Annotated in this window: 56 protein-coding genes and 2 tRNA genes (2 of these 58 cut by a window edge); 27 read left to right on the top strand and 31 right to left on the bottom strand. The window is 41.2% G+C overall.

The window, feature by feature from the left end:
- The 3 genes in view from ntrB to cobA are tightly spaced (at most 27 nt apart) and all read right to left on the bottom strand, a layout consistent with a single transcriptional unit that may run on beyond the window.
- Positions 1-86, bottom strand: the 5' end (the start) of a protein-coding gene (gene ntrB / locus QMN06_RS08965) for a nitrate ABC transporter permease (RefSeq protein ID WP_281969779.1). The gene continues 787 nt to the left of window position 1, outside the view; only the first 86 of its 873 coding nucleotides appear in the window; it begins with the start codon at positions 84-86; its stop codon lies beyond the left edge, outside the window.
- A 16-nt stretch (positions 87-102) separates the two neighbouring features.
- The gene (locus tag QMN06_RS08960) at positions 103-1,452 is read right to left on the bottom strand and encodes a CmpA/NrtA family ABC transporter substrate-binding protein (protein WP_281971760.1); all 1,350 of its coding nucleotides are present in this window, start codon (positions 1,450-1,452) and stop codon (positions 103-105) included.
- A 27-nt stretch (positions 1,453-1,479) separates the two neighbouring features.
- Positions 1,480-2,292: a uroporphyrinogen-III C-methyltransferase gene (gene cobA, locus QMN06_RS08955; protein ID WP_281969778.1), complete on the bottom strand. Its 813-nt coding sequence runs from the start codon at positions 2,290-2,292 to the stop codon at positions 1,480-1,482.
- 147 nt (positions 2,293-2,439) lie between these two features.
- On the opposite strand from cobA, the gene QMN06_RS08950 reads away from it, so the two are divergent.
- From QMN06_RS08950 to QMN06_RS08925, 6 genes are read left to right on the top strand one after another with little or no spacing between them, the layout of a single operon-like run.
- Positions 2,440-3,702 carry a CmpA/NrtA family ABC transporter substrate-binding protein gene (locus QMN06_RS08950; protein WP_281969777.1) on the top strand — a complete coding sequence of 421 codons (1,263 nt, stop codon included), beginning with the start codon at positions 2,440-2,442 and terminating at the stop codon, positions 3,700-3,702.
- Entirely contained in the window at positions 3,699-6,149 is a 2,451-nt protein-coding gene (gene nirB / locus QMN06_RS08945; protein WP_281969776.1) for a nitrite reductase large subunit NirB, read from the top strand. The genes QMN06_RS08950 and nirB overlap by 4 nt, the downstream gene beginning before the upstream one ends.
- Complete coding sequence (gene nirD, locus QMN06_RS08940) at positions 6,142-6,489, top strand: nitrite reductase small subunit NirD (protein WP_281969775.1); 348 nt, start codon at positions 6,142-6,144, stop codon at positions 6,487-6,489. Before nirB ends, nirD begins: the two co-directional genes overlap by 8 nt.
- Positions 6,482-9,343, top strand: a complete 2,862-nt coding sequence (locus QMN06_RS08935; protein WP_281969774.1) for a nitrate reductase — start codon at positions 6,482-6,484, stop codon at positions 9,341-9,343. Before nirD ends, QMN06_RS08935 begins: the two co-directional genes overlap by 8 nt.
- On the top strand, positions 9,340-10,248 hold the full coding sequence (gene ybiB / locus QMN06_RS08930; RefSeq protein ID WP_281969773.1) for a DNA-binding protein YbiB: 909 nt from the start codon (positions 9,340-9,342) through the stop codon (positions 10,246-10,248). Before QMN06_RS08935 ends, ybiB begins: the two co-directional genes overlap by 4 nt.
- A 40-nt stretch (positions 10,249-10,288) precedes the next feature.
- A complete protein-coding gene (locus tag QMN06_RS08925) occupies positions 10,289-10,528 on the top strand; it encodes a DUF2798 domain-containing protein (protein WP_348649137.1) in 240 nt (79 codons plus the stop codon).
- Between the two features lie 3 nt (positions 10,529-10,531).
- Here the strand turns inward: QMN06_RS08925 and QMN06_RS08920 are convergent, their stop codons facing one another.
- The 3 genes from QMN06_RS08920 to QMN06_RS08910 all read right to left on the bottom strand — a co-directional run bounded on the left by QMN06_RS08920 (position 10,532) and on the right by QMN06_RS08910 (position 12,390).
- Complete coding sequence (locus tag QMN06_RS08920; protein ID WP_281969772.1) at positions 10,532-10,669, bottom strand: hypothetical protein; 138 nt, start codon at positions 10,667-10,669, stop codon at positions 10,532-10,534.
- Positions 10,670-10,754: 85 nt separating this feature from the next.
- Positions 10,755-11,513: an SDR family oxidoreductase gene (locus QMN06_RS08915; protein ID WP_281969771.1), complete on the bottom strand. Its 759-nt coding sequence runs from the start codon at positions 11,511-11,513 to the stop codon at positions 10,755-10,757.
- Positions 11,497-12,390, bottom strand: a complete 894-nt coding sequence (locus QMN06_RS08910) for a DMT family transporter (protein WP_281969770.1) — start codon at positions 12,388-12,390, stop codon at positions 11,497-11,499. Before QMN06_RS08910 ends, QMN06_RS08915 begins: the two co-directional genes overlap by 17 nt.
- 107 nt (positions 12,391-12,497) lie before the next feature.
- Here QMN06_RS08910 and QMN06_RS08905 point away from each other — a divergent pair, with 107 nt between their 5' ends.
- Positions 12,498-13,085 carry a phasin family protein gene (locus QMN06_RS08905; RefSeq protein ID WP_281969769.1) on the top strand — a complete coding sequence of 196 codons (588 nt, stop codon included), beginning with the start codon at positions 12,498-12,500 and terminating at the stop codon, positions 13,083-13,085.
- Between the two features lie 43 nt (positions 13,086-13,128).
- On the opposite strand, the gene QMN06_RS08900 is transcribed toward QMN06_RS08905, so the two are convergent.
- The 4 genes from QMN06_RS08900 to trxB form a co-directional block, all read right to left on the bottom strand.
- A complete protein-coding gene (locus QMN06_RS08900) occupies positions 13,129-13,467 on the bottom strand; it encodes a P-II family nitrogen regulator (protein WP_281969768.1) in 339 nt (112 codons plus the stop codon).
- A 57-nt stretch (positions 13,468-13,524) separates the two neighbouring features.
- On the bottom strand, positions 13,525-15,159 hold the full coding sequence (locus QMN06_RS08895) for an NAD+ synthase (protein ID WP_281969767.1): 1,635 nt from the start codon (positions 15,157-15,159) through the stop codon (positions 13,525-13,527).
- 12 nt (positions 15,160-15,171) lie between these two features.
- Positions 15,172-15,714, bottom strand: a complete 543-nt coding sequence (ppa, locus tag QMN06_RS08890) for an inorganic diphosphatase (protein WP_281969766.1) — start codon at positions 15,712-15,714, stop codon at positions 15,172-15,174.
- A gap of 113 nt (positions 15,715-15,827) precedes the next feature.
- Positions 15,828-16,784: a thioredoxin-disulfide reductase gene (gene trxB / locus QMN06_RS08885; RefSeq protein WP_281969765.1), complete on the bottom strand. Its 957-nt coding sequence runs from the start codon at positions 16,782-16,784 to the stop codon at positions 15,828-15,830.
- Positions 16,785-16,878: 94 nt separating this feature from the next.
- Here trxB and QMN06_RS08880 point away from each other — a divergent pair, with 94 nt between their 5' ends.
- The 5 genes from QMN06_RS08880 (at position 16,879) to QMN06_RS08860 (ending at position 22,297) form a co-directional block, all read left to right on the top strand.
- Positions 16,879-19,230, top strand: coding sequence for a DNA translocase FtsK (locus QMN06_RS08880; RefSeq protein WP_281969764.1), 2,352 nt, complete (start codon positions 16,879-16,881; stop codon positions 19,228-19,230).
- Positions 19,231-19,236: 6 nt separating this feature from the next.
- Complete coding sequence (locus QMN06_RS08875; RefSeq protein WP_281969763.1) at positions 19,237-19,884, top strand: outer membrane lipoprotein carrier protein LolA; 648 nt, start codon at positions 19,237-19,239, stop codon at positions 19,882-19,884.
- A 26-nt stretch (positions 19,885-19,910) separates the two neighbouring features.
- Positions 19,911-21,233 (top strand): serine--tRNA ligase, encoded by a 1,323-nt coding sequence (serS, locus tag QMN06_RS08870; RefSeq protein ID WP_281969762.1) that lies wholly within the window; start codon positions 19,911-19,913, stop codon positions 21,231-21,233.
- Between the two features lie 367 nt (positions 21,234-21,600).
- On the top strand, positions 21,601-21,885 hold the full coding sequence (locus tag QMN06_RS08865; protein ID WP_281969761.1) for a hypothetical protein: 285 nt from the start codon (positions 21,601-21,603) through the stop codon (positions 21,883-21,885).
- A gap of 58 nt (positions 21,886-21,943) precedes the next feature.
- The gene (locus QMN06_RS08860; RefSeq protein WP_281969760.1) at positions 21,944-22,297 is read left to right on the top strand and encodes a hypothetical protein; all 354 of its coding nucleotides are present in this window, start codon (positions 21,944-21,946) and stop codon (positions 22,295-22,297) included.
- Here QMN06_RS08860 and QMN06_RS08855 read toward each other — a convergent pair.
- Together QMN06_RS08855 and QMN06_RS08850 are read right to left on the bottom strand one after the other, a co-directional pair.
- Positions 22,294-23,256 (bottom strand): tripartite tricarboxylate transporter substrate binding protein, encoded by a 963-nt coding sequence (locus tag QMN06_RS08855; protein ID WP_281969759.1) that lies wholly within the window; start codon positions 23,254-23,256, stop codon positions 22,294-22,296. The two genes, QMN06_RS08860 and QMN06_RS08855, sit on opposite strands and share 4 nt — an antisense overlap.
- 17 nt (positions 23,257-23,273) lie before the next feature.
- A complete protein-coding gene (locus QMN06_RS08850; protein ID WP_281969758.1) occupies positions 23,274-24,251 on the bottom strand; it encodes a tripartite tricarboxylate transporter substrate binding protein in 978 nt (325 codons plus the stop codon).
- 141 nt (positions 24,252-24,392) lie between these two features.
- Between QMN06_RS08850 and QMN06_RS08845 the strand changes: the two genes are divergently transcribed.
- The 3 genes from QMN06_RS08845 to QMN06_RS08835 are packed head-to-tail and all read left to right on the top strand — an operon-like array spanning position 24,393 to position 27,849.
- On the top strand, positions 24,393-24,869 hold the full coding sequence (locus QMN06_RS08845; RefSeq protein WP_281969757.1) for a (2Fe-2S)-binding protein: 477 nt from the start codon (positions 24,393-24,395) through the stop codon (positions 24,867-24,869).
- Positions 24,870-24,880: 11 nt separating this feature from the next.
- Positions 24,881-27,091 carry a molybdopterin cofactor-binding domain-containing protein gene (locus QMN06_RS08840; protein WP_281969756.1) on the top strand — a complete coding sequence of 737 codons (2,211 nt, stop codon included), beginning with the start codon at positions 24,881-24,883 and terminating at the stop codon, positions 27,089-27,091.
- An 11-nt stretch (positions 27,092-27,102) separates the two neighbouring features.
- Positions 27,103-27,849, top strand: a complete 747-nt coding sequence (locus QMN06_RS08835) for a substrate-binding domain-containing protein (protein WP_281969755.1) — start codon at positions 27,103-27,105, stop codon at positions 27,847-27,849.
- 31 nt (positions 27,850-27,880) lie between these two features.
- Here the strand turns inward: QMN06_RS08835 and QMN06_RS08830 are convergent.
- Positions 27,881-27,968: transfer RNA gene (locus QMN06_RS08830), tRNA-Ser, on the bottom strand.
- Positions 27,969-28,057: 89 nt separating this feature from the next.
- On the opposite strand from QMN06_RS08830, the gene QMN06_RS08825 reads away from it, so the two are divergent.
- The 3 genes from QMN06_RS08825 to QMN06_RS08815 are packed head-to-tail and all read left to right on the top strand — an operon-like array spanning position 28,058 to position 30,080.
- Positions 28,058-28,978, top strand: coding sequence for a dihydrodipicolinate synthase family protein (locus QMN06_RS08825; RefSeq protein WP_281969754.1), 921 nt, complete (start codon positions 28,058-28,060; stop codon positions 28,976-28,978).
- Between the two features lie 33 nt (positions 28,979-29,011).
- Positions 29,012-29,461 (top strand): phosphate-starvation-inducible PsiE family protein, encoded by a 450-nt coding sequence (locus QMN06_RS08820; protein WP_281969753.1) that lies wholly within the window; start codon positions 29,012-29,014, stop codon positions 29,459-29,461.
- 1 nt (position 29,462) lies between these two features.
- Positions 29,463-30,080 carry a class I SAM-dependent methyltransferase gene (locus QMN06_RS08815; protein WP_281969752.1) on the top strand — a complete coding sequence of 206 codons (618 nt, stop codon included), beginning with the start codon at positions 29,463-29,465 and terminating at the stop codon, positions 30,078-30,080.
- Here the strand turns inward: QMN06_RS08815 and QMN06_RS08810 are convergent.
- Complete coding sequence (locus QMN06_RS08810; protein WP_281969751.1) at positions 30,077-31,477, bottom strand: GntP family permease; 1,401 nt, start codon at positions 31,475-31,477, stop codon at positions 30,077-30,079. The two genes, QMN06_RS08815 and QMN06_RS08810, sit on opposite strands and share 4 nt — an antisense overlap.
- A 163-nt stretch (positions 31,478-31,640) precedes the next feature.
- Here QMN06_RS08810 and nadB point away from each other — a divergent pair, with 163 nt between their 5' ends.
- Positions 31,641-33,311, top strand: coding sequence for an L-aspartate oxidase (nadB, locus tag QMN06_RS08805; RefSeq protein WP_281969750.1), 1,671 nt, complete (start codon positions 31,641-31,643; stop codon positions 33,309-33,311).
- Positions 33,312-33,314: 3 nt separating this feature from the next.
- Here the strand turns inward: nadB and nadC are convergent, their stop codons facing one another.
- Both nadC and nadA read right to left on the bottom strand, forming a co-directional pair.
- Positions 33,315-34,184, bottom strand: a complete 870-nt coding sequence (gene nadC / locus QMN06_RS08800; protein WP_281969749.1) for a carboxylating nicotinate-nucleotide diphosphorylase — start codon at positions 34,182-34,184, stop codon at positions 33,315-33,317.
- Positions 34,185-34,202: 18 nt separating this feature from the next.
- Positions 34,203-35,309, bottom strand: coding sequence for a quinolinate synthase NadA (gene nadA / locus QMN06_RS08795; protein WP_281969748.1), 1,107 nt, complete (start codon positions 35,307-35,309; stop codon positions 34,203-34,205).
- Between the two features lie 128 nt (positions 35,310-35,437).
- On the opposite strand from nadA, the gene panD reads away from it, so the two are divergent.
- Positions 35,438-35,803 (top strand): aspartate 1-decarboxylase, encoded by a 366-nt coding sequence (gene panD / locus QMN06_RS08790; RefSeq protein ID WP_281969747.1) that lies wholly within the window; start codon positions 35,438-35,440, stop codon positions 35,801-35,803.
- Here panD and QMN06_RS08785 read toward each other — a convergent pair.
- The 4 genes from QMN06_RS08785 to QMN06_RS08770 form a co-directional block, all read right to left on the bottom strand.
- The gene (locus tag QMN06_RS08785) at positions 35,787-37,175 is read right to left on the bottom strand and encodes a phosphomannomutase/phosphoglucomutase (RefSeq protein WP_281971758.1); all 1,389 of its coding nucleotides are present in this window, start codon (positions 37,173-37,175) and stop codon (positions 35,787-35,789) included. The genes panD and QMN06_RS08785 overlap by 17 nt on opposite strands.
- Before the next feature lie 12 nt (positions 37,176-37,187).
- Positions 37,188-38,690: a glucose-6-phosphate isomerase gene (gene pgi, locus QMN06_RS08780; protein WP_281969746.1), complete on the bottom strand. Its 1,503-nt coding sequence runs from the start codon at positions 38,688-38,690 to the stop codon at positions 37,188-37,190.
- A 91-nt stretch (positions 38,691-38,781) separates the two neighbouring features.
- Complete coding sequence (locus QMN06_RS08775; protein WP_281969745.1) at positions 38,782-39,735, bottom strand: tripartite tricarboxylate transporter substrate binding protein; 954 nt, start codon at positions 39,733-39,735, stop codon at positions 38,782-38,784.
- Between the two features lie 9 nt (positions 39,736-39,744).
- The gene (locus QMN06_RS08770; protein WP_281969744.1) at positions 39,745-40,416 is read right to left on the bottom strand and encodes a DUF4286 family protein; all 672 of its coding nucleotides are present in this window, start codon (positions 40,414-40,416) and stop codon (positions 39,745-39,747) included.
- 92 nt (positions 40,417-40,508) lie between these two features.
- Between QMN06_RS08770 and QMN06_RS08765 the strand changes: the two genes are divergently transcribed.
- From QMN06_RS08765 to QMN06_RS08750, 4 genes are all read left to right on the top strand, one after another.
- Positions 40,509-41,081, top strand: a complete 573-nt coding sequence (locus tag QMN06_RS08765) for an amino acid synthesis family protein (RefSeq protein ID WP_281969743.1) — start codon at positions 40,509-40,511, stop codon at positions 41,079-41,081.
- A gap of 17 nt (positions 41,082-41,098) precedes the next feature.
- Positions 41,099-42,295 (top strand): amidohydrolase family protein, encoded by a 1,197-nt coding sequence (locus QMN06_RS08760; RefSeq protein WP_281969742.1) that lies wholly within the window; start codon positions 41,099-41,101, stop codon positions 42,293-42,295.
- Positions 42,295-43,506 carry an NAD(P)/FAD-dependent oxidoreductase gene (locus QMN06_RS08755; protein WP_281969741.1) on the top strand — a complete coding sequence of 404 codons (1,212 nt, stop codon included), beginning with the start codon at positions 42,295-42,297 and terminating at the stop codon, positions 43,504-43,506. Before QMN06_RS08760 ends, QMN06_RS08755 begins: the two co-directional genes overlap by 1 nt.
- Positions 43,507-43,592: 86 nt before the next feature.
- Positions 43,593-43,682: transfer RNA gene (locus QMN06_RS08750), tRNA-Ser, on the top strand.
- 122 nt (positions 43,683-43,804) lie between these two features.
- Here the strand turns inward: QMN06_RS08750 and QMN06_RS08745 are convergent.
- The 7 genes from QMN06_RS08745 to QMN06_RS08715 form a co-directional block, all read right to left on the bottom strand.
- Complete coding sequence (locus tag QMN06_RS08745) at positions 43,805-44,860, bottom strand: nucleotidyl transferase AbiEii/AbiGii toxin family protein (protein ID WP_281969740.1); 1,056 nt, start codon at positions 44,858-44,860, stop codon at positions 43,805-43,807.
- An 11-nt stretch (positions 44,861-44,871) separates the two neighbouring features.
- On the bottom strand, positions 44,872-45,552 hold the full coding sequence (locus QMN06_RS08740; protein ID WP_281969739.1) for a DUF6088 family protein: 681 nt from the start codon (positions 45,550-45,552) through the stop codon (positions 44,872-44,874).
- A gap of 854 nt (positions 45,553-46,406) precedes the next feature.
- Positions 46,407-46,538: a type II toxin-antitoxin system HicA family toxin gene (locus QMN06_RS08735; RefSeq protein ID WP_348649147.1), complete on the bottom strand. Its 132-nt coding sequence runs from the start codon at positions 46,536-46,538 to the stop codon at positions 46,407-46,409.
- 82 nt (positions 46,539-46,620) lie between these two features.
- Positions 46,621-46,824: a hypothetical protein gene (locus QMN06_RS08730; RefSeq protein ID WP_281969737.1), complete on the bottom strand. Its 204-nt coding sequence runs from the start codon at positions 46,822-46,824 to the stop codon at positions 46,621-46,623.
- Between the two features lie 203 nt (positions 46,825-47,027).
- Positions 47,028-48,500, bottom strand: coding sequence for a flagellin (locus tag QMN06_RS08725; protein WP_281969736.1), 1,473 nt, complete (start codon positions 48,498-48,500; stop codon positions 47,028-47,030).
- A 382-nt stretch (positions 48,501-48,882) separates the two neighbouring features.
- Positions 48,883-49,650: an ABC transporter permease gene (locus tag QMN06_RS08720; RefSeq protein ID WP_281969735.1), complete on the bottom strand. Its 768-nt coding sequence runs from the start codon at positions 49,648-49,650 to the stop codon at positions 48,883-48,885.
- Positions 49,640-50,581 (bottom strand): ABC transporter ATP-binding protein, encoded by a 942-nt coding sequence (locus QMN06_RS08715; protein WP_281969734.1) that lies wholly within the window; start codon positions 50,579-50,581, stop codon positions 49,640-49,642. Before QMN06_RS08715 ends, QMN06_RS08720 begins: the two co-directional genes overlap by 11 nt.
- Positions 50,582-50,657: 76 nt before the next feature.
- Between QMN06_RS08715 and QMN06_RS08710 the strand changes: the two genes are divergently transcribed.
- Entirely contained in the window at positions 50,658-51,947 is a 1,290-nt protein-coding gene (locus tag QMN06_RS08710; protein WP_281969733.1) for a divalent metal cation transporter, read from the top strand.
- On the opposite strand, the gene QMN06_RS08705 is transcribed toward QMN06_RS08710, so the two are convergent.
- The gene (locus tag QMN06_RS08705) at positions 51,913-52,785 is read right to left on the bottom strand and encodes an NAD(P)H-hydrate dehydratase (RefSeq protein ID WP_281969732.1); all 873 of its coding nucleotides are present in this window, start codon (positions 52,783-52,785) and stop codon (positions 51,913-51,915) included. The two genes, QMN06_RS08710 and QMN06_RS08705, sit on opposite strands and share 35 nt — an antisense overlap.
- 10 nt (positions 52,786-52,795) lie before the next feature.
- Positions 52,796-53,365, bottom strand: a complete 570-nt coding sequence (locus tag QMN06_RS08700) for a YceI family protein (RefSeq protein WP_281969731.1) — start codon at positions 53,363-53,365, stop codon at positions 52,796-52,798.
- Between the two features lie 124 nt (positions 53,366-53,489).
- On the opposite strand from QMN06_RS08700, the gene QMN06_RS08695 reads away from it, so the two are divergent.
- Positions 53,490-55,157: an FAD-dependent oxidoreductase gene (locus QMN06_RS08695; protein WP_281969730.1), complete on the top strand. Its 1,668-nt coding sequence runs from the start codon at positions 53,490-53,492 to the stop codon at positions 55,155-55,157.
- Position 55,158: 1 nt separating this feature from the next.
- Here the strand turns inward: QMN06_RS08695 and QMN06_RS08690 are convergent, their stop codons facing one another.
- Together QMN06_RS08690 and QMN06_RS08685 are read right to left on the bottom strand one after the other, a co-directional pair.
- Entirely contained in the window at positions 55,159-56,145 is a 987-nt protein-coding gene (locus QMN06_RS08690; protein WP_281969729.1) for a tripartite tricarboxylate transporter substrate binding protein, read from the bottom strand.
- Between the two features lie 30 nt (positions 56,146-56,175).
- Positions 56,176-56,931, bottom strand: coding sequence for an IclR family transcriptional regulator (locus QMN06_RS08685; RefSeq protein ID WP_281969728.1), 756 nt, complete (start codon positions 56,929-56,931; stop codon positions 56,176-56,178).
- Between the two features lie 132 nt (positions 56,932-57,063).
- Between QMN06_RS08685 and QMN06_RS08680 the strand changes: the two genes are divergently transcribed.
- Positions 57,064-57,671: the 5' portion of a tripartite tricarboxylate transporter substrate binding protein gene (locus QMN06_RS08680; protein ID WP_281969727.1), read on the top strand. The gene runs 352 nt beyond the window's last position; only the first 608 of its 960 coding nucleotides appear in the window; it begins with the start codon at positions 57,064-57,066; its stop codon lies beyond the right edge, outside the window.

The raw sequence follows: 57,671 nt of genomic DNA, 5'->3' as shown, positions 1-57,671 counted from the left end.
GTGGCGACATGCCACAGAAAAAGACAAAAGATAAAAATCAATATCGACAAAAATGTGCCTTTTGTTTTCGTTGAGAGTGACTTCATAAATTACTTTCTTTCATTAAGATTTTTTTGGAAATGAATTCAGATATGCGCTTGCTTGATTTGCGTCAAACTCTTTACCCATAATGTTAAATTTTTTGTACCCGGTTTTTGCAAGACTAGGGATTTCCATTTGGACTTCTGCCATATATTTTTTAGCATCCGTTAATAAAAATATCTTTTCAGATAATGCTTTGTAGTTCACATCACCCTTGACATAACCCCAGCGCTGCATTTGGGTAAGCATCCAAGTGGCCATTGAGTACCAAGGAATTGGATTGAAATCGATACGATCAGGCACATTTTGCACATTACCCAGTCCATCAGCAAATTTACCAGTCAATACTTGCATCACTACAGTTTCTGGTTGATTCAAGTAATTTTGTGGAGAAATGACTTTCGCGATTAAAGGACGATTCTTCGGATCGCTCGCCATTGCTGCCGCATTTAAAACGGCGCGATAGAGTGCTGCAAACGTATTTGGATTTTGTTTAATGAACTCTTCAGAAGTTCCAAATGCACAGCATGGGTGACCATTCCAGATTTCTTTTGTCAGAATGTGAATAAATCCTATTTCATCATAAACAGCTCTTTGATTAAATGGATCAGGCCCTAAGAAACCATCGATATTGCCCGCACGTAAATTAGCAACCATTTCTGGCGGGGGTGTTACACGAATTTGAATATCTTTGTCAGGATCAAGACCAAATTGAGATACGTAGTAACGTAGTAAGAAGTTATGCATCGAGTATTCAAATGGAACAGCAAATTTCATACCTTTCCAAGTTGAAGGATCACGTTTATCCTTATGTTTATTCGCAAGAGTAATAGCCTGTCCATTGGTGTTTTGGATCGTTGCCACACGCATTTGTGTAGGGTCAGAACCTATACCCATTGACATCGAAACAGGCATCGGTGATAAAAAGTGTGAAGCATCATGTTCTTTAGAAAGCATTTTGTCGCGAATCAACGCCCAACCAGCCGTTTTATTCAAACTAACATTGAGACCTTGTTTTTTGTAAAAACCCAAAGGATCGGCCATGATTAATGGTGTGGCACAGGTAATCGCGATAAAGCCAATTTTTAAATCTTTTTTCTCTAAAGTACCTTTTTCTTGAGCCATCGCTTGTAAGGAATCAACAGGTAAAAATCCAGATAAAGCTGACATGGCACCACCGACTCCTACTGCTTTAATAAATGCACGGCGTCTCACCTCATCTGGGAATAATGCCTTGACAAGACTTGCCTCAATAAAATCTTGGCTCATTTTTTCAGCATCTTGAAAATGCTCTTCATGAGAGCGATGTTTTCCACAACTACATCCTGCAAAAAGAGGCTGGTTAGGATCAAAAGGATTTAATTTGTTCATCATAAACTCCAATAGAAAAAGAAAAATTTAACAAGCAATGCGCTCATGGTTATATGCATCAAATTCATGAATAGGTAAGTTTTGAATCCGACTCAATGTATCTCGATATACTTCACCGATTAATGCAATCACAGGCTTTTTATCTGTAAATAAGGTTTCACCATCAAATTGAGCAAGCTCTTGAAGAGTGGTGCCAAAGGAACGCTGGTCCTTTAAGCTGACGGACTCCATAATGCACACGGGGGTATTTTTATCATGCCCTCTTTGAAGAAGGTCTTGGGCAATTGTTTTTAATTCTCCACGCCCCATGTAGTAAATAAGAGTTTCTCGATCTTTGTAATTCAGTTTGGTTGGCAGTGTGGTGATGGTAACTGTTCGACTAATATTTCTTGAAGTTGGCGACTGTTGTAGCTCAGCCGATGCAGCTAATGCAGTAGTAATCCCAGGAATGATTTCAATATTAATTCCAGCTTTTCTTAAGGCTTCGATTTCTTCTGATGCGCGACCAAAAATAAGTGGATCACCGCCCTTTAGTCTGACGACAATAGAGTGTTTTTGTGCAGCATTTACTAGCTGACGATTAATAAATAATTGCGAATTAGAAAACTGGCCACACCTTTTTCCAACGGGGACTAGTTTTGCTTGTGGACACCAAGACAACATGTTCTCGTCAATCAAGGCATCATAAAAAACGATATCAGCTTGCGCCAGAATTTGAGCGCCTTTAACGGTAATTAAATCGTGTGCGCCAGGCCCGGCACCGATTAAATACACTCCGTTCGCTAGAACTTGTGTTTGAGAAAGTAGGGATTTGTTTAGTAACATGAGTTCATTTTTCATCAATCACAATACCCTTCAAATTTATATGCACCAAATTTGAGCGTCAAAATTTTGGTAAAAAAATATTGCACCAAATGAGGGAAATTTAAAAATGAAAGGTATTTGGAATTACTTAATGTAGACATAAGTTCATTAAGGAGAGAATCTATGAAAAAGCTACCATCCATCAAAAGTCCCACATCAATCACGAAGCGAAGCTTAATTAAATCTGTCGGTGCAGTTGGTATTTACAGCATGATAGATCCTGTGGTTAAGTCTGGAGCATGGGCGGCAGGTTCAGATGCTCCTGAAAAAACAGATGTTAAAGTCAGTTTTATTGCCCTGACTGATTGCTCATCTGTTGTTATGGCAAACCAACTAGGTTTGGATAAAAAATACGGAGTTAAGATTATTCCAACAAAAGAAGCTTCGTGGGCAGCGATTCGAGATAAGTTGATCAATGGTGAAAATGATCTATCCCACATTTTGTATGGTCTCGTATACGGATTACAAATGGGTATTGGTGGTCAACAAAAAGATATGTCTGTCTTAATGTCCTTAAATAACAATGGACAAGCCATTACCTTATCGAAAGCGCTTTATCAAAAAGGTCTTACGGATGGAAGTAAATTAAGAGAGGTGATGGATAAAGAAAAACGAGAGTTTACTTTTGCGCAAACTTTTCCGACTGGCACACATGCGATGTGGCTCTACTATTGGTTGGGTAACTATGGAATTAATCCCTTTAAAGAAGTTAAAGTCATTACTGTGCCACCTCCGCAAATGGTCGCAAACATGCGTAGCGGCAATATGGATGGATATTGTGTCGGTGAGCCTTGGAACGCTAGAGCGATTGCTGATGGTATTGGATTTACTGCAATCACTACTCAAGAAATTTGGCCTGACCATCCCGAAAAAGTTTTAGGTACAACTGCCGATTTTGTAAAGAAGTACCCTAATACCGCAAGGGCTGTTACAAGTGCCATTTTAGAAGCATCAAAGTTCATTGATTCCTCAGCAAAATCACGTCATGATACTGCCACTGTGGTATCTGCACCATCATTTGTTAATACGGATATGAATATCATTCAGGACCGTATGATGGGCCGTTATACCAATGGGATTGGCAAAACCTGGGATGATCCAAATGCTATGAAGTTTTACAACGAAGGTAAAGCTAACTTCCCGTATTTATCTGATGGAATGTGGTTTTTGACGCAACATAAGCGTTGGGGCTTACTCAAAGATCACCCGAACTATCTTGAAGTTGCCAAGAAAGTGAACAATATTGAGTTGTACAAACAAGCTGCTACTGCAGCAAACGTACCAATTCCTAAATCTGATATGAGGTCGAGCAAATTGTTTGACGGCAAAGTATGGAATGGACAAGACCCTAAGGCATATGCCGATAGTTTCAAAGTAAAAGTATGAAAAAACTAAAGTTAGTGATGATTGGCAATGGTATGGCTGGTGTGCGTACCATTGAAGAATTACTCAAAATAGCCCCAGACTTATATGATATTTGTATATTTGGGGCGGAGCCACACCCTAATTACAACCGAATATTATTGTCTCCGGTGTTGTCTGGAGAGCAAACATTAGATCAAATTATCCTGAATGATTTAGATTGGTACGAGCAAAATCATATTCGCTTACATTTAGGAAAAACAGTCACTCAGATTAATCGTAAAGAGCGTTTTGTAGTAGCGGCAGATGGCACTCGAGAAGATTATGATCGCTTACTATTTGCTACAGGATCTTTACCATTTATATTGCCAGTTCCAGGAAATGATTTACCAGGGGTAATTTCGTATCGCGATATAAAAGATACCAATGAAATGATTGCTACTGCAACTCAGTATAAACATGCCGTGGTGATTGGTGGTGGCTTACTAGGGTTGGAAGCAGCAAATGGTTTAGCTGTTCGAGGAATGAGTGTCACGGTGGTGCATTTGGCGCCTTGGTTGATGGAGCGGCAATTAGATGAAACCGCAGCGACATTACTTCAACAGTCTTTAGAAGAAAAAGGGCTAAAGTTTTTATTAGGTGCACATACCGAAGCATTAATTGCAAATCAACAACAAGATCGTGTTGCTAAAGTACGTTTAAAAACTGGTTTGGAGATTTCTGCCGATTTAGTAGTGATGGCAGCTGGCATTAAGCCTAATACGGCTTTAGCGCAGTCAGCAGGACTGCACTGCAATCGAGGCATTGTTGTGAGTGATACGATGCAGACATTTGATCCTCGAGTATACGCTGTAGGGGAGTGTGCCAATCATCGAGGTATCGCCTATGGATTGGTAGCACCATTATTTGAACAAGCCAAAGTATGTGCGAGTCATTTAGCACAAATTGGTATTGGGACCTATCAAGGCTCTGTTACATCAACAAAATTAAAGGTAACAGGTATCGATTTATTCTCAGCCGGAAATTTTATGGGAGGTGATGATGTTGAAGAAATCACCTTAAATGATCCGTTTGGTGGGGTATATAAAAAGTTAGTGATTCAAGATGAGCGACTCGTTGGTGTATGCATGTATGGGGATACTGCTGATAGCACCTGGTACTTTAAGCTCATGCGTGATGAAAAAAATATTACCCAAATTCGTGACACATTAATGTTTGGTGAAACAAATATCGGTGATGTTGGGCACCAAGGTCATGATAAAGCTGCCGGCATGAAGGATACCGATGAAGTTTGTGGCTGTAATGGCATCACGAAAGGTACCATTGTTAAAGCCGTCAGAGATCAGGGTTTGTTTACTCTAGATGAAGTAAAAAAATGTACCAAGGCAAGCAGTTCATGCGGATCATGTACTGGTCTTGTAGAGCAAATATTAATGAATGTTTTGGGATCTGATTATTCCGCAACCCCGAGAAAGAAAGCAGTTTGTTCATGTACTGATATGTCGCATGATGAGGTTCGCATTGCGATACGGAAAGAGCATTTAATTTCTCAAGAGCAGGTTCGAGAATTCTTGCAGTGGAAAACACCTACAGGGTGTGCAACCTGCAGACCTGCAGTCAATTATTACTTGATTTCCACATGGCCACATGAAGCCAAAGATGATCCTCAATCACGGTTTATTAATGAGCGTGCGCATGCCAATATTCAAAAAGATGGAACCTATTCCGTAGTGCCAAGGATGTTTGGTGGATTAACCACACCAGCAGAACTAAGAAGAATCGCTAACGTTGCGGAAAAATACCAAGTACCAACAGTCAAAATGACCGGAGGTCAAAGAATTGATTTGCTTGGTATTAAAAAAGAAGATTTACCAGCTGTATGGAAAGAACTAGATATGCCCTCAGGGCACGCCTATGGAAAATCAATCCGCACCGTTAAAACCTGCGTCGGTGATGAGCATTGTCGGTTTGGTACACAATCTTCTATGCGGATGGGGGTTGATCTTGAGCGTATGTTGTTCGGTATGTATGCGCCTCATAAAGTCAAACTTGCTGTTTCTGGATGTCCACGTAATTGTGCCGAGGCCGGCATCAAGGATGTAGGTGTGATTGGCGTTGAGTCAGGATGGGAAATTTACATTGCTGGGAATGGTGGAATCAAAACAGAAGTGGCACAATTTTTATGTAAGGTGACAACAGATGCAGATGTCATGGAATATGCCGGGGCGTTTCTACAGCTATACCGTGAGGAGGCTTGGTATTTAGACAGGACAGTACATTATGTGTCTAGAGTCGGTTTAGAGTACATCACACAGCAGATTGTGAATGATACAGAAAATCGTAAAGCTTTATATGATCGCTTGTTATTTGATCTCAAGGATGCGCCGGACCCTTGGAAAGACTTTACAAAAGCAGGCGTTGATTTGCGCCAATTTATTCCCTTGCAGCCAAAGGAGGTTTCAGATGTCTAAAAGTGCCTCTAATTCTGAGTTCATTGAGATTGTGCCTGTGGCTGATGTCCCTTATTTGGGTGCGAGAGTAGTACAAACTCAAGCAGGCTCAATTGCTATTTTTAAAGTTCAGGATGAGCAAATTTTTGCGGTGCTAGATGAGTGTCCTCACAAAAAAGGGCCATTATCACAAGGTATTGTGCATGGCAAAGTAGTCACTTGCCCCCTACATGCTTGGAACATCGATTTAGAAAATGGGCAGGCTTGTGCACCTGATCAAGGGTGCGTAAAAACGTTCACCACCCATATTGAAAACGATAAGGTGTACTTTGTTCGTGCCGAAATTATGAGTTATGCGTGAAACTAAAAGTACTTGCCCCTATTGTGGAGTTGGTTGTGGCGTAGTGATTCAAACTCAAAAGAATCATGAGGGAGTTGAGGAAGTTATTGGTGTGCGAGGAGATCCTACACATCCAGCTAATTTTGGTCAATTATGCAGTAAAGGGTCAACCTTACATTTAACAGCAGCACCACACCTGCAAAAGCAAGTAAGGCTTTTGCAGCCCACCATGCGACTCAATCGTCAGCTTGGCGAAAAGAGCTCCTTATCTGAAATTACTTGGGAAGAAGCTTATCGAACGATTGCTAACCGATTCGCAAAAGTAATTACTGAGCATGGTCCAGATGCGGTTGGAATTTATGTGTCTGGGCAAATTTTGACTGAAGATTATTATATTTTCAATAAATTAGCAAAAGGCTTAATTGGCACTAACAATATAGACACTAATTCTAGGCTATGCATGTCGAGTGCTGTGGCTGGTTATAAACAAACATTGGGTATGGATGCGCCACCTTGTTGTTATGAAGATCTTGATCATGCCAAAGTAATTTTTATCACAGGTTCTAATACCGCATATGCTCACCCGATTTTATATCGGCGGATTGAGCAAGCAAGGGCCAATGATCCTGAAATCAAGATCATCGTTGTTGATCCTCGTAAAACAGTGACTGGGAGGGAGGCGGATTTACACCTTCAGATTACTCCAGGAACTGATGTAGCCTTACATCACGGCATGATGCATGTGATGTTGTGGGAGAAGTGGTTAGATGAAGCCTATATTGCAAAGTCTACCGAAGGATTTGAAGAGTTAAAAAATTTGGTTCGAGATTACACCCCAAAATTAGTTTCACAAATTTGCGGGATTACAGAACAAGATTTGTATTTGGCAAGTGAATGGTTTGCAAGGTCACCAGCGACTGTATCGCTATATTGTCAGGGTTTAAATCAATCATCTTCTGGAACTGCTAAAAATGCCACGTTAATTAATTTACATTTAGCCACAGGTCAAATTGGTAAAGTAGGCGCTGGACCATTTTCATTAACAGGTCAGCCGAATGCGATGGGTGGGAGAGAAGTAGGTGGCTTAGCCAACTTACTTTCTGCACATCGGAATTTAAAGAGCCCTCAAGACCGTGCAGAGGTAGCCAAATTTTGGGGAATACAGACAGTTCCAGAAAAGCCGGGATTGACTGCAGTACCCATGTTTGAAGCATTAAATACGAAGAAGTTAAAAGCCATTTGGATTGTTTGTACCAATCCAGCACAGTCGATGCCTGATCAAAATCAAGTCCATGAAGCATTACAACATGCTGAATTTGTCGTGGTTCAGGAAGCATTTAAAAATACAGCGACATGTCAATATGCAGACATTTTATTACCCGCTACCACCTGGGCGGAAAAGATCGGAACAGTAACTAATTCAGAGCGAAGAATTTCCCTAGTCCGACCTGCTATTCCTCCAATGGGCAATGCTAAGCATGATTGGGAGATTGCCTTAGGAGTTGCGAAATTCTTAGAGAAGCAATTACCCTCTCAACGATTAGAGGGTGTTGAGACACTTTTCCCTTATCAAACCGTAGAAGATATTTGGAATGAACATCGAGACTCCACGAAAGGTAGAGATTTAGATATTACGGGTTTGACTTATGACATACTCGACCGCCAAGGACCCCAACAATGGCCAATGCCATCAGGTGCACCTATTGGATTATCGAGACTGTACATGGATGGTCAATTTCCGACTGCATCAGGCAAAGCGCAGCTCATGGCGACGCCATTTATTGAAACCGCTAAGCCCACTTCTGCGAGATACCCATTCACACTGAATACTGGTAGGTTAAGAGATCAGTGGCATGGTATGAGCAGAACGGGCTTGGTAGGAACCTTATTTGCGCATGTTCCGCAGCCATCTATGGATATTTCTGCAAAAGATGCCTATCGCCTACAACTTGAAGATGGCGATTTAGCTCATGTCACGAGTCATCAAGGAAGTGAAACTTTCCCCATCAAAATCTCTGATGACGTAGCGCCTTCACAAGTATTTATCCCCATGCATTGGGGATCTGAGTTTATTTCAGGAAATTTTTCCAAAAGATTCGGTAAAGGTGTCAATGGTCTGACATCACCATTGTTTGATCCTGTATCAGAGCAACCAGAGTTGAAATATGCCGCAGTGAAGATCATTAAAGCTGAATTACCTTGGCAAATAGTTGCCTTTGGCTTATTTCCTCAAGAAAAAATTTGGCTTGCTTTTGATCAACTGAAGATGCTCTATAAAGAATTTGGCAGCGCTTATGCTTGTTTATTTGGCAGAGAGCAGGATCAAAAAGACGTTGGAATCTTATTTAAAGCCGCTCATTTTGAAAACCCCTATGTGACTAAAGATGCACATGTTCTTTCTGTCATCGAGAAAATTTCTAATATTTTTGAGTTAAGTCAGCCAAGGATTGATGTCATGGGTTACCAAGATAAACGTCTTGGAGTTTTAAGAATGATCAGAACCTCACCACAATTACAAGCAGTTCTTTTAGCTGGCACAAAAGAGCAAATGGTGAGTTTAGACTGGCTTCGTGCAATGATGGATCAGCATATCGATACCAGTAGTTTAGGTAGAATGATACTTGCACCAACAAAAAAACCACCGATGCCGATTCAAGCTTCAACCCCACCTATTTGTAATTGCTATAACGTGTCAGCCCGAACCATACTCGAGGTGGTGAAAAAGTCGGTATATCAGCAATTAGACCCTTGTTTTGAAGAGTTACAACAAAAAACGCAATGTGGCAGTAATTGTGGATCATGTAAGCCTGAGATAAAAAGAATGATTCACGCTTATTTAGAAGAGTCTAAAGAAGCGAGTGGTCTTGTTTCATGAGCATTAGTTCAGTGATCAAGCAAATTGGCCGAGGCGCAAAAGGATCGTCTGATCTTTCTAGGGAAGAAGCAAAAGTAGTTTTTCAAAAAATATTAGATCAAGAGGTTCTACCGATTGAGTTAGGTGCATTTTGTATCGCCATGCGGATCAAAGGAGAAACCACCCAAGAGTTAGCTGGATTTATGGACGCTATTAAAACGGATCTTTACTATCTGCCAACGCCGAATAGAACCATCGTTTTACCCTCGTATAACGGGTCGCGTAAGCACATGAATTTAACCCCGCTATTGGCATACATGCTTCATCAATTAGGTTTTTTTGTTATTGTTCAGGGTGTTGAGGAGTTTGTGGGAAGGCTAACTACCCATGAAGTTTTTCAAGCCATGGACTGGCCAATTTTGCAGGATCGACAAGCATGGCCAGATTATGAGAAAAGTCAATTGCCGATATTTGTACCGCTTAAAATAATCCATCCGGGCCTACATCAACTTCTCGAGATTAGACATCAGCTTGGCTTGCGGAATTCGGGGCATATTCTCGCTAAGTTATTGAATCCATGTTTTGAAGATGCGTGGCAGATTGTCAACTATACGCACCCCGAATATCCCAGAATTTTAGAAGATTTTTTTCAGCTTCAACGCGCAAATGTAGCCTTGATGAGGGGGAGTGAAGGTGAGCCGACCAGTTCTTTATTGAGATTGCCGGAAATGAATTTTTTTAAAGGTGGTCATCTGACTTATACCTCCCAGGAGTACCGCTTGGAAAGTGAATCAGATCCTTCTCTTGAATTGATTGACTTACATACACATTGTCAATATTTACATGAAGTAATTTCTAAGAAGCGTGAACCTTTTATGGGCATTCAATTGCAAGCTTATCTATTACATCAGCACTGTACTGATTAGAGGATAATAAGATATCCTTTAATATTCAGGTGAATTTCTTATGTTTAGCCTTGCAGCAGTTATGTTCGCGACTTTTATGGGTTTTTTCATGTCAATGACACTGACTTTTTGTATCAGTATTTATTTGATAGGTTTTTCGTCAGGCGCCATGAATAAATGGCTAGAACTTTGGCCAGTGGCTTACCCAATAGCCGTCATCTCAATTATTATTTATAGACCTTTAGCCTTATTTTTATCAGGCAAAGTAGTTCGGTGGTGGCAGTCACGTCACCATCCTTAACGTTTAGCCCAACACAAACCCAATATGCGCAGCTGAAAGTGCGAAGAGGATTGCCAAGCAAGTAGCTACTGCTAACATAACGATTAATGTAATAACTTTTTTGTTGATAGCTTCTTTTGATTCGGTATGCCATTCATTCATTTTTAATATTCCTTTTAAACATCTTTAACCAATTTTTACTATTATCCACCAAAAAGATGAAGGTATTTACTTTTCCAGTAAAGTGTTAGCCTCTTCCAACCAGAGGCATATTAGTTGCCATGATGGTCATAAATAAGATATTGCTATCTAGAGGAAGATTACTCATATGTAAAACGGCATTGGCAACCTCCTGAACGGGCATTCTGTCTTCTGGGAGGATTTGACCATTCGCCTGCAAAATCCCTTTTGCCATAGGCTCGCTCATTTCAGTAGCAGCGTTGCCAATATCGATTTGACTACATGCAATATGAAACGGCCTACCATCGAGGGCAATCGACTTAGTAAGTCCTGTAATGGCGTGCTTGGTACTGGTATAAGGTGCGGAAAAGGGACGTGGCGCATGCGCAGAAATAGAGCCATTATTGATAATTCGGCCCCCTTGAGGGCTTTGTTCACGCATCATTTTAAAAGCACGTTGTGCGCACAAAAAAGTTCCTGTGAGATTGACCCCCACGGTTTTTTGCCACATCTCAAATGGAATCTCATCAAATGGCATCATTGGGGTGCCACGACCAGCATTGTTAAAAAGTACATCTAATCGACCGAATCTTTTTTTCACCTCTTCAAACAATTGATCCACTTGGCCAACATCGCTGATATCCGCTTGGAAACCTAAGCCTTGACTACTAGGCGCTGAACTTTCAGAAATAACTGCCTCGAGCAATTCCAGACGACGACCTACTAAGACAACGTTATAGCCATTTTCTAGAAGAGTAAGAGAGCATGCTTTGCCGATACCGGTTCCTGCACCAGTGACAAGGGCAACTTTATTGAGAGGCTTCATGTTTATCCCTTCCGTTTTCCTTAAATAATAAATATAAACCACAAGCTACGACAATGACCGCGCCAAAAAGTACATTTAATTGAGGAATCTGCCCAAAAATCAACCATCCTAGAAAAATCATATACAAAATTTGTTGATAAAAGAAGGGTGAGATGGTGGTTGGTTTAGCATAGCGATAGGCAATGGCTAATAGATAATGACCTAAGAAGCCAAATAATCCTGTAATGAAAAACACCAGATAATCTAGCCACCCCGTTGGTGCTTGCCATTGCGGAATGACTAAGGGAAGAAGAATGATCGTTGGTAAAACGGTGGAGTAAACAATCGTGACATCGGGACTAGAACTAGCCGCCATTTTACGAGTCAAAAGATTAAAAAGAGCATAAATAGTCGCGTGTGCAAGAATAAAAAACATGGCCGGATGAAAACTAGTTCCAAAGGGGTCAATAATCACTAATACCCCAAAAAACCCTCCTAAAATAGCTATCCAAATATTAATACTCAGGTTTTCCTTCAAAAAAATAGAACTAATAAGGGCGATGATGATGGGTGAAGAAAACAATATGGCGTTCGCTTGTGCCAATTGAAGGTATTTCAGACCAGCAAAATTGAGCATCGTCATCGAAATCATCATGATGGCTCGAAGACACTGTATTTTAAGATTTTCATTCTTAAATTCTTGAATTGGTGTTTTGGGAAGTACGACGATGAGGGCGATGACAGCAGCTATTGCAAATCTTAGCCAAACAATTTCAATTAATGGAATATGTGTTGCAAGCCACTTACCTGCTGTATCTAAAACAGAAAAAGCAATGGTCACTAGGGATCCAAGCAATATTCCTGTGCGGCGTTTGGAGGGGGTATCGGCGTGTAACATATTTATTTGTATTGTATTGTCTCACTATAGAGGGTTAATATAGGGGGAACTAGTTTTTGCCATTGTATTAGTCGTTCCCATTTGAATATGTTCATAGGAGAAATAAGATGAGTCAAAGTGATTTCAATACTTGGAGCACGGATAAAGCCAAAGAGTTATTTGCTATATCACATAAATTAATGGATGCAGCAAAGCAATTGAGCGAGCATCATGCGGAAGAGTTAAAAGCAAACATGGAGCATGCATTGCACTTGGCCAAGGTAACCGCTCAGAGTGATCTAGCTAAATTAAAAGAAATTCAAACGCAAGCAGCCGATGAGTCCTTAGCTCGAATGGTTGCCTATCAAAGTAAAGTCAAAGGTATTTTGAAGCAAGTTAATAAAGAGACTGCAGAAGAAGCTGATAAATATTTAGATAAAGCTCGTACGGCACTCCATGATTACTTGGATCAAGCGTCTCAAAAAATCCCAGTAGGTGGCGCTGAGTTGTCAAAGTTAATTAAAGACGTTTCTGATGCTGGTGCTAAGGTATATAAAGAGGGTCGTAAGATGGTCGATCATGCTCTTGAAAGCGCTGAAGAGCAAGTAGATGAGTTTGCAAAGAAAACTGCTGCAACTACGAAGAAAGCGTCTACAGCTAGAACCGCAGCATCAAAGACTACTGCATCAAAAACTACAGCCAGAAAAAATACCTAATGAAACTGTTTTAAGAAAACTGGGGTGTTACGCACCCAAGTTTTCAAATCGCATCGTTGTTAGTTTCGCCAGTCCTAATACGTATCGTTTGCTCGATGGGCGTTACAAATATCTTACCGTCACCAATTTTGCCTGTTTTGGCACTCTTGATAATGGCATCTATGACACGTTCAAGGTCATCGCTAGAAACGACGAGTTCAATTTTAATTTTAGGTAAAAAATCAACGACATATTCAGCGCCACGATACATTTCAGTATGGCCTTTTTGACGTCCAAATCCTTTGACCTCAGTAACAGTTAAGCCTGTCACCCCGATTTCGGAGAGAGTTTCTCTGACTTCATCGAGTTTAAACGGTTTAATAATTGCGGTAATGAGTTTCATAATTGTCCCTTTTTATTTAAAACATAATAACTGAGAATGTCAAAAATATGCAATTTCTTAAGCGCGAAACTTAGAGGTAATTGGATAGCGCCAGTCTCTACCAAAAGCTCTGCGAGTAATACGAACCCCAATAGGTGATTGACGGCGTTTGTATTCATTAATTTTGATTAAGCGGGTTACTTTATCCACATCAGCCATCGAAAATCCAGAAGTAAGTAAGGTTTCAATTGGGACATCATTTTCCATGTAGTTTTCCAAAATAGCGTCAAGTACTTCATAGGATGGCAGACTATCTTGATCTTTCTGGTCCGGGCGAAGTTCCGCTGAGGGGGCGCGAGTGATGATCCGTTCTGGAATGACGGGGGAAATAGAGTTACGATAATCGCACAGGCGATAAACCAATGTTTTAACCACATCTTTAATCACGGCAAAGCCACCTGCCATATCACCGTATAGCGTGCAGTAACCTACTGCCATCTCGCTTTTATTACCAGTTGTTAGGACGATTCTGCCAGACTTGTTCGACAATGCCATGAGTAATGTCCCACGAATACGGGCTTGAATATTTTCCTCCGTAGCATTGGGAGTAAGACCAGCAAAGTCTTTCGCGAGTGATGATTCAAAGGCATCAAACATTGGAGCAATAGGGATTTCATCATATTGCACCCCTAATCGATCTGCCATATCCTTTGCATCGATCCAAGAAATATCTGCCGTATAACGGGAGGGCATCATGACAGCACGCACCCGATCTGCACCGAGAGCATCTACAGCGATGGCAAGCACCAGAGCAGAGTCAACGCCGCCAGAAAGTCCAATAATTGCTCCAGGAAAACCATTTTTACCCAAATAATCTTTAACCCCAAGGACTAATGCATCATAGACTTGTTGTTCCGTACTTTTTGCAGCGGTGATGTTGCCAGAAAGAATATCCCCGTCGATGAACTCTAAGAACCTCAGTTGCTCCACAAATTGAGGTGCTTCATCAACAAGTTTACCCTCGGAATTCATGGCAAATGAGGCGCCATCGAAGACCAATTCGTCTTGACCGCCAACCAAATTTACGTAAATAGCAGGTATCTTGATGTCAAGAATCTGTTTTTTTAAGATATCTTTACGTAAGTAAGTCTTTTCCATATGAAATGGAGAGGCATTGGGGATGATCAGTAGTTCTGCACCCGCACTTTTGGCTGCTTGGGCAGGACCTTGATGCCAGATGTCTTCGCAGATAATTAAGCCAATTTGAGTGCCATGAGCTTCAAATACACACGTTTGATTACCCGGAGAAAAATAACGAACCTCATCAAATACTTCTGAGTTGGGTAAAAATTGTTTGGCATAGTTAGCGATAACTACCCCATTAGAGATTACCGAGGCGCAGTTATGTAAGCAAACTTGGGATTGATTTACGGCTCTAGATGGGTGTCCGACGATGACGAACATGTCTTTAAATTGCGCGAGCTCTTTACATAAAAGCTCGACATGTTCATTGACCGCTTGAATAAAAGCATCCCGAAAGAGTAAATCCTCAGGGGGGTAGCCCGTCATTGATAATTCAGGGGTGACTAAAAGTCGTGCACCATTTTCAAAGGCAGCCCTTGCATCATCGATAATTTTATTGCAGTTTCCTGTAAGGTCACCGAGTATAAAATTACTTTGTGCAAGAGCAACAATGAGAGGATTAGATTTCAAAGCGATTGAAGATTACTGAGAAGAAGATTCAGTTTGATAGCGCTTAATACCTTGCAGGAGTTCTTGTTGAGCAGCTTCAGGACCTTCCCAGCCTTTTACTTTGACCCATTTGCCTGGTTCCAAATCTTTATAGTGTTCAAAGAAATGTTTGATTTGATTGAGAATCATTGGGCTTAAATCTTCGGGCTTTTTCCAATTGGAATAGAGCGGCAAAATTTTATCTTCAGGCACCGCTAATATTTTTGCGTCACCACCAGCTTCATCGTCCATCAGGAAGATGCCGATTGCGCGACAAGAAACTACAACACCAGGAATGAGAGGGAAAGGAGTAATAACTAAAACGTCTACCGGGTCACCATCATCAGAAATGGTTTGAGGAACATACCCGTAGTTGCAGGGGTAGTGCATCGCAGTGCCCAAAAAGCGATCAACAAAAATAGCACCAGACTCTTTATCAACTTCGTATTTTATTGGGTCAGCATTCATCGGAATTTCGATGATGACATTGAAAAGGTCGGGGATTTTTTTGCCAGGAGTAACGTTGTTTAAACTCATAATTTCGATTCAATCTAGTTAAGTATTAAAGCCAAATTCTAACAAAATCAAGTGAAACCCTCCCAGAAAATGAAAAAGCCAAGCGATTCTTGGCTTTTAAAGACTAGAACATCTCACTCTAAAGCTTCTAAGTATCGTTGCGCATCCAGTGCAGCCATACATCCTGTACCAGCGCTTGTAATAGCTTGACGATAAATATGATCCTGAACGTCACCTGCAGCGAAAACACCAGGTATGTTGGTTGCCGTCGCATTTCCGGTTAAGCCACTATGCGTTTTTATATAACCGCCTTCCATATCGAGTTGGCCGGCAAAGATATCGGTATTTGGTTTATGCCCAATTGCGACAAACATGCCTTGAACGGTTAAATCCTCAGTAGAGCCATCTGTTTTTTTGATTCTTACGCCCGTTAAACCAGATTGGTCGCCTAATACCTCATCCACTTGGCTATGCCATTTAACTTCAGCTTTACCTTCGGCAACTTTACTCATCAATCGATCAATGAGAATGGGTTCTGCGCGGAACTTGTCACGACGGTGAACCACGATCACTTTTTTAGCAATACCAGTTAAATATAAAGCTTCTTCAACCGCGGTATTCCCACCACCGATGACACAGACGTCTTGGTTTTTATAGAAAAAGCCATCACAAGTTGCGCAAGCGGAGACACCACGCCCCATAAATTGCTCTTCTGAGGGGAGACCAAGATATTGGGCTGATGCACCTGTTGAGATAATCAGAGCGTCACAAGTGTAAGTTCCAGAGTCACCCACTAAACGAATGGGTTTTTCAGTTAATGCGGCAGTATGAATATGATCAAAAAGAATTTCTGTATGAAAACGTTCAGCATGTTCTAAAAACCGCTGCATGAGTTCTGGGCCTTGGACACCTAGTGGGTCAGCAGGCCAATTCTCAACATCAGTTGTTGTCATCAATTGACCACCTTGAGCCAGACCTGTAATGAGAACCGGTTTTAAATTGGCTCTCGCGGCATAAACAGCGGCAGTATAGCCAGCAGGCCCTGAGCCAAGAATTAGTAATTTGGAGTGTTTAACAATATTTTCATTCATTCCCCTATTATAAGGACAAATAGTTTTTAAGTGATATGACCCAAAGTACTAAAAAATGTTAATAAAACGCCAGAGGGGTTTACAATAAGTATCTATGGGACGAAACATAGTTCAACCAAAATCAGTGCGCGCAAAAGCCTCCATTCCGTTGGATGGGGAAGATTCAACCCCATCAGAAAATACCTTACGTTTTCAAAAATTATTATCTGAAATTAGGTGGTTTATTTCTTTATCAGCCTGTTTAGGATTGATTTTGATTCTTGTGACTTATCATCCAAGTGATCCAGCGTGGTCGAATAATTCAGGTGGGGCAGTAAAAAATCTCGGTGGTAGAGCTGGAGCATACTTATCTGACCTGTTCCTTTTTGTATTTGGCATATCTGCTTATTGGTGGGTTGTTCTATTTGCAAGACGGGTCCTTTCCGGATGGCAGAAAATTTCGTTTCAAGGGGTGATCGAGGCTGAAGTCTCAGCTGAGGAATATATTAAAGACTCTTGGTTGGTTCGTTGGTTGGGTTTTTTAATGACTTTATGCTCAAGTGTGGCATTAGAGTCCATACGTTTACATTCTTTGAGTTGGCCATTACCCAATCATCCAGGAGGTGTCTTGGGCGAGGCGATTGGAGATCCTCTGCAAAATCTTCTTGGATTTACAGGAGCGACGCTTGTTTTACTTCTTTTCTTATTTGCCGGTTTATCCTTATTTCTGCATTTTTCATGGATTGGATTTTCGGAGCGTGTAGGTCGCGGATTAGAACTTGGATTTATGAAGTTACGAAATAAGCAAGCTTCAGTTGAGGATCGAAAAATTGGTGAAGTAGCTGCCGAAGTACGAGAAGAGTTAGTGGAAGAAGAATTAGAAAAGATTGACGATGTTGAGCCGATACAAATAGTTCGCCAAGAGCCAGCCATACAGAAGAGTGATCGGGTTGAGCGAGAAAAGCAACAAATACTTTTTGAGGAGATTCCTGACTCTGAATTACCTCCCTTATCACTTTTGGATGAATCCCCAGTTCAAGTTGATAATGTTTCAGAAGATACATTGGAATTTACCTCTCGACTGATTGAGCGTAAGTTAAAAGACTTTGGGGTAGAGGTTAAAGTAGTAGCGGCTTACCCTGGACCAGTGATTACTCGTTATGAAATCGAACCTGCCTTAGGTGTTAAAGGTAGTCAAATTGTCAATTTAAGTAAAGATTTGAATCGTGCTCTGGGAACCCAAGCATTACGGGTTGTAGAGACCATTCCTGGCAAAACTTGTATGGGTCTTGAAGTGCCTAACCCAAAACGTCAAATGATCAGTTTGTCTGAAATTTTGACATCCCAGATATATAACTCAAGCCATTCTTTATTGACATTGGCATTAGGTAAAGACATCTCCGGTCAGCCCATGGTGGCTGATTTGGCAAAGATGCCACATATGTTAGTAGCTGGTACCACAGGATCAGGTAAATCAGTGGGTATTAACGCCATGATTTTATCGCTACTTTTCAAAGCAAAGCCGGATGAGGTTAGGTTGATTTTGATTGATCCCAAAATGCTAGAAATGGCGATGTATGAAGATATCCCCCATTTATTAACGCCTGTGGTTACTGACATGAAGCAAGCCTCTAATGCGCTGCAATGGGCAGTGAAGGAGATGGATCGCCGTTATAAATTAATGAGTAAATTTGGCGTGCGTAATCTTGCTGGCTTTAATAAAAAAATCATGGAAGCAGAGGAAGCTGGTACCCATTTATTTAATCCATTTAGTTTGACTCCTGAAGATCCTGAGCCATTACATAAAGCGCCAACGATTGTGATTGTAATTGATGAGTTGGCAGATTTAATGATGGTAGTTGGTAAAAAACTAGAAGAGTTAATTGCACGTATCGCACAAAAAGCGCGCGCTGCAGGAATCCATTTGATTTTAGCTACACAGCGTCCAAGTGTGGATGTGATTACAGGATTGATTAAAGCCAATGTGCCTACCCGCTTATCATTTCAAGTGAGTAGCCGAATTGATAGTCGTACCATTCTTGATCAGCAGGGGGCTGAAAGCTTATTAGGTATGGGAGATATGTTGTATATGCCACCAGGTACGGGCCAACCCATTCGTGCACATGGAGCATTTGTCTCTGACAATGAAGTGCAACGAGTAGTTGATTGGCTTAAAGAGCGCAGTACTCCTAATTACATCGATGAAATCATTGATGGACCTGCTGAAAGTTCTGAAGGTGGATTTGGTGAAGATGCTGGTGGCGAAGCTGACCCACTCTATGATCAGGCTGTTGCGATTATTTTAGAAAACAAACGTGCCTCGATTTCCCTTGTACAGCGTCATTTGCGTATTGGGTACAACCGAGCAGCAAGATTATTAGAAGACATGGAAAAAGCGGGATTAGTTTCTAAAATGTCAGGATCAGGAACAAGAGAAATTTTGACATCTTCTTCAGCAACCAAATAGGATGTTATGTTAAAGAAAATTGGAATTTTTATTGCTGGTTTATTGATTTGCCATTTGGCCTGGCCCATGGATGCTATCGAGCAGTTAAAAAATTTCTCTAGGAACACAAAAAGTTCGTCTGGAGATTTTGTTCAACAACAGGTCAGTCAAGGGAGTGATGGCAAGCTCAAAATCAATAAAGAACTATCTGGAAATTTTGTTTTTTCAAGACCAGGTAAATTCGTATGGACAGTTTTAAAGCCTTATGAACAAAAAATGCTTGCAGATGGTAAGCAGTTAGCGATGTGGGATAAAGATTTAAATCAAGTTACATATCGTTCCGCTAACCAAGCGTTGGCAACAACACCTGCCGCCATTTTGTTCGGCGATACACCTCTTGACCAGTATTTTGAGCTTCAATTGGTTGGGGAAAAAGGTAATTTAACTTGGGTTGAGTTATCACCCAAAGTGAGTAAGCAGGGATCGAATGATATTCCTTATAGCAAAATTGGTATTGGAATGTCTAACAACCTACCTCAAGCGATGGAGCTTCGAGATAACTTTGGTAACGTAGTTTTGTTAACATTTACCAATATTAAAACCAATATTTCAGTATCACCTGGAGAGTTTGTTTTTAAAGCTCCTAATGGGGCAGATATTGTCAAACTTCCTTAATTCTATTTTTGTTAGATTGAATAACCATGATTGATCCACAATTACTTCGCAAAGACGTTAATAGTGTTGCTGCCCAGTTGGCAAAGCGGAAGTTTATTTTAGATGTTACGAAATATAGTGAGCTTGAAGTGGAAAGAAAAACACTTCAAGCTCATGCAGAGGAATTGCAAGCTAAGCGTAATCAGTTGGCAAAAAGTATTGGCATGAAGAAATCGAAGGGGGAAGATGCTGCTGTAGAAATGGCTGATTCCATAAACTGTAATGAGTTGCTTAGTAAAGCTAGTCAGAGCCTAGATGTATTACAAAAAGAAATAGCTGATTTCATGATGGGTATCCCTAATTTGCCGCATGAGACAGTACCTGAAGGTAAAGATGAGAATGATAATGTCGAAATTAAACGCTGGGGAGATACCCCAAGCTTTGCGTTTGAGATTAAAGACCATGTTGATTTAGGGGCATTACATGGGCTTGATTTTACTTCGGCAACCAAAATTACCGGCTCTAGGTTTGTTGTTCTGAAAGGAGCAATTGCCAAACTTCACCGAGCTCTTGCTCAATATATGTTGGATTTACATACAACACAGCATGGCTATGAAGAGATCAATGTACCCTTAATTGTGAATGCCCAATCCATGCGCGGCACAGGTCAACTGCCAAAATTTGAAGAAGATTTATTTAAAGTTCCAAGAAAAATTTCTGAAACTGTGACAGATCAAGAAGAAGATGAATCAGTTGAAAATTTTTACCTTATACCAACTGCTGAAGTCCCGGTGACCAATTTGGCTCGAGACCATATTTTTCAGGCTCAGGAATTACCCAAGCAATATGTCGCTCACACACCTTGTTTTAGATCTGAAGCAGGAAGCTATGGCCGAGACGTCCGAGGCATGATACGTCAACATCAATTTGAAAAAGTGGAATTGGTGCATTTTGTAAAACCACAAGATTCTTTAGAAGCTCTTGAGAAATTAACCGAGCATGCTCAAGCAGTTTTAGAGGGTTTAGAAATTCCATATCGAAAAATACTATTGTGCACAGGCGATATGGGTTTTGGAAGTATGAAGACCTATGATTTAGAGGCCTGGGTTCCATCGCAAAATACCTATCGCGAAATTAGTTCTTGTTCCACTATGGGGGATTTTCAGGCGCGAAGAATGCAAGCGAGATTTAAAGACGGGCAAGGCAAGCCGGAGTTAATTCATACACTCAATGGTTCTGGTTTAGCGATTGGTCGTTGCTTAGTGGCACTTATTGAAAACAATCAACAAGAAGATGGAAGTATTCGTATTCCGTCTAATTTACAAGCTTACATGGGTGGCCTTACTGTATTAATGCCACCCACGGGTTAGTTAGAGTTTGGTTTTTTAGTTCTTCAAGAAGTTCATTGTCCAAGGAATAATGACTTGATTGAAAATGACAGTATCAGTCCATCCTCGGGGTTTACAGTATTTTTGTTTTGAGCCATTCATTAAATTATAAAAATAATAATAGTATTGAATTGAGTAATTAATTGGAGGGGTATTGCGACTGTAATTGATTCTAAATTAGAACTAATATGAAAGTTGTTGAAAAGAAACGCTTTTTACTTGCAAATGTTTACTAAAGTTGCTTTTATTTTCTTTATGAATTATTATCAAAAATACTAAGTTTAAATCTTAGGTTATCTTAATGTAACAAAAGAAATATTACTTAACTTCTAGCGAAAAGAACTATTATATGCAGGCAAAAGTTTGTAAGAATTGTTTACAACCGTTATCTTCCGAAAGGAAAGAGCGAGGACTTTCCACCTGTGCTAACTGCTCCAAGTTAATTCAAGCAAGGGAGAAAGAGGCACGTGACCGTGAAAACCCACCGCCTAATTCCCCATTGCAAGCTGCGCTTAAAAATGAGTTACAACAGCAACTTGAGGCTGAAGCTGAGAAAAAAGAGTTAGAAAAAAAGCAAAAAAATGTCGAACACTTTTTCGATGATCTACAAAAAGTAAAACGTAGTTTTTGGTAGTTGTTGTATCCAATAGCCGTTTACTGATCCGGCAAGAAATAATCTAAATTTCGAATCAATGATGAACTTTTCTAAAGCGGTATTAGTCATTCTTTCCTTTTATGTAATGGTATCTTCGGCGTTGGCGCAGAATATTCCTGACTGGCAAGAGAACGGTAGTAACGGTTCATGCGGTTGGGCCAAGTCCGATAAAAGTGGTAAAAGTTTACCCATCAGCATTTATGCTAATCCCAGCGATACATCTCCAATCAAAACAATCAACAACGATCCTAATTATTATTGGGTAGTTGAAAAGAAGGGAAATTGGGTCAAGCTTCGTGCGACGGGCGGTCCCCAGTTTTTAAATGGTCCTCTGGTTGGATGGGTCAAGATTAGTCAGTTACAACTTGGGGCTTTTAGAAACTGTAATTAATCAAGTTGTGCCCCAGAGTCTTTTACGATTTTTTTCCATTTGGTGATTTCATCTCTTAGCTTTGTATTCAGTTGACTTGCGGGAACGGGAGTGATGTCTAAGCCCTGTGCAATTAATTTTTCACGCAGATCAGGTTGAGTTAGAGCTTTTTCCATTGCAACTTGAATCGTCTTGCCAACCTCTGCAGATACTCCATGGGGAGCAAATAGACCAACCCATACCTCACCAACACAATCAGGGTAGGTTTCAGCAATTGCAGGAATTTCTGGAGCTAAAGAAGATCTTCTAGGGGAACTAATTGCTAAACCATGAAGCTTTCCCGAGCGGATATAAGTAAGCGCTGAAGGTAGACTAGCAAAAGCTAATGGAATTTGGCCCCCAAGTACATCATTAATTGCTGGGGATACACCCTTATAGGGTATGTGCTGCATATCAACATTTGCACTGTTATTGAGCATGGCTCCGAGAAGGTGACTAATCGTGCCATTCCCTGCAGAGGCATAAGAGAGTTCACCTGGTTTTTTTCTTGCTGTTGAGATCACATCTGCAAATGATTTTAAAGGCGAGTTTGGAGGCGAGACTAATACATACGGCGTTGATCCAATATAAGACAAAAATACAAAATCATTGATTGGATCAAAGCCAGGATTTTTATACAAGGCTGGATTAATCGCTTGAGCACTATTGATGGTTAGTAAAAGTGTATAACCATCCTTCGAACCTTTAGCTACACTTTGCGTGCCGATATTGCCACCCGCACCCGGGCGATTTTCTACTACGATTGAAGTCTTTAGGGCCTCTCCCAAGGCAGGAGCAATGGTACGAGCAACAATATCATTCGTGCCTGCTGCCGCTTGAGGAACTACCAAAGTAATAGGCCTATTAGGGTAGTTCTGACCAAAGCAAAAACTTGTAAAGAAAGTCAGTAAAAGAAACGATTGTTGTAGCATTTTGATCATATTTTTCCTAAAGAAATTTATTCAGGTTTGATGTTTTTGGACTGAATAATCGTAGCCATTTTAGATACTTCACTATTTAAAAATATATTTGCTTCTTCTGGAGTATTGCCATAAGGATCGATACCTAATTGCTCAAACCGTGCCTTCAACTCGGGAGAGTTAACAGCGCGTTTTGTTTCCAAAGCAACACGGTCAATGATATCTTTTGGCGTGCCTGAGCGTGATAAAAACATCGACCATGTACTTGACTCAAGATCTAATCCAGCTGCTTCAAGCATCGTTGGCACTTCAGGAGCGCTCGAGATGCGATGATGTGACATGATAGCAATTGATTTAATTTTCCCTGCCCTGACTTGTGGCATGAGAGTGGGTGGTGTATCTATAAAAACTTGAATATTATTGCCCATTAAATCTTGAAGAGCTAAAGCAGATCCTTTGTATGGCACATGCGTCATCTCGATATTGGTTTTCATCTTAAAAAGTTCGGTTGCCATATGAGCGGCAGCTCCAATACCAGAGGATCCATAGGAAAGTTTTCCAGGATTTGCTTTTGCATAAGCGATGAATTCTTTTAAGTCTTTAACTGGAAGGGCATTACTGACCGTCAATAATAGGGGGGTAATCCCAACCAATGAGATGGGTGTGAGACTTTTTAGAGGATCGAATGATAGTGTCCCTGCATAGAGTGTTGGGTTAACCGAGTGGGCTGCCAAAACCGTTAAAAAGGTATAGCCGTCTGGATTCGCTCGCGCAACATATTCAGAGCCAATTAAAGCATTGGCTCCAGGCTTGTTTTCAATCACTATTTGCCAACCGGTATTTTCTATTATTTTTTGAACCACAATTCGTGTGGTGACATCACTCAGGCCGCCAGGAGCATAGGGCACTATCCACCTAATGGGTTTATTGGGCCAAGAAGCCGCTTGAGTTGACCAAGGAAAAGTTAAGCCTAAAAGAGCAGAAATGCCACCTTGATGAAATAGTCTTCGATTCATGCAGTGAAATCCTTTAATTAAGACCTCATTTTAATCACAGAGGTGAGGAGGAAAATTAGGCTTCGCATAGTATTTACCCCAATAGTAAACAATCTTTCAGGATTTAGTATCGTGTAATAACTAAATAATAAGGAGATAACAATGACTGCCATTCAGGTTAATGGTAAAACCTTTGAGGTCAATGCCGACCCAGATACCCCTCTTTTGTGGGTTATTCGCGAACATCTTGGCTTAACAGGAACAAAATTTGGTTGTGGGATAGCCCAGTGTGGTGCTTGCTCTATCCATATTAATGGTGAAGTCATGCGAAGTTGCGTATATAAATTATCGATGCTGACAAATAAAGATAAGATTACAACTATTGAAGGCCTATCGGATAACTTGGCGCATCCCGTTCAACAGGCGTGGGCTGAGGTGGACGTTCCACAATGTGGATATTGCCAGTCCGGACAATTGATGGCAGCAAGTGCTTTACTTCAACGCAAAAGTAATCCAACAGATCAAGATATCGATAACTCGATGACGAATATTTGTCGTTGTGGAACCTATCAGCGTATCCGTGAAGCAGTTCATCTGGCGGTACAGATAGCTAAAAATCCTAATAAAAGAAAAGCATAAAGGGGCCTTTGATGACAACACAATCGCTTAATAGTTCAATGGCTACTCCCACTTCAAGAAGACAATTTTTAGTCACGAGTATGTCTGCTGGTGCGGGTTTGGTTCTTGGCTTTGCATTACCCAGTAAAGTTTTCTCCGCCCCTACACTTCAAATTACTCCGGAAATCAATGCTTGGGTCGTTGTAAAACCAGACGATACGGTGGTTATTCGAATCGCTAGAACTGAAATGGGTCAAGGGACTTTGACCGGATTAGCCCAATTGGTCGCAGAAGAATTAGATTGCGATTGGAGTAAGGTAAGAACAGAGCTTGTTGCACCTCAAGATAATCTTGCCAGGCAAAATGTATGGGGACAAATGCTCACCGTGGGAAGTTTTGGAATTAGGTTTTCTCAAGACTTAGTTCGGCGGGGTGGAGCTTCAGCAAAGATGATGTTAATGCAAGCTGCGGCGAATCAATGGCAAGTCCCACTGGGTGAGCTTACTGCAAAAAATAGCGTCATCCTCCACGGACCCTCAGGCCGCACTATGACATATGGCGCGGTTGCAGATGCAGCGGCAAAGCTTACTCCCCCTGACCCCAAAAACATGATTTTAAAAGATCCAAAACAATGGATATTAATTGGTAAACCTGTAAAACGCTTAGATACCTTAGATAAATTAGATGGAAGCAAGAAATATGCAGTCGATGTGCAATTGCCAGGAATGTTAAATGCGATCTACTTTGGAAGCCCTGTTTTTGGTACGAAATTAAAAAGCATTGATCATCGCCAAGCCATCAATATGCCTGGCGTAAAGAGAGTTCTAAAAGTTGCTGACGACGGTTATGCCGTTGTTGCGGATACTTGGTGGCAAGCAAAAGTGGCTGCTGAGAAAGTTAGTGTTGTTTGGGATGATACTGAGCTTAGTCTTAAATCAAGTAGCACGATTGAGGCATATCTGAAAACTGGTTTAACAGCAACATCAGAACTTTTTACGTTTAGAGATGAAGGTGCTGCGCTGAGTCAGCTTGCAAAGGATACTAAAAAAATAGAAGCAACATATAGTGCCCCATTTTTAGCCCATGCTACGATGGAGCCATTAAATTGTACTGCTCTAGTCACCACAGACCGAGCAGAAATCTGGGTAGGTACGCAAGATCCTGAGGGTGGGCAACTTGCAATGTCAAAAACTCTAGGTTTGCCGATGAATCAATGCTTTGTCAATCGATTTGATCCAGGCGGTGGCTTTGGACGGCGCGGAAGAGTTTCTGATTATGTGGTGCATGCATTGAATATAGCGAAACAGATTCCGGGAGTTCCTATTAAGATGTTATGGACGCGCGAAGAGGATATGACGCATGGTCAATATCGTCCAATTTCGATGTGTAAGTTAACCGCAAGCTTAGATGAAAATAATCGATTGCATGCATTGCATATTCGGTTGTCAGGTCAGTCCATTTATGCATGGCGAAATCCAACGCAAGATCTGAAAGGATTTAAAGATAATTCGCAAGTTCAAGGATGGTCTGGTGATCCAAAAAGCGATCAGCAATTATGCTACGGCGCACCCCATTTAAAAATCGAATATGCCATGCGCAATACACATGTTCCTGTAGGAACTTGGCGTGGCGTGAATGTCCCTCAAAATTCTTTTTATGTTGAAGCTTTTATAGATGAATTAGCGAGATATGCCAAAAAAGACCCATTGGAATTTAGAAGAGAAAATACAAAATTACCCAAGCAGCTAGCAATCCTTAATTTGGCAGCAGAAAAAGGAAATTGGGGTAAATCATTACCAAAGGGAGTGCATCGAGGAATCGCGCAGTTCATGAGTTATGACACCTATAGTGCGGCAACCGTTGAATTGTCTGTAAAACCCTCAGGAGAGGTCAAAGTCCATCGGGTTGTGTTGGCTTTGGATTGTGGCTATGCCGTTAACCCAAGTCAGATTGAAGCTCAAGTTCAAGGCTCGATTGTGTATGGCTTGAGTGCTGCCATGTGGGGTGAGTGTACAGTGCAGAATGGACGGATCCAGCAGCGTAACTTTGACGATTACAGAGTATTGCGCTTAGCTGAGATGCCTAAGGTAGAGACATATATTCAAAATACGGGGGGTAATTGGGGAGGGGTAGGAGAGCCGCTAATTGCCGCTATTACACCTGCTGTTATTAATGCACTTGCAGCTGCAACCGGAAAAAGAATTCGGGATTTACCAATCAAAAATCATACTTTAAAAACGTAAAGGGATATTTCATGTTTCTAAAAAAACTAACTTGTTTTTTAACAATGTTGTTTATGCATACTCAACTCTTTGCCGCAGATATTACCTTACTAGCCTCTACTGGTGTAAGCTCCATGATGAAAGTAGTCTTGGCAGATTTTGAGAAAAAGACTGGTCACAACATCAAAGTTTCATATGACACTTCTAATCTTTTGATGAAACGGATTCAGGCAGGAGAGTTGGTTGATTTAGTTATTTTGACTGCCCCATTAATTGACGAATTGACGCAGTCTGGAAAATTGACCTCAGGAAGTCGTGTTGATCTTGCTAAATCTGGAATAGGAGTAGCGATACAAAGTGGCAAGGTAAAACCGGATATTAGTACACCTGAGGGTTTAAAGAAAGCCTTGTTGGAAAGCAATTCTGTGGCTTACACCGCAACGGGAGCGAGTGGCATTTATTTCTCAAAAGTCATTGATCAATTAGGCATTGGAGAGCAGGTAAGAGCAAAAGCAAAAACACCTGCTGGCGGCATTATTGCTGAAATCGTTGCAAAGGGTGATGCTGAAATGGGTGTACAAATGATTAGTGAATTGACCGGTGTGCGGGGCACACAGTTGGTGGGGCCACTGCCGGGTAATTTACAAATGTTTACCGTATTTTCTGCAGGGGTCACGAAAGAAGCTAAAGATCCGAAAGTCGTGCAATCGCTAATCAAGTTTTTAACTACACCTGAATCTATAGCGGTTTATAAGCAGCAAGGAATGGAACCAATTTAAATAATTTAAGCATTTGATTTTATTAACTTATTGGCGGAGAAGGAGGGATTCGAACCCTCGGTACCTTGCGGTACGCCTGATTTCGAGTCAGGTACATTCGACCACTCTGCCACTTCTCCACTTCCCCAAATCTTACACTGATTGAGATGAAGTCATCACGAATGTGATATCTTCATTCTGAAGAACCAACCTAAGATAAAGAGACATTATGAACTATACGAAATTTCATCTACCAGCTGTTTTTTCTCCTGTATTAACTCCCGTTAATAGTGATTTTGCTCCAGACCATGCCAAGCTACTCAAGCAATGTCAATGGTTAGATGCCAATGGTGTGGGTCAAGCAATATTTGGAACTAATTCTGAGGCAAACTCATTTTCAGCATCTCAAAAAATTCACGCTTTAGAGCAACTCATCATTGGCGGATTAAATCCAAAGCATATGATGCCTGGAACGGGAGCTTGCTCCATTGATGAAACCGTCACAATGACAAAAGCAGCTACCAGTGCAGGTTGTGCAGGGGTGCTCATGCTTTGCCCTTTTTACTATAAAGATGTCAGTGACGATGGTTTATACAGTTTTTATGCGAATGTTATTGAAAAAGTTGCAGATTCTAAATTAAAAATTTATGTCTACAACATTCCACCGGTGACCAAAATCACGTTAAGCGTCCCACTCTTAGAAAGATTGGTAAAAGATTTCCCAGATACAGTTGTTGGAATCAAGGATAGTTCTGGAGATTGGGCTTATACAGAATCAGTAATTAAGGCATTAGCAACTTCTGGTTTTCAGGTATATGCAGGAAGTGAAACTTTCTTGATGAGAACATTACGAGCTGGAGGCATGGGCTGTATTTCTGCAACCGCAAATGTCAATCCCAAAGCTATATCAGAATTAGCTGGCCATTGGCAAGATGCTGATGCGGACGAAAAACAAGCCAAACTGGATGTTGTGCGTTCTGCATTTGCAAAATATCCTATGATTCCTGCCATGAAAACAGCCGTCGCACATTTTTCAAAAGACGCTTCATGGGCTCCAGTTATGCCGCCACTAATTGATTTAAAGCCAGAGCAACAAACAGCACTATTGGCGGATTTAGAAAAGATTCAATTTACGATGAACGGATTGTAAAAAACATCAAGCAGTCATTGCATAAGGAATTTTATGGATAACAAACAAAAACCAAGTGAATTAGAAGCGAGACTTATCAAGTTTTTAATCCCCTCAGGCAACCTGATGGTTTCAGTTTTCCATCATATTGCCTTGTTTGTCATTGGGATTGCAACTGTTTGGTCTGCAGGTTATGCAGTGATGGAGATGTTTCAAAAAACGCATGCCTCAGTTGAAGATTTATTGCTCTTATTTATTTACCTAGAAATTGGTGCCATGGTGGGGATTTACTTTAAAACCAACCATATGCCAGTGCGCTTTTTGATTTACCTAGCGATTACAGCAGTCACAAGATTGATTATTGATGTTGTTAATGTCAAACACGAGGCGAGTATTGAAGTCATGTTTTTAGGCGGCGCTATCTTAATTCTTGCTTTTGCCAATCTTGTTGTACGTTACGCATCTTATAAATATCCTTCTAAGATTAATATTGAGGAAGATTGAAATGGCTAAATTTAGTAAAGCCTTAGAGAGATGGAATGAACGGTTTTCAACCGAAGGCTATCTCTTTGGACGAGAAGTGAATCATTATTTGGCAGCACAAAAAGATCGCTTACACGCTGGCAAGGCATTAGCGATTGCTGATGGAGAAGGACGCAATAGTATTTGGCTAGCGCAGCAGGGGATTGAGGTTGAGGCCTTTGATTTTTCCCCGGTGGCACTAGAAAAAGCGAAACAGTTGGCTCAAGCAAACAATGTGTCAGTACATTTTCAGTGTAGTGATTGGCAATCATTTGCATGGCCCCCAAACGCTTATGACTATGTAGTCGGAATATTTTTCCAATTTGCTGATCCACAGGAACGTGCTGAAATTTTTGCCAAAATGGACCAAAGCCTGAGGCCTGGTGGACTTCTCATTATTCAGGGATATGGAGAAAAACAACTGGATTACAACACAGGTGGTCCAGGGGTTTTAGAGAATCTTTATACCGAAGATTTACTGAAGTCAGCATTTGCCGGATATAAGATTCTAGATTCTCGAACTTATGAGCAAGCAATAGAAGAGGGAGACGGACACGCAGGCATGTCCGCTCTAGTTGGGTTAGTAGCTCAAAAGTCTTAGACTAAGCCGGTCATGTAGTACACCGCGATGACAAAAAATACGGCGAGAGTCTTAATGATCGTAATAGTAAAAATATCCTTATAAGCAATTTTGTGAGTTAAGCCAGTCACGGCTAATAGCGTAATTACAGCACCATTGTGTGGCAAGGTATCCATGCCACCACTGGCCATGGATGCAACACGATGGAAAACTTCGAGAGGGATATTGTGCGCATGGGCTGATTCGATAAAGAAATCAGACATCGCTGCTAGAGCGATACCCATACCTCCAGAAGCAGAGCCTGTAATACCAGCGAGAGTAGAAACTGTGATGGCTTCATTAATGAGGGGATTTGGAATTGACTTTAGGGCATCAGCAACGACTAAAAATCCTGGTAAAGCGGCAATCACACCACCAAAACCATATTCAGAAGCCGTGTTCATTGAAGCGAGAAGTGCTCCCCCAACAGCGGCTTTGGTACCTTCAGCAAATTTTGAAGAAACTTGTTTCCAGCCAAAAATAATCACAGTTAAGATACCAATCAGGAGGGCACCTTCTACAGCCCAGATGGCAGCAGCTTTATGGATATCAATGACGACTGGTTTGACATCACCAATCACAGCAGGAATAAATTCAGTTGAATCACCATAAATGGCTGGAATTAAATCCGTAAATACTTTGTTCATTACGCCGACTAATACCAGTGGCAGGATAGCAATCCATGGGTTGGGTAATTTTTCAGATGGGTCAAAAGGTACTGGTTCATTCGTATGCCCCTCACCATAACCCTCGCCCTTGGATGCTGCTTTACGGCGATTGGATTCGAGATACATCATACCGAGAGTCAAAATAAAGATTGCACCAAGAATACCCAAAATAGGAGCGGCGTAGATATTGGTGTTGAAGAATGAAGTTGGAATCACATTTTGTATTTGTGGCGTACCGGGCAAAGAATCCATGGTGAAAGAAAACGCACCAAGAGCAATCGTTCCAGGAATCAGTCGTTTTGGGATATTACTTTGACGGAACATTTCAGCTGCGAAAGGATATACAGCAAACACGACAACGAAAAGAGAGACACCGCCGTAGGTCAGAATAGCGCAGACGAGGACAATCGCTAGAATGGCGCGTTGACTTCCTAATAATTTGATGACAGTAGATACGATGGACTTTGAAAACCCCGATAGTTCAATCACTTTTCCGAAGACAGCGCCAAGTAAAAATACAGGAAAATAATTTTTGATGAAGCCCACCATTTTGTCCATAAATAAGCCAGAAAACATTGGAGCAACGAGATGTGGATCCGTCAATAAAACAGCGCCGAGTGCAGCAACTGGAGCAAATAAGATAACGCTATAGCCTTTATATGCAATAAACATCAGAAAAATAAGTGCCGCAAGCACAATCAAAAAATCCATGAAGCCCCCTAGTTATTGTGAATGGATGGAAGTAGTTGCTTCTACTCTCATCATAGATAATTTGAATGACACTTTGATAACGTCAACAATAGGGTTAAATAAAATATCAAAATCAAACTTATAATGAATGTAATATTTTTATAACTTTTATAAGCAAAACATTATGCCCTCCAACAATCACACAGAGAATCTAAACTCCACAGTGAATCAGTCAGAACATGTGCCGAGTATTCATACCGATCTTTTAGTTGTTGGAGCTGGGCTAGCAGGTTTAACAGTTGCCTTGAAGGTCGCCGAAAAGCGTAAAGTGATTGTGCTGGCCAAGCGTGACCTCACTGAAGCTGCAACAGCATGGGCGCAAGGTGGAATTGTTGGTGTGTTAGACGAAAAAGATAGTTTTGAGTCACACGTTGGGGACACACTAGAAGCAGGGGCTGGCATTGTTTCTGAAGCGACCGCCCGATATATTACGGAAAATTCTCAACAAGCGATTCAGTGGTTAGTGGATCAAGAAGTTGCGTTTACCCAAGACCCTGAGGGACCCTTAGGGCTACATTTAACTCGAGAGGGTGGCCATACCCACCGACGTATTGCGCATGCTGCTGATGCCACTGGTAAAGCAATCCACATTGCCTTACTCGAAAAAGCTAAGGCGCACCCCAATATTCAGTTATTAGAAAACTGGGTAGCAATTGATCTGATTACAACGCGCAACTTAAAAGAAAAACCTAATAAAGACTACAAAAAAAGTGTCATGAAAGATCGCTGTTTCGGTGTTTATGCCTTAGATATTGGGCGTAATGAAGTTGTTGCCGTGACGGGTAATGACGTAGTGGTGGCAACAGGTGGCGTTGGTAAAGTGTATAAGTACACATCCAATCCTGATACCTCTACAGGCGATGGTATTGCCATGGCATATCGTGCAGGATGTCGTGTCGGTAATATGGAATTTATTCAGTTTCATCCGACGTGTTTGTATCACCCGCAAGAAAGAAGTTTTCTAATTACCGAAGCTTTGCGCGGTGAGGGAGCTTACTTAAAACTGCCCAATGGCTATCGCTTTATGGCGGATCATGATGAACGATTAGAGCTTGCGCCCCGAGATATCGTTGCAAGAGCCATCGACTTTGAGATTAAGAAGCATGGTATTGATTATGTTCTGTTGGACGGTACTCACTTAGGTGCTGAGTTTTTGAAAGAACATTTTCCGACCATTTATGCAAGGTGTTTAGCCGTTGGAATTGATATCACGAAACAGGGCATTCCGGTAGTTCCTGCCGCGCACTATACCTGTGGTGGCGTAGTGACTGATTTGCACGGACAAACTGATTTACCACATTTGTATTCTGCGGGTGAAGCAACTTATACGGGGTTACATGGCGCCAACCGTTTGGCGAGTAATTCCTTATTGGAATGCGTTGTGATTGGTAAAGCGACCGCAGATAAAATTCTAGAGCAAGACATTCTTACTATGCCAGAAGTTCGTCCTTGGGATGATAGTCAAGTTGAAGATGCTGATGAGCAAGTTGTGATTGCTCATAATTGGGATGAGTTACGTTCCTTGATGTGGAACTATGTCGGGATTGTGCGAACAACCAAAAGACTCGAAAGAGCCTTGCACCGCATTGAGCTGTTAAAGCAAGAGGTGCAGGATTACTATTCTAATTTCCACGTGAATCGTGATTTAATTGAGTTGCGTAATTTGATTGTTTGCGCAGAACTTATTGTACTTTCCGCGCTTGAACGTAAAGAAAGTCGTGGATTACATTACAGCCGCGATTATCCACAAACCTTTGCAATGTCTTATCCGACCATCATTACACCAAAAAGATAAAGACTACATTCTTTCTGAAACACGCATTGAGTAATCAATTGCGATGACGTCTTTTGTGAGAGCCCCGATTGAAATGCGATCGACACCGGTCATAGCTATCTCGCGTAATTTGGTCATTTCGACACCGCCAGACACTTCGAGTTCTGCACGATTGTTGGTAATCTCAACGGCACGTTGCATATCCTCAATTGAAAAATCATCAATCAAAATATGTTCAGCTCCTGCCGCAAGAGCCTCCTCTAATTCAGCAATCGACTCTACTTCAATTTGGATCATCACACCCGAATTCAGTGCTTTGGCATTTTTTAAAGCGGCTTGGATACTACCTGCCGCAATGATGTGATTTTCTTTAATTAAAATGCCATCCCAAAGAGCCAAGCGATGATTCTTTCCACCACCAACTCGAACTGCATATTTTTGTGCTTGACGTAGTCCCGGAATTGTTTTGCGAGTTTCTAAGATTTTGCATCCTTTTGGGTTTACTTTTATATCTGCAATTGCTTCAACATAGACTTTAGTAGATGAAGCGGTCCACGATAAAGTTTGTAAAAAATTAAGGGCAGAGCGTTCTGCTGACAAAAGAGCTCGGGCATTACATATAATTTCGCAAACAGGAGTCATCGTTCGCATTGCTTCACCTTCTTCGTACATCCAAGTTACTTGTGCATCTGGGTCTAGAGATGTAATACAAAGTTCAAACCAAGCTTGGCCACACAGAATAGCGCCAACTTGTTTAATCAATACATGTGCTCGAACACGTTCATCCGCCTTCACTAATTGTGCAGTCCAATCCACTGTGCCGATATCTTCCATCAAAGCATCTTGTACATTACGGGCGAGAGCCTGCTTTAAAGATTCATTAAATTCAAACATATATTTCCTTTTTATAAATTATGCGGCACCAATATTCTTCACAAAGCCATGTTGTGCTTTAGCAAGAAGTTCGGGATTATTTTTCGTAAAATCAAGCATACGCTCAATACAACTTTGCGCTTTGGTGCGGATACCTTCTTCTACTTGAATTTCTCCAGTTTGATTTTCAAGGCATGAAAGAATATTACCCAGGCTATTCATTGCCATCCAAGGGCAATTCGCGCAGCTCTTGCAAGTAGCACTTTGACCAGCCGTTGGGGCTTCAATTAAGACTTTATTCGGTGCGAGTTGACGCATGCGGTGCAAAATACCTTGATCTGTGGCAACGATATATTCCTGTGCAGTTCCTTCAACCACCGCTTTAATCATGGCAGAGGTTGAGCCAACGACATCAGCCATTGCAACGACAGCCGCAGGCGACTCTGGATGAACCAAAATTTGAGCTTTTGGGTGGGACTTGCGGAGTGCTTCAAGCTCAACTGCTTTAAATTCATCATGGACGATACAAGCCCCGTCCCAAAGCACCATGTCAGCACCCGTTTGATCTTGAATGTAATGTCCTAGATGACGATCTGGAGCCCATAAAATCTTTTTACCTTGTTCATTTAATTGGTGCACGATGGCAAGAGCACAAGAGCTCGTTACCATCCAATCGGCACGAGCTTTAACAGCAGCACTAGTATTGGCATAAACCACTACGGTGCGATCAGGATGAGCATCACAAAATTGATTAAATGCCTCTGTTGGACAACCCAAATCAAGAGAGCATGTTGCATCTAAGTCAGGCATAAACACACGCTTTTGTGGAGAGAGAATCTTTGACGTCTCCCCCATAAAGCGCACGCCAGCAACAATGAGTTCTTGGGCAGAGTGGTCACGACCAAAGCGGGCCATTTCTAGAGAGTCAGCAACAAAGCCTCCAGTTTCCATGGCTAAGTCTTGAATATCACCATCCACGTAATAATGGGCAACGATGACAGCATTCCGTGCTTTTAATAAAGCGCGAATTTTAGCCTTGGTTTCTTCTTTTTCAGAAGCTGAGAGAATAACCGGAGTTTTAGCCCAAGCGCTGGCAATGCAGGTTGGACCATCAACCATAGGAAGTGAGAATTCGTAACTTTTCATTGGAGTGTTCATGATTTTGCTATTTAACGACATACAAAGATACATTATCGGAGAATTTATCATCATCGTGAAAAAATATGACAAATCAGAGCTTCTACCCTGTTAGAATGACGTGCGGAGGATGTGACATGCAACGAATGATGCTTTTAGCGAAGTTACACCGAGTGACGGTGACTGAAGCTGATTTAAATTATGAAGGTTCTTGTGGAATTGATGAGGACTTATTAGACGCAGCTGATATGCGGGAATTTGAGCAGATTGAGCTCTATAACATTAATAATGGGGAACGTTTTTCGACTTACATTATTAAAGCAAAAAGAGGTTCAGGCGCGATATCGTTGAATGGTGCTGCAGCCAGAAAAGCCCACGTAGGTGATCCATTAATCATCTGCACCTATGGCTTGATTGAAGAAAATGAACTCCATCATCACCAACCGAAGATTGTATTGGTGAATGAATGTAATCAAATTAAATCAATTAAAAAGGTAGTTTAGCCTCAGGCTTCACTTCTAAAATAGCGCTTTTGAATGCCATCTGAATCCGTTCGATGGCTTCTTGAGTATCTGCCTCAAAGCGCATCACAACTACCGGGGTGGTATTTGAGGGTCTTGCAAGGCCAAAACCATCTGCGTATTCCACCCTGATACCATCGATGGTATTGACAGACTCAGCACCGATAAAGTTCGCATTGGCTTTCATTTTCTCAAGAATCGTAAATGGTTCACCTTCTGCGCAAGCCATTTGGAGTTCCGGAGTACAAATGGCATTGGGTAAATTAAGTAAGGTTTGATTTGGGTCAAGCTCTTTGGATAAGATTTCGAGAAGTCGAGCAGCGGTATACAGACCATCATCAAAGCCATACCAACGGTCTTTAAAGAAGATATGCCCGCTCATCTCCCCAGCAAGAGGAGCGCCAGTCTCTTTGAGTTTAGCTTTGACTAAAGAATGTCCGGTTTTCCACATCAATGGTTCACCACCATGATCCTTAATCCAGGAACCAAGATTGCGCGTGCATTTCACATCGAAAATAATTTGCGAGCCAGGATTACGCGATAAAACATCTTTGGCATAGAGCATCATCTGACGATCAGGGAAAATGACAGACCCATCTTTAGTCACAACTCCAAGCCGATCGGCATCCCCATCAAAAGCAAGCCCAAGTTCATTGTTTGTACTTGCAAGATTTTTCATTAGATCTTGGAGATTTTCAAGGTGAGCGGGATCTGGATGATGATTCGGGAAATTACCATCAACTTCACAAAACATTTCTTCGACCTCACAGCCTAGAGCTCTAAATAATTTACCGGCAAATGCTCCACCGACTCCGTTACCACAATCAACAGTAATTTTCATTGGGCGAGCAAGATGAATATCGCTCGTGATGCGATCTAAATAAGTCGGAAATATATCGTATTCAGAGCGAGAGGCAGTTGCAAGAGGGGCAAAGTTTTTTGCTACGATACGTTCATATAAAGCTTTGATTTGATCACCATAAATAGCTTTACCGCCTAGGACCATTTTAAAACCGTTGTAATTGGGAGGGTTATGACTACCAGTAATCATGATGCCAGAATGCGCCTGTTGATCATGAATCGGTACATTAGTTGCAAAATACACCATCGGAGTCGCAACAACACCAAGATCAATTACATTGATACCGACGCTAAGAAGACCTTCGGTTAAGCCTTGCATAAGAGAAGGCCCTGATAGGCGACCATCACGACCAACAACAATTGTGTGCTCACCGATTTCTTTCATACAGGTACCAAAGGACTTGCCAATGAGAGTCGCGACTGAAGGATCTAAAGTTTGGTCAATAATTCCGCGAATATCGTACGCTTTAAAAATAGAAGTAGAAAGAGCAATTGTCATAAGTGGTTACTTAAAGTTGGGTTTTTTAAACCATTGAATGCGCTGCGCGGTAACAGGATGAAGGTTCGATACATCTGAATCTGAACGAAGTGCTTCTTCAATGGGTATAGCTAATTTTTTTCCAAGTTCTACGCCAGGCTGGTCAAAAGAATTGAGACCATAGAGAACACCTAAACAGAAAGTACGATGCTCATATAGAGCCATTAAGGCACCTAAGTGGAAGGCGTCGAGGCGAGGTAAAACAATCAAATTATTAGGGCGTTTGCCGGGGTAGTAGTGGTTTAAGTTTGATGGATCGCCTTGTCCCATTGCAAACGCTTGAGATTGTGCAAGACAATTCGCCCAAAGTTGTTGATGGTGAGCTTGGTTTTGAAAAATATCGCTCATGGATTCATGAACAGCAATCAAGTCAACTGGAATAACTTCGGGACCTTGATGCAGCATTTGGAAAAAAGAATGTTGTGCATTCGTGCCAGGAATGCCGAAAATGACCGGCGCACTAAAAGGTACTGCCTGACCATCGACACCAGCGGTCTTGCCATTACTTTCCATTTCTAATTGTTGTAGCCAATGAGGAAATAAATTGAGAGATTGGGCGTAGGGAATAATGGCTTGAGACTTCACGTTGAGAGTTTTTTGCTGATGGTATAACGCAAGTGCTAAACGTAACGGTTGATTGGTGGCTTCAGGGCTTTGAAGGAAGTGTTGGTCCATGGCTTGAGCGCCAGCTAAAAAATCCTGAAAAGTATCAAAGCCAAATTTCAGTGCAATGGGTAAACCCACTGCTGACCATACAGAAAAGCGGCCGCCGACCCAATCCCAAAATGGAAAAATATGATCGTCTAAAACCCCGAATTGTTTTGCTAATTGAGGATTTGCTGTAATGGCATAAATCATCTTTGAGGCTTGAGCAGGTTTAATCCCTTGAGCGCTGAGCCATGCCATAACTGCTTTAGCATTGAGAAGAGTTTCAGCCGTTGTAAAGGCTTTAGAGACAATAATAATGCGCGTACTTTTAGCTTTTGTTTTTTCTAGAATAGAAGCCAAATCGGAGCTATCCACATTCGATAAAAAATGAACCCTAATATGATTTTTTTCTGATGAGCGTGGGTTTTTGAGTGCATCGCAAACTAAGCGCGGCCCAAAATCAGAGCCACCAATACCAATATGAATAATATCTGTAACACCAACAAACTTATTGCAACTGCGATCGATCTGACGCCAAACTTCTTCAATCATTGGCATGACATCAGCATCATCTACAAGCACTGGTTTTTTAGAAAGATTACGAAGGGCAGTGTGGAGTGCGGGGCGATTTTCACTCAGGTTAATTTTTTTACCCGTGAAAAGATCGTCTCTTCTTTGAACGATAGATTTGTCTTTAGCTAATTGAAATAAGTTTTCCCATTGAGTATCGGTGATTTGGGAAAAGTTGGTATCTAGAAAGAGGGGTGAATCCATATAGTTAGAAGGAAGCAAATCAGATCTTAATCGTTTCATTTTAACCATCAATTACTTCACTTCATGAAAATGTCGAAAAATTGTCATTTTCGCTTACATCGCAATACAAACTTCCCCACAAAAACCTCAAACATATCGCTTAATTGACCGTGGCCCCCGTCATTTTGACAGCATCAGACCATTTGATGAGATCTTGCTTGAGCACTTGATTAAATTCTTCGGGGGTGTTGCAGATGACTTCAACGCCAATATTTTGCATACGAGAGTTGAAGTCACTAGTTTGTCCAATGACCTTGAGGGCTTTGACCATTTTCTCAATGATATCAGGGGGTGTGCCTGCAGGAGCAGCTAAGCCATTCCAAGTCGATGTATGAAACCCTGGATATCCAGATTCTGCGATCGTTGGTACTTGCGGGAAGAGAGCACTTCTTTTTAAGCCTGAGGTGGCCAATACCTTGACTTTTCCAGACTTGAAAGGTTGGCTGGCTTCTGCTAAATTTGCAAAATACATGGGCACCTGTTCACCCATCACATCAGCAATTGCAGGAGCCCCTCCTTTGTATGGAACATGAACCATTTTTAATTTTGCACGGTAGTTAAACAGCTCAGTTGTTAAGTGACTTAAGGTTCCGCTACCAGCAGAAGCATAGGGAACATCATTTGGTTTATAGCCCACATACGTAACAAATTCTTTCAGATTTTTGGCAGGAAAATTATTTGCTACGGTCAGTGCAAACTCGTTACTCGCGATAATAGAGATTAGGCTAAAGTCCTTTACCGGATCATAAGCTGTTTTAGTCATGGCTGGAAGAACAGCCATTTGAGGCAAAACTGCCAACAACAAGGTGTAACCATCTGCAGGAGCTTTAGCGACAAAGTTGGCTGCAATCGCGCCATTGGCCCCTGGTTTATTTTCCACAACAAATGGTTGTCCAAAAGCTTTTGTCAGTTCATCTGCGGTAATTCTGGCGATGGAGTCAGTGTTACCACCTGCAGAAAATGGCACGATAATTTTAACTGGATGATTAGGCCAGGACTGTCCAAAACTAAGACCCTGAAAACACAACAAAAAAAGAAAAAAGAGGGCGCGCATAGAGGTTCCTTAAGGCTTTGAAAATTGACGTGGACGATGATTTTTAAATACTAAGTAGTGGCCTTTGAACCATGGCTTTACTGTGAGCTGATCACGCCAAGGTGTTGTTCTCGCTTTAGCACGAGCAGGGGATTCAAGAGCTAGAGGTGTTTTTAAATAATGAATAGCAAGGCGATTGAAAGGCTGAGGATCACCATCAACGATTTCGAAGCGACGCGTACCAAGCCAATCAGAGCACTCTAAAAGAATAGGTACATGATCCTTTGAATACCAAGCATCAAATTCAGCGAGATCTTCTTGTGGAACTGTAAAAAATACAGCATACAGATACTCTGCCTGAGATAGAGGATTGCCTACACCTTCTTGCCACTGTTCACCAAGCGTATTGCCAATATAGCGGGTAAAACCACTGACAGAGCTGAGCATCATTTTAGTTAAGTCACTGGGTTGATTCTTAACAACCAAGTATTCTGGTGATTGTAAGTTTTCACGAGCAGTCATCTCATAGACAGCTAAATAATTACGCTGATCATCCTCAGCTAAATAGCGTTGCGCAGATATAAATCCAGGAACTGCCATCCGTAATGGAATATGTTCATTCTCATACCAGGTATTGAACTGATTCTCTAATGATAAAGGTGGGGACATTTCTGAAAAAAGTATTGTGTGACCAAAACTCATAACTACCTTCCAAATAAATTTATATTTTTGACTTACAATGATTTATCAATTTTATACGTAAAAATTTGAAAAAAACAAGAAAGAGACCCAAAATGGAATTAACAATTCGTAAATGGTTGACCCATATTGAAGAAAATATTGATGCGAAAAATCCCTCAGAGCCTTTAATTAAATGTGCAGTGATTGCGATTCTGAAAAATCCTTATGCTGGTAAATACCAAGAAGACCTCTCTGAATTGATACATGCGAGCACTGCTTTGGGGCAAGAAATCGGTGCGAGAATTTGTAAAGCGATGGGCGACCACCCGATTCAGAGTTACGGTAAAGCAGGCATCGTAGGTGTAGAAGGCGAACAAGAAATAGTCAATGCATTACTTACTACCACCTTTGCAAATCCGATTCGCGATGCGATTGGTGGCGGCAAGGCTTGGATCTCCTCATTTACTAAAGTTGGTGGTCCATGCACCATGATTGATGTACCACTCGCGCATAAAGATGCTCTGTATGTCAGGTCTCATTACGACGGTATGTCGATCACCTTACATGATGGTCCGATGCCTGATGAAGTTGCGATTATATTTTGTGTCGCAAGTCGCGGCCGAATCAACGCTCGAGTAGGTGGGTTAGCGGTTGATAAAATTCAAGGACAAGACGGTTTAGTTTAGATAAGAGAAAGACTCTCATGAAAACAGCAATCATTAATTTAAAAAAAATCATCTCAGGTGATTGGCGCGATCCCATAGTTGAAGGTGACGCCATTTTTATGGCCGATGGCAAGATTATTTCTGTAGGTCAAGTATCAGATAAAGACATCCAAAATGCAGACGTGGTGATTGATGCAGATGGCGCAACAGCGATACCGGGACTCATTGACTCACAAGTACACAACACCTTTGGAGATTACACACCAAGACAAAAAACCGTTGGATTTTTAGAAAGCTATGTACACGGTGGAACTACTACCTGTATCAGTGCCTCGGAAGTGCATGTGCCAGGTCGACCAAAAGATCCTGAAGGTGTTAAAGCTCTTGCCTTAGCCGCAAAGCGTTGTTTTGATGATTACCGACCTGGTGGGATGAAAGTGTTTGCAGGATCCATCATTCTTGAGCCTGGGCTTTCGGAAGCAGATTTTCAGGAGATGGCAAAGAAAGGGATTTGGTTAGCCAAAGCAGGATTTGGCGCAGTTAAATCACCTTACGATTATGCCCCGATGGTGGGATGGGCCAAAGCAGCAGGTATGATCACGACAGTACATACTGGTGGTTCTTCCATACCTGGTTCTTCAGGTATTTGGGTAGATCACTTATTGAAAATGCAACCCCATGTTTCATTTCATGTGAATGGTGGGCCTGTAGCGATGCCTGATGCGGATTTTCCTAGGATTGTGAATGAAAGCAAGATTGCTTTACAAATTTGCACAGCAGGTAACTTAAGAACCGCGTTACTCATTGCAAAATTAGCGATGGAAGCAGATCAATTTGATCGCTTTTTAATTGCGACTGACACACCAACAGGTAGTGGAATTATGCCTTTAGGTATGCTCTACACCATTACCCATTTATGTAGCCTCATGAATATGTCTGTTGAGTCAGCGATTGCTGCCGCTACCGGAAATAATGCCACTGTATATGGTATTGATAGTGGTTTTTTAAAGCCGGGTAAAGAAGCTGATGTTGTCATACTTGATGCTTGCGTAGGTGGTTCAAAAGATAATGCGACGGATGCGATTCGTAATGGTGATATTCCAGCTGTGGCAGCGGTCATTACTGCAGGTATCCCTCGATTTGTCGGCAAAAGCAGAAATACTCCAGCCCCGATGAAGAGTGTGAGAGTTGTGCAAAATAAAGTACCACAAGATTTCACAGGAAGTGCGCACTGATGAAGCAATTTCATGTCGTGGTTGTTGGTGCAGGTCCAGTAGGCGTTGTTGCAGCTATAGCTGCTGCGCAAAAAGGATTTAAAGTTACGCTATTAGAGTCTGCGAAAGAGGTTGATCATAATCCTCGAGCGGCAACAACTCATCCATCAACTTTGGAGTTCATTAATCAAGTTGGTTTGATTGATGAATTTATAGAGCAAGGCTTGGTTGCAAGATATTTTCAGTTTTGGGATCGTGATACCAAATCTAGAGTTGCACAATTTGACCATGATTTACTCAAGGATGAGACCAAGTTTCCGTTTGTTGTACAAACTGAGCAGCATAAACTTGTACTAATGGGTCTCAAACGTTTAGCAACATTCCCAGATGTAAGCTATCAATTTGGTATTACAGTGACTAATCTTCAGCAAGGTCCTGATCAGGTCACCCTCACGACCGAGCAAGATGGCGTGATGGGGCAAATTACAGCGGATTATGTAATTGGATCAGATGGTGGGAAAAGTACCATTCGAAAATTACTTAATATTGAATTTGAAGGATATACCTGGCCAGAGAGATTTATCGTCTTAACCTCGATTCATGACTTTGAAAAATCCATGGGTTGTTGCTATCGTAATTATTTTGCGGGCTCGAGTGAGTGGGCGAATTTATTTAAAGTCACTGGCGATGATTACAAAGGTAGATGGCGCGCTGTTTTTCCGGCGAGGACCGATGAGTCTGACGAAGAGGCATTGAGTGATGCCTCAGCGCAAAAAAGAATTGTTGAGCTTGAAGAGGCATGTTCATTAGAGTCGATTGTTCATCGCAATATTTATAACGTCCACCAACGAGTTGCACAAAAATTTAGAGTAGGCCGTGTCATGCTTGCTGGAGATTCATCGCACTTGAATAATCCTATTGGCGGACTTGGACTTAATTGCGGCATTCATGATGCGATGGAGTTAGTCTCAAGCTTAGAAGACATACGAAACGGTGCTGATGATACGCGACTTGATCTCTATGAAAAGCGTAGAAAGACTTTAAACGTCCAATTTATTCAAGAACAAACCATTGCTAATAAGAAACGCTTAGAAGAGAAAGATCCTTTGGCTCGTCAACAACGCCTAGATGAATTAAGAAAAATAGAAGCAGATAATCAACTACAAAAGCAGTTTTTAATGAAGTCATCCCTGTTATTAAGCGTGATTAATGAAAAAAACATCACTCTTTAACTCTAAAATTGGCTAAAAGTTGAATTCAAAGCTATAATCTACCTCTTGAGTAAAAATCTTGAAGTTTGGTTTTTACCTTCAATATAGGAAGCTTGGCAGAGCGGTTGAATGCAACAGTCTTGAAAACTGTCGAGGGTTAACGCCCTCCGTGAGTTCGAATCTCACAGCTTCCGCCAAGTCAATGGGTTTTAAAGGCTCTTTACCTTAGTCGGGGAATGGGCATTTATCAAATACGATTCATTACTCCACACCAACTTCCCAAAGCCAAGACTCTATGGTGAAGAGCCACAATTCAGGATTAGCCCTGAAGTTGTTTTGACGCAGATTGAATTGTTTCTAGGATTTCGTCAAACGTAGGGGTTGCGCCAAAAATCATCGTCGACATTTGTTCGTAATCTCTACGAAGAGCTGGAATCATTGCATCGCTAGGGTAGATTAAGAAATTACCTTCTACTGCAGAATTTTGTTGTGAGTCTTTATCAAAAAAGAAGATGGATGCATGCAGGGCGCATTCCTTACCAAGACTTGTATTTTTGATTGCATTTTGACCAGCCGCATTATTCAAAAGCATGTGAAGGTCATAGTAATGGCGAGAAATACGATTGCCATTATTTCTTAAGCTGCCTCGTGCATCAAACCAGGCTCGCAAACCATGAGCGATGACTGCCTTATCCCAAAAGGTTCTCTCTGGCGCTATGCAATTTACATTAGGTACATTCAAGTCACCACCGATAAATTCTTGGGCAACGTAGGGATTGATTGTGATGAGTCTGCTAGGATCTAGCGCTGATTTGGCACCAGCCTCAATCTTGACCTTGGATTCGATATAGCCATCCTTGCCTGAAGCTTCAAGTGAGGGATATTCAACCAGTAAAGTCTGTTGATCTTTATCGGTGGTATCAATGACAACCTTAAGTGCAGGGATCGAGATGCCTGCATTGTTTAATTCATTCTGAATTTGTAAAATAAGACGATCTTTAAGATCGCCCAGGATATAAGCTGAACAAGCCGCCTTAACGGCATCCAAGTACTCCTTGCGCTTATTTCTACCCCAGCTTTGTATTGTTGCAATATCCGTTGAATGACCGATATCTTCTCGATATACAGTGATATCAATATCTTCAGAAAAGCGCGAGACTAGATCATAGGCTTTGGACAGTGAAGTACCACCCTTAAATAAGAGGCGCGGCTCAACTTCTAGTTTGTCATTAAATAGTAAATCCAAAACAAAACAAACCCAAAAGTCTTTTTCAACATTGCGTAATGGTGTGCCTAAACGAACGGAAGTTTCTAAAAAGAGGTTGCGCCTATCGTTTTCGCTAGCTTTAAGAACCTTGAGAAAATTGTTATTCATTTGACCTCAGTTTAATGATAGAGTGAAATTTGGGGCAAATCACTAGAAAGACCCTTAAGTAAAGAGTGCATCCAGGTTGGCAAGTGCGATAGATCCTTTTTGAGGTCTTGCGCAATACTTGCCCCAGCCTTGGGGTCGTTAAGGATTCTTGTTAAAGCGGCTTTAATGTCAGCTTGGGCGGAAGGATCTTTTTGCTTGAGCCCATCTTTGAGCCAGTGAAGTGCTTGAACGACACGCATAGCAGGGCGATCTGCCCAGATTAATTTACTAGGTGACGCCAACTTAAATTGAATGGTGAGGTTTCCAATTTGAACGGGCTTGATGCGTGCATCGGTATGTACGATAACCTTGCCCGGAACCGCATTGGTTAGTCCTAAGTCATTAGCGGCAGTCATGCCATCAATGAGCATGCGCGCGCTATCGCGTCTAGCAATAGCCCAGATCACATTCTGATAGTTGGGCTGAGATATTTTGCCGGTTAATGGATTCACTCGTGGACGATCGTATAGGCCGTGATTGATGCGACGTAAGTCGCCCTTATTAGTTAGGCGCTGGAGGGTTTTATCTACTGCGCTACGGTTGCCTAGGTCGAGAAAATCTTTCGCCGTCCAAACCTTATTGGCTGGGCTACGGCTAATGCGCCGAGCAATTAGCATATTGAGAGGCATTTTTGTCTTGATTAGTGCTTTCATAGTCCTTAAATTATATACAAATATCGGACAAATGCAACACTATTTTATAGTTTAAAGCCTATATAAAACAATGATTTAATAGATCATTTGAATACCAATACTATTAATAAAATCAAGGTTGCCTCGTAGGGGTGGCGAAGCTTGCCGTGATGCGCGATGACAAAACGTTACTTTTTCGATGGTTAAGAAGATAGAAGGGAGGTTCAAAAAACTAGAGGTGTAGCGAATCTGGGGGCTTACTATAAACTTGATAAAACACAACGTGTCAGCTTAAGGCAATCTATTCTCAAGAGGTATTTCAGTCGATAAATACCCTGACTTGTTTAGTGATCTATTCAGTGGGCTTATAAGTTCATAAAGTTGATTTTTTATCATGAATTTATCATGTGCCCTGTGAGAGCTATTTAAAATAAACTGATTTGGTTCTCACAGCTTCCGCCAGTCTATTAAATTTAATAATTATTGCAAGCAAATTTATATCCGAAACTATCCAAAGAACTACCCAAAATAAAAGTGCTTATTTTCTTATGCTTGATCTCAAGGTTGAATAGCTAGATCGAATATCCACCCCCCTTGTTGTTTTGGAATACCTCGACCCCGCCGTACCCCCACCCCCAAAATTTGGTTTGATGGTACCTAGATTCACCATACTCACTAATCTGCTCAAACGATTATAGAGTTTTTAACGGCCTTCTAAGCCATAGGTCGCACGTTCGAATCGTGCTGGGAAGGCCAAAACTGTAAAGTATGTGTCCGGTATAAAGTGTAAAGTATGTCTCAGGTCATACATAAAGTATGTGTCCGGTACGAAGCGTAAAGTATGTCTTAGGTCATACACCTAGCACGATGACTGCCTAGTTTAAAAGTGCCTTTTGAAAATCTTCTGCTGATACTTCAGCTTGGCGCAGTAAGCCGTTGACTGTGCCAACTTTGACTTCTTTGTGGTTAGGAACAACACAACCTTTTCCACCACGTTTCATCATAATATGGCTTCCAGATTATCTTGCTACTTGAAAGCCTAATTTTTCTAAGGCGCGAACGATGTCTTTACCAGAGAGACCTGGAAATTTAGGCATGAGCTACGTCAAAAGTTGTTACTAATGGATGAACATTGAACGTCATTGGAAACTCCTCTAAATAAAGAGAGGTCGCCTCTTTTAAATTTGCAATTGCCTCATCAATAGTTTCACCTTGAGTAGTTGTACCAGTTTCAGGATTTAAGGCAACATATCCCCCTTCTTCAGCTGGACTTAATATAGCGGTTAATAACATGAGATACTCCTTGTCTTAATGCAATTATTATGCGCTCAAAGATTAAATTGAGCAAATGATAGCCTTTTTGTTAATGGGTAATTAAATATCCTACGGCCTAAGAAGCCCAAGTTCGCACGTTCAAATCGTGCTGGGCAGGCCAAAACTGTAAAGTATGTATCCGGCACGAGGTGTAAAGTATGTCTCAGGTCATACAACTAAAATTACTGAAGTAAAGATAAAACCGTAGAAGGAATTTGGTTTGCTTGGGCAAGCATCGCAGTGCCAGCTTGTTGCAAAATTTGATTCTTGGATAATTTTGCAGTTTCTGCAGCAAAGTCAGCGTCAACAATACGACTTTTTGCGGCTGTTTGACTTTGTGAAAAAGCTGACAAGTTACTGATCACCGCTGAGAACCTATTTTGTAAAGCACCGTGAACTGCACTTGCTGTATTAACTTCTGTTAAAGCGTTGTCTATTGCGGTGATTGCATTTTGTGCATTTGTTTGGCCCGTAGACGAAGTTTGTGCGGAAGCTAGAGCTGTAACTGTTGTAGCTTTGGTGGCGGCTTGAAATCCAAATTCTTGGGAAGTGGTAGAGGACTGTGTAAGCAATGAAATAGCAGTTTGTAAGCGATTTGCAAAATTACTGACCTTCATGTTTCCAGCTTTTGCAGTGTTATAGGCTGTTGTAATTGCGTTATTAATTGCAGTTGCATCCGTTCCGTTATATGCATAAGTGGAGACATAATTTTTACTGTTAGTTAGAACACTGTCTAAAGTTGCACCAGTTGCAGTACCAAAAGCCCCGACTTGGGCGATGTTCGTGCTGGTCATAGCAGTTGAGGACCCAAATAATTGAGGAAAAGTAACTTGAGGCCCATAAGTTATTGTTGTTGTCACGCTAAAAGCTAATTGAAGTTTGCTAACAAAATTTGCGAGGGTAATACCTGTTGCTTGAGCGGAAGATGTCGCAGAGGCAAAGTTGGAAACCAATTCATTTTCAGCAGCAAATGAAATTTTTTGACTACTATTAATTGCGTCAATCATCGTATTAGCAACATAACTAATTTGATCATTTAATCCCGTTGTAATAGAGGCACTTGCAAATGAACTTGCGTTAGTTAGAGCATTCGTAAGGTCGGTTAAAGCTGAACTGTTATTTCTATCAGTAAGGGTCAACGTTCCCAAAGACATAGTGTTGGATAAAGTAGTTCCTTGTAAATTGACCGTATCATTTGAAGTATTGTTTGCCCCAATCTGAAATACGGTGTCCGTTGAATTAAAGACACTTAAACCATTAAAAGTCGTACTACTCTGTATCCTTGCAACTTCCGTCTGTAACTGAGAAAACTCTTGGTTTAGTAAAGAAGTATCTGAAGAGGAATTAGAGCCGTTGGCGGCTTGAACAGCAAGCTCTCTCATACGTTGTAAGTTATTTGAAATCTGTGATAATGCTCCACTTGAAGTTTGTGAAAAAGAAATTGCATCGTTAGCATTGCGTGTTGCAACAGCCATCCCTCGGACTTGTGCGTCCATCCGGTTTGCAATCGCGAACCCAGAAGCATCATCAGCTGCAGTATTGACACGCAGGCCTGAAGACAAACGCTGAATTGTCGTTTGTAAAGCATCACCCACCTTAGACAGATTGCTCTGTGCCAAGGATGATGTTATGTTGGTATTGATAACCAAAGTCATGCAACTACTTTCCAGAAGTGAACTTAAATATTAAGATTTTTTCCTTAGTAGTTCGTTTCTAGAATAACAAATAAAGGGCATAAAATAATGCCAATAATTTCATAACGACCAAAATAAATATAACTTGAGTAAAAATTATTAAAACAACTAAATATTTGTTATCAAGTCCATATCCTCCGTTACATTAAACTATAAGAGGCCAGTTTGTAGAGTCTCATGCTTGTTGAACCACCTGCAGACACCACGAGCCAACCATTTATAGCCTATAGGTATCAATTTAAATAATTATTTGATACCTATAGATATCAAAATTATGTAAGAAAGTGGGATTTAGCTTTAATAGCAACGTTTTTACGTCAAGAGCACCCCAATGGGGCGGACATTACTTTTTCAGACGATATCCAGTTTTAAAAATCCAAACAACCACTGCAACAGATATTGCCAAGAAAGCCATCGTCATTCCTAGACTTACCCAAATTTCAACATCCTGGATGCCATAAAAACTCCAACGAAAGCCACTAACGAGATAAACCACTGGATTGAGTAGAGCAATCTTTTGCCAGAAGGGGGGCAATACAGAGATTGAATAAAAACTACCACCTAAGAAAGTTAGGGGTGTGATGATGAGTAAGGGCACTACTTGAAGTTTTTCAAACCCGTCAGCCCATATACCGATAATAAAACCGATCATGCTAAACGTTATGGAAGTGACCACTAAATAAAATAACATCCAAAACGGATGATCGATTTGTAGCGGTACAAAAAAAGTAGCAGTCAATAGAATGATGAGTCCCAGAACAATCGATTTACTTGCTGCAGCACCAACATAGCCAAGCACAATCTCTAATGGAGATATCGGAGCGGAAAGCAGTTCATAAATAGTCCCACTAAATTTAGGAAAGTAAATGCCAAAAGAGGCATTTGAAATGCTTTGTGTCAGAAGCGAAAGCATAATGAGGCCCGGTACGATGAATGCGCCGTAAGAAATGCCTTCCATTTCAGTAATGCGAGAGCCGATCGCTGAACCAAAAACAATAAAATACAAAGATGTAGAGATAACAGGCGCAATCACACTTTGCATTAAAGTGCGACGCGTTCTAGCCATTTCAAATTGATAAATGGCGCGGATACCATAGTAATTAAGCTTCATTGGTGCTTACCTCTGCATTTACTAGGTTGACAAATATGTCTTCTAAAGAACTTTGCTTGGTATATAAGTCTTTAAAGATAATGCCCTGGTTAGATATTTTTTGTAATAGTTGTGCAATATCAATATCCCCATCTTTTGCATCGAAGTGATAGGTGAGCTCGCATTTGTCGTCTGAAAGAACTAAGCCAGGCACATCCAATTCTTGAGGGAGACTCTCCAGTGGATGTTGCAGCTGCAGCGTTAATTCTTTTTTACCTAATTTTTTCATTAAGGCTAATTTGTCGTCGACCATAATGAGCTCACCGCTACGAATGATGCCAATACGATCTGCCATCTCCTCAGCCTCTTCAATGTAGTGGGTTGTGAGAATCACCGTAGTACCATTGTTTTTGAGAATTTTGACTAGGTTCCACATATCTTTTCTGAGACTGACATCAACCCCTGCTGTGGGTTCATCAAGAAATAGAATCTTGGGTTCATGCGAGAGGGCTTTAGCAATCATGACTCTGCGTTTCATGCCACCTGAGAGCGTCATGATTTTGTTATTACGCTTATCCCACAACGAGAGGTCTTTCAGGATTTTTTCAATTAAATCAGGATCTGGAGCTTTTCCATAAAGACCCCGACTAAAAGTCACCGTGTTCCATACCGTTTCAAAAGAGTCGGTAGATAGTTCTTGTGGAACTAGACCAATGAGTTCCCTGGCTTCTCGGTAGTCCTTGATGATGTCATTACCATCCACCAAAATCTGACCGCTACTAGGATTTACAATGCCGCAAATAATGCTAATGAGAGTTGTTTTTCCTGCACCATTTTGTCCAAGCAGAGCAAATATCTCTCCTTTGGTTATCTCTAAATTAATACCTTTGAGGGCTTGAAAACCAGATTGATAGGTCTTATGAAGATTGGAAATAGAGAGGATAGTGTTCATCGTGTCAATGATATAGAAAATTCTATTATTTGCTAGAAACCCCCCATCAATTGATTTTCTAACCTACAATCAACTCATGAACCTGCGATCCCTTTTTGGGAAAATTAAGAATCATCCACTGGCAAAAGTTGGCCCTGGATGGGTCACAGGTGTTGCGGATGACGACCCGAGTGGGATTGTTACCTACTCTCAGGCTGGTGCTCAATTTGGTTTGAATATGTTATGGACCATGCCCATTTCTTATCCGTTAATGGCATCAATTCAACTGCTTTGTGCACAAATTGGGCGTGTCACTGGTCAAGGTTTAGCAGCAAACTTAAAAAATAGTTTTTCACCGATGGTGGTATTCCCACTCGTATTTCTACTACTAATGGCTAATGTCTTAAATATCGCAGCTGATATTGCTGCGATGGGTGAAGTTGCACAATTAGTCACAGGAATTAACTGGCATATCATGACCATTGTTTTTGCATTGGTGACACTTATTCTGCAAATATTCGTGCCTTATCATCGTTATGTTTTTTTTCTTAAATGGCTAACCCTGTCATTACTCGCTTATGCTGCAGTTCTTTTTACGGTTCATGTGCCATGGGGGGAAGTATTAAAAACCACGTTGATGCCGACATTGCAATTTAATGCTCAAACTGCCGCAATGGTAGTTGGTATTTTTGGGACAACGATTAGCCCGTATTTATTTTTTTGGCAGGCATCACAGGAAGTTGAGGACATGAACCTCAAATCAGGTAAACCCCTCATGCATGAGACTCAAGAAAATGGAAAACTAGAGTTACGAAGAATCCAGTGGGACACATGGAGTGGCATGTTCTATTCCAACTTAGCTGCATTTTTCATTATTTTAGCCACTAGTGTCACCCTACATACAAGTGGTCTGACAGATATTTCAACTGCTGCCCAGGCAGCAGAGGCGTTAAGGCCATTAGCCGGTGAGTTTGCCTATATATTATTTGCTATCGGGATATTAGCTGTTGGTTTGATTGCCATTCCTGTTCTAGCAGGATCTGCCGCTTATGCATTATCTGAACTATTTGGTTGGCGATCGAGTTTGGAGGACTCTATCATGGAAGATAAAAAGTTCTATTTAATTATTGCGGTTAGTGTTTTACTTGCTTTACTCATTCAGTATTTACCGATTAATCCCATGAAAGCTTTATTTTGGAGTGCTGTGATTAATGGAGTTGTGGCAGTTCCATTGATGGTTGCCATACTTGTATTAGTAACCAAAAAAACCGTTATGGGTTCTTTTACGGCTTCTAAAACTCAACTAACATTGGGATGGTTTGCGACTATTTTTATGGCAATAGCAGCTATATTTATGATGATTGCTTACTTGATGAATTTACTATAGTTCGCATTTCCTTCGCTAATTCTGAAGGCGTCATACCAATCGGCCCGATACCTTTTTCCACGAGTAAGTCACCGGCACGAGCATGAACTTCAACCGCTAAACAAGCCGCCTGCCAAGTACTGAGATTATGATGCAGACCCTGTGCAATGAACGATCCTAAAGCACCACTTAAGACATCACCCATTCCAGCACAGGCCATACCTGAGTTGCCAGAGATACAAGTCAGGACATCCTGCGCTGGCATACCAACTAGCGAATGGTGACCTTTTAAAATAACAATGGCTTGATATTGAGCAATCAATTGTTTCATTGCTAGCATTCTGTCACTTTGCATCACTTGCGAACTTGAGTGAAGAAGACGACCGGCTTCACCTGGATGAGGAGTCATCACGATACGATGTGACCTATTGCAGATTGGTTCATGTAATTCTGGGTGTTGTGAAAGTAAATTGAGTCCATCCGCATCAATGACTAGTGGAGATTGATATTCCAAAGTCGCTTCAAGCCAAGCCAAGGACGATGCACTTTGTCCAAGACCAGGACCAATCACAATGACATCAGGTTTTATTTCTTGAAGAATTTCTGCAGGTGATCGTTGCCCGGGATGATAGATCATCAGTTCAGGGGAGGGATCAATCAAGTTTGGGAAGTCTGGATCTAAAGGAATTAATTTGACCCAACCTGAGCCTGTATATAAAGCGCCAAGACCTGCTAGAGCAATTGATCCAGACATGGTACTGGCCCCGCCGATGATCACTAATTTACCCGAGGTGCCTTTATGATCAGTAACATCACGTCGAAGATTGTTGATGAGATGCAGTGAATGAAGTATTTGCATATAGCAATTATTATTCTTGTGTTGCTTCAATGACAATTTGAATTGTTACATCATCACCAACCATCGGCGTATATTTTCCAAGATTGAATTCTGATCGACTGATATGAGCAACAGCATTGGCGCCGCAGGTATATTTAAACGTTAAAAAATTACGGCCACAAGAAAATTGATTAACTTTAACTTCGACCGGTTTAGAAATACCTTTGATCGTTAATTCACCCAATACTGATGTGATTACAGCCTGATTGAAAACGATACGATTTGATTTAAAAGATGCGGTTGGAAACTTGCTTGAGGCAAATAAATCATCTTCTTGAATCACCTGATTAAATACCGCAGAGCCTGTACTTATCGATGGGATGTCAATGACTATATCCAATTTTCCTGATTGAGTTTTAGGATCGAGAGTAATTGTTCCAAAGACCTTATCAAACCGAATCGTTTGATTTGAAAAACCCAAATGGTTATAGCTTAAGCTGACAAAGGTATGTTCACTATCTGCGACAAAGATTTCAGAGGCCGTGGCATTGGCTACATAAAAATAAAGCAAGATCAGTACCAAAATGGATTTAGATTTCATGGACTTTATTTACCCTAAATATTGATTCTATACCTATTACTCATAAAAATACCGAAATGACTTGGTTGTCTGTTTAGCCATTAAAATATAAGAATTAAAAAACTAAAAACTTAAAAGACAGCTTATGTTCAATTACATTATTGTTGGTGCGGGTGTTGCAGGATGTGTCATGGCATCCAGATTAACCGAGCGCGAAGATATTCAGGTTCTCCTAATTGAGGCTGGTAAAGACATACCAACTGGCTCTGAGCCTACCGATATTTTAGATAATTACCCAACCTCTTATTACAACAAATCCTATATGTGGGGTGGTTTAAGGGCGGCATGGAAAAAATCAAGAGAAGGTTATACCAATTTCCCACAGGGTAAAGTGATGGGTGGTGGCGGATCTTTAATGGGGATGGTTTCTTTGCGCGGTACCCCCGCTGATTATGCTGATTGGGTAAAGGCTGGAGCAACTGGATGGTCCTGGGAAGATGTCTTACCTTATTACCGAAAATTAGAAAATGATTGGGACTTTGATACGGAGTTGCATGGCCAGGATGGCCTGATTCCGATTCGAAGACTATCCAAAGCCAAGTGGCAGCCATTGACAAAAGCCGTTAGCAACTATGCGCAAAAAAATGGTTTTGATTTTATAGCAGATTTGAATGGTGATTTTCGTGATGGCATGGGCGCAGTACCCATGTGTAATACAGAAACTAGAAGAGCATCCACCGCTTTATGTTACTTGACAGCAGAAGTTCGTACTAGAAAAAATTTAACGATTATTACTGATTCACCAGTTAAAAGAATCTTGTTTCAGGATAAAAAAGCGATAGGTGTAGAGTTATTTCGATCAGAGCCAAGCGCTCAATATTTTGCCAATGAAGTCATTATTTCTTCGGGCGGTATTTTTAGTCCGACATTATTAATGCGATCTGGGATTGGTAATCAACAGCGTTTAGAAGAATTAGGTATCCAAGTTGTTGCAGATCGACCAGGTGTTGGTAAAAATTTACAAAATCACTCCACTTTATTTATTGGCTTTCATCTCAAGAAAAATTCACGACAGTCTAAAGAGTTAAGAACCCATCCTAGTGTTTGTTTTCGCTATTCTTCGAAACTACCCGATTGCCCACCGGCAGATTTATATATCAATGTCCTCAGTAAAACATCTTGGAATGCGATGGGGGAGCAAATTGGAAACTTAGCCCCAACCCTTCTTAGACCTAAATCATATGGTACGGTTGACTTAAAGAAAGAGGATATCAATGGTTATCCTGAGATTGAGTTTAATTTTTTAGATCATCCACAAGACCTTGAAAGAATGAAGATTGCTTTCAAGCAAGCGGTACAAATTTTATTAGATTCTGAGATCAAAGCTTGTATGGGGACACCCTTTCCGGTGCGCTTTACAGATCGCTTAAGACTTCTGAATGAGTTCACTCCGAAAAATAAATTTCGTGCCGATCTTTTAGCAACTATATTGAATATATTCCCGTGGATCAGTGACTATGTATTAAGTTCTTTGACTGGAGAGCGAACTAATCTTGCATTGCTGATTCAAGACGAAAAAGCCCTCGAAAACCATATACGAGCCAATATCGCTGGCTTGTTCCATCCGGTAGGTACTTGTAGAATGGGTTTGGCGGATGATACTCAGGCAGTCGTTGATTCCTTTGGTAAAGTTTACGGCGTCGAGCAATTACGTGTTGTCGATGCGTCCATCATGCCAACCCTCATGGCAGGAAATACTAACATTCCAACCATCATGGTGGCAGAGAAAATTGCTGCCACCATGACGACTTGATTTAGTTTGCTTCCTTTAGTAAGCCTGCTTTTGCCATAATTTCTTTGACAGTCACTTGGCGAGCACTTAGTTTTGGAATGACTTTATCTGGAGCGATATATTCCCAAGCGGCGTCACGTTCTTGAACAAATTTAATAAATTCAGGATCGCGAGCTGCTTGTTCGATCGCTTTGCTTATCTTCTCTATCACTTCTTTAGGTAAGCCAGGAGGACCAATGACGATATTGGTAGATTCCCAACTAACTGGATAGCCTAATTCTTTAACTGTTGGAAATTTATCATAAGGAGGAGGTGCTCTATTTTCAGAAAGAGCTGCTAAGAATTTAACCTGCCCACCATCTAATAAAGCTTTTGCGGATCCTAAACCAGCAACTCCAAGTTCAGCGTGACCACCACCCACCATTAAAGTAACTGCTCCACCTGCGCCTGTTACAGGAATACTTGCCATATTTAAATTGGTGCCTGTTAGGAAAGTTTGTGCAGCAACCCACCAACTTTGACCAACACCTGCTGTAGAAAGATTGAGTTTGCCAGGATTTGCTTTTGCATACGCAATAGCTTCTTGAATTGTGTTGAATTTGATATCACTCTTAGAGGAGGCAATAACGATGGGAAAGAATGTTGCATACCCACCCAAGTGGGTGAAGTTGTTGTAATCCAGAGGTGACACACCTTGTAGCTTATTCGTGATGATTGTGGCGGAGGCCCACCCAAGGGTATATCCATCTGGTTTAGCTTGATGAATCTCGCGATAACCGATGGAGCTACCAGCGCCAGGTCGATTAATGATAGTGATGGGTTGACCAATGATGCGAGATACTCTTTCCATTAAAGGGCGAGCTAAGACATCACCATCCGAACCAGCTTCCACCGCCATAATAAAATTAATGGGGCGAGCGGGATATTTTTCTTGAGCAAAAGCGAAGCTTGAGAGGAAAAAAATAAAAAAAAGTACTTTTTTTAGAACAGGTTTAGCCCGTTGTTGCATGGTGTCTCCTTGCATATTGTCTCCATTGATTTAATTATTTAATTCATTTTCTATTTTATCTTTGCCTATTTTTAACATTTTTCTACATAATTCGTCTAGTGTTTTATTAAATCTGACTTCCGGTATCACCACACTAAGTGCACCTAAAGGATAGCCATTTTTACAAATGGGGATTGCTAAGGCAATGACGCCAACCGAATTTTCTCCATAAGAAATCGTTACACCATCAACGGTATCTGCGATTAATTTTTTGCGAAGTATCTTTTCATCGGTTACCGTTTTATCTGTCATCGATTGAAGTTTCGTTTTTTTGAAGTAAAGATCTTTTTCTTCTAATGGCAGAATATGGAGGATAGCTTTCCCTGCAGCAGCCGAGTAGAGCGGAAATTTGACATTGGGCAGCATGCGATAACTCAGGGGGTAATTCGCGTCAAGACCGAGCACACGCTCAATATGATCGCCCTTAAATAAATAAAATGCCGCAGCTTCTTTTGTTTTTTCAGTCAGCATTGCTAATTGAATATTGGCAATTTTTAAAATCGATTTGACATTTTTGCCTTGTTGAATTAATTCAAAAAAAGCTGGGCCTAGATAATAGGTGTTTTCAACAGGATTTTTTTCTAAATAATTGCGATGGGCTAGATTCTTGAGAAGACTAGTTAAGCTACTTTTAGGGATATCTAAAGCGCTGGCAATCTCAGAATGAGATGCGGCATTACCTCTCCTGCAAAGAAGTTCCAAAACATCTAAAACGCGATCTGCAGATTTAATCGAAGAATTTGTCATGTAAAAAAATTGACCAAAAAAATATCAAGTGCTAGAATATAAACAAGTTCATATATATGAACACTATATATTAAACAAAAAAAACAATCAACTAACACTGTGATGACGCAAACATCCGGAGGAGACATTAGTATGTTGAATAAAGTAATGCTATCAATTGCACTAGCAGGTGTGACTATAAGTCAGGCATTTGGTGCTTTTCCAGAGTCGCCTGTTTCCATTGTGGTTGCATTTGCCCCAGGCGGTGCGACTGATATCACAGCAAGAATTATGTCTGCAGCAATGAATAAAGGATTTGGTCAGCAAATACTGATTGACAATCGACCGGGTGCTGGAGGTGCGGTTGCAGCAAGTTTTGTCAAAGCGGCGAAGCCTAATGGGTATACCTTGATGTTAACTTCTAGCGTATATGTGGTGACACCGAGTTTAAAAAAGCCATCTCCCTACGATCCGTTGAAAGATTTTATTCCGGTATGCGAAATTGGTGATGCTCCAAACGTCATTGTTGTAAAGGCGGACTCGCCGATTAAAACGGTTGCTGATTTGGTTGCAATGGCGAGAAAAGATTCACAATTAATTAGTTATGGAAGCCCAGGGGCTGGCACGACACCTCATTTAGCTGCAGAGGTATTAAAGATTCGTGAAAATATCAACATGACCCACATCCCCTATAAGGGAGCGGGTCCTGCTATGACAGATTTATTGGGTGGTCAAACACAAGTTTTATTTGGCGCTCTAGC

Source organism: Polynucleobacter sp. SHI8, from assembly GCF_027944005.1.
Taxonomy (GTDB): domain Bacteria; phylum Pseudomonadota; class Gammaproteobacteria; order Burkholderiales; family Burkholderiaceae; genus Polynucleobacter.
This window is presented reverse-complemented; position numbering and strand designations above follow the sequence as displayed.

Coding starts and splice junctions, on each gene's coding strand:
- QMN06_RS08960 (WP_281971760.1), bottom strand. CDS start 1,452: ATGAACAAATTAAATCCTTTTGATCCTAACCAGCCTCTTTTTGCAGGA.
- cobA (WP_281969778.1), bottom strand. CDS start 2,292: ATGAAAAATGAACTCATGTTACTAAACAAATCCCTACTTTCTCAAACA.
- QMN06_RS08950 (WP_281969777.1), top strand. CDS start 2,440: ATGAAAAAGCTACCATCCATCAAAAGTCCCACATCAATCACGAAGCGA.
- nirB (WP_281969776.1), top strand. CDS start 3,699: ATGAAAAAACTAAAGTTAGTGATGATTGGCAATGGTATGGCTGGTGTG.
- nirD (WP_281969775.1), top strand. CDS start 6,142: ATGTCTAAAAGTGCCTCTAATTCTGAGTTCATTGAGATTGTGCCTGTG.
- QMN06_RS08935 (WP_281969774.1), top strand. CDS start 6,482: ATGCGTGAAACTAAAAGTACTTGCCCCTATTGTGGAGTTGGTTGTGGC.
- ybiB (WP_281969773.1), top strand. CDS start 9,340: ATGAGCATTAGTTCAGTGATCAAGCAAATTGGCCGAGGCGCAAAAGGA.
- QMN06_RS08925 (WP_348649137.1), top strand. CDS start 10,289: ATGTTTAGCCTTGCAGCAGTTATGTTCGCGACTTTTATGGGTTTTTTC.
- QMN06_RS08920 (WP_281969772.1), bottom strand. CDS start 10,669: ATGAATGAATGGCATACCGAATCAAAAGAAGCTATCAACAAAAAAGTT.
- QMN06_RS08915 (WP_281969771.1), bottom strand. CDS start 11,513: ATGAAGCCTCTCAATAAAGTTGCCCTTGTCACTGGTGCAGGAACCGGT.
- QMN06_RS08910 (WP_281969770.1), bottom strand. CDS start 12,390: ATGTTACACGCCGATACCCCCTCCAAACGCCGCACAGGAATATTGCTT.
- QMN06_RS08905 (WP_281969769.1), top strand. CDS start 12,498: ATGAGTCAAAGTGATTTCAATACTTGGAGCACGGATAAAGCCAAAGAG.
- QMN06_RS08900 (WP_281969768.1), bottom strand. CDS start 13,467: ATGAAACTCATTACCGCAATTATTAAACCGTTTAAACTCGATGAAGTC.
- ppa (WP_281969766.1), bottom strand. CDS start 15,714: ATGAGTTTAAACAACGTTACTCCTGGCAAAAAAATCCCCGACCTTTTC.
- trxB (WP_281969765.1), bottom strand. CDS start 16,784: ATGAATGAAAATATTGTTAAACACTCCAAATTACTAATTCTTGGCTCA.
- QMN06_RS08880 (WP_281969764.1), top strand. CDS start 16,879: ATGGGACGAAACATAGTTCAACCAAAATCAGTGCGCGCAAAAGCCTCC.
- QMN06_RS08875 (WP_281969763.1), top strand. CDS start 19,237: ATGTTAAAGAAAATTGGAATTTTTATTGCTGGTTTATTGATTTGCCAT.
- serS (WP_281969762.1), top strand. CDS start 19,911: ATGATTGATCCACAATTACTTCGCAAAGACGTTAATAGTGTTGCTGCC.
- QMN06_RS08865 (WP_281969761.1), top strand. CDS start 21,601: ATGCAGGCAAAAGTTTGTAAGAATTGTTTACAACCGTTATCTTCCGAA.
- QMN06_RS08860 (WP_281969760.1), top strand. CDS start 21,944: ATGATGAACTTTTCTAAAGCGGTATTAGTCATTCTTTCCTTTTATGTA.
- QMN06_RS08855 (WP_281969759.1), bottom strand. CDS start 23,256: ATGATCAAAATGCTACAACAATCGTTTCTTTTACTGACTTTCTTTACA.
- QMN06_RS08850 (WP_281969758.1), bottom strand. CDS start 24,251: ATGAATCGAAGACTATTTCATCAAGGTGGCATTTCTGCTCTTTTAGGC.
- QMN06_RS08845 (WP_281969757.1), top strand. CDS start 24,393: ATGACTGCCATTCAGGTTAATGGTAAAACCTTTGAGGTCAATGCCGAC.
- QMN06_RS08840 (WP_281969756.1), top strand. CDS start 24,881: ATGACAACACAATCGCTTAATAGTTCAATGGCTACTCCCACTTCAAGA.
- QMN06_RS08835 (WP_281969755.1), top strand. CDS start 27,103: ATGTTTCTAAAAAAACTAACTTGTTTTTTAACAATGTTGTTTATGCAT.
- QMN06_RS08825 (WP_281969754.1), top strand. CDS start 28,058: ATGAACTATACGAAATTTCATCTACCAGCTGTTTTTTCTCCTGTATTA.
- QMN06_RS08820 (WP_281969753.1), top strand. CDS start 29,012: ATGGATAACAAACAAAAACCAAGTGAATTAGAAGCGAGACTTATCAAG.
- QMN06_RS08815 (WP_281969752.1), top strand. CDS start 29,463: ATGGCTAAATTTAGTAAAGCCTTAGAGAGATGGAATGAACGGTTTTCA.
- QMN06_RS08810 (WP_281969751.1), bottom strand. CDS start 31,477: ATGGATTTTTTGATTGTGCTTGCGGCACTTATTTTTCTGATGTTTATT.
- nadB (WP_281969750.1), top strand. CDS start 31,641: ATGCCCTCCAACAATCACACAGAGAATCTAAACTCCACAGTGAATCAG.
- nadC (WP_281969749.1), bottom strand. CDS start 34,184: ATGTTTGAATTTAATGAATCTTTAAAGCAGGCTCTCGCCCGTAATGTA.
- nadA (WP_281969748.1), bottom strand. CDS start 35,309: ATGAAAAGTTACGAATTCTCACTTCCTATGGTTGATGGTCCAACCTGC.
- panD (WP_281969747.1), top strand. CDS start 35,438: ATGCAACGAATGATGCTTTTAGCGAAGTTACACCGAGTGACGGTGACT.
- pgi (WP_281969746.1), bottom strand. CDS start 38,690: ATGGTTAAAATGAAACGATTAAGATCTGATTTGCTTCCTTCTAACTAT.
- QMN06_RS08775 (WP_281969745.1), bottom strand. CDS start 39,735: ATGCGCGCCCTCTTTTTTCTTTTTTTGTTGTGTTTTCAGGGTCTTAGT.
- QMN06_RS08770 (WP_281969744.1), bottom strand. CDS start 40,416: ATGAGTTTTGGTCACACAATACTTTTTTCAGAAATGTCCCCACCTTTA.
- QMN06_RS08765 (WP_281969743.1), top strand. CDS start 40,509: ATGGAATTAACAATTCGTAAATGGTTGACCCATATTGAAGAAAATATT.
- QMN06_RS08760 (WP_281969742.1), top strand. CDS start 41,099: ATGAAAACAGCAATCATTAATTTAAAAAAAATCATCTCAGGTGATTGG.
- QMN06_RS08755 (WP_281969741.1), top strand. CDS start 42,295: ATGAAGCAATTTCATGTCGTGGTTGTTGGTGCAGGTCCAGTAGGCGTT.
- QMN06_RS08745 (WP_281969740.1), bottom strand. CDS start 44,860: ATGAATAACAATTTTCTCAAGGTTCTTAAAGCTAGCGAAAACGATAGG.
- QMN06_RS08740 (WP_281969739.1), bottom strand. CDS start 45,552: ATGAAAGCACTAATCAAGACAAAAATGCCTCTCAATATGCTAATTGCT.
- QMN06_RS08730 (WP_281969737.1), bottom strand. CDS start 46,824: ATGTTATTAACCGCTATATTAAGTCCAGCTGAAGAAGGGGGATATGTT.
- QMN06_RS08725 (WP_281969736.1), bottom strand. CDS start 48,500: ATGACTTTGGTTATCAATACCAACATAACATCATCCTTGGCACAGAGC.
- QMN06_RS08720 (WP_281969735.1), bottom strand. CDS start 49,650: ATGAAGCTTAATTACTATGGTATCCGCGCCATTTATCAATTTGAAATG.
- QMN06_RS08715 (WP_281969734.1), bottom strand. CDS start 50,581: ATGAACACTATCCTCTCTATTTCCAATCTTCATAAGACCTATCAATCT.
- QMN06_RS08710 (WP_281969733.1), top strand. CDS start 50,658: ATGAACCTGCGATCCCTTTTTGGGAAAATTAAGAATCATCCACTGGCA.
- QMN06_RS08705 (WP_281969732.1), bottom strand. CDS start 52,785: ATGCAAATACTTCATTCACTGCATCTCATCAACAATCTTCGACGTGAT.
- QMN06_RS08700 (WP_281969731.1), bottom strand. CDS start 53,365: ATGAAATCTAAATCCATTTTGGTACTGATCTTGCTTTATTTTTATGTA.
- QMN06_RS08695 (WP_281969730.1), top strand. CDS start 53,490: ATGTTCAATTACATTATTGTTGGTGCGGGTGTTGCAGGATGTGTCATG.
- QMN06_RS08690 (WP_281969729.1), bottom strand. CDS start 56,145: ATGCAACAACGGGCTAAACCTGTTCTAAAAAAAGTACTTTTTTTTATT.
- QMN06_RS08685 (WP_281969728.1), bottom strand. CDS start 56,931: ATGACAAATTCTTCGATTAAATCTGCAGATCGCGTTTTAGATGTTTTG.